The sequence below is a fragment of the Promicromonospora sp. NPDC060271 genome, from assembly GCF_042726755.1.
Taxonomy (GTDB): Bacteria; Actinomycetota; Actinomycetes; order Actinomycetales; family Cellulomonadaceae; genus Promicromonospora.
On the sequence record NZ_JBHXBG010000024.1, the window covers coordinates 1 to 42,630 of the forward strand.

The window sequence follows — 42,630 nt, forward strand, 5'->3', positions numbered from 1 at the left end:
GTGGCAGTCACAGCGTCGCGTCCATCGCTTCGGAGAACTGCTGCGGGTCGATCTGGCCCAGGAAGAGCTGGCTCAGGTTGTCCAGCAGGGCCTGAGACTGCGCGGCCGGCAGGGCCTGGTCCCAGGAGAGCTGGAAGTGCGGGGCGTCACGGACCATGCCGTAGACGAACGACAGGTAGTCCGCGTTGTCCTGCTGCTCGATCTTGTCCTCCAGCCCGGTGATCGGCGGGACGGTCCCGATCGCCAGCAGCTCTTCCACGGCCTCGTCATTCAGGACCTCGGTGGAGATGAACTTCTTCGCGGTCTCCTGCGCCTGCGGCGACGCGTCGGCGGACACCGACCAGAAGTTGGACGGGTTGCCCACGATGTTGGCCGGGTCGCCCGCTCCTCCGTCGATCGCCGGGAAGGTCGTGTAGCCGAGGCCTCCGGAAGCGACCAGGTCCGGGGCACTCTCCAGGAAGCTGGGATAGACCCAGCTACCCTGCAGGACGAACGCCGCCTTGCCGGTCTGCACGAGAGCCGTGTCGGCGTTCTGGTCCGCGTTCACCGAACCGAAGCTGTCGCCGAAGGCGCCGGCGTCGACGAGCTCCTGGATCTTGGTCGTGGCCTCGATGATCGCGGGGTTGGACCAGGCGCCCTCCTCGCCGTCCAGGACAGCCTGGAACACCTCGGGCCCGCCGATGCGGTCGGTGAGGTACTGGATCCACATCAGCTCGGGCCAGACGCTCTGTCCGGCCAGTGCGATCGGGATGACGTCGTTGTCCTGCAGTGTGCCCACGGCGTCGAGCAGCTCGTCGTACGTTGCCGGCACCTCGACGCCAGCGGCGTCCAGGAGCTCCTGGTTGTAGTACAGGACGATCGGCTGGCTCTGGGTGTTGGGCACCGCGTAGGTGGTTCCATCGACCTGACCGTTGGCCGCGACCGAGGGGATCAGCTTGTCCGTGAGCTCGGCGGTACTGTCGCCGAGGTCCACGACGTCGCCGTTGGCGACGTAGTCCGACAGGGTGCCACCGGCCCAGGAGTAGATCAGGGTCGGCGCGTTGCCTGCGCCGACGGCGGTGCGGATCTTCTCCTTGTACGCGTCGTTGGCGAACCACTCCACCGCGACCTCGTCATCAGGGTTGTCCTGGTTCCAGGAGTCGAACTGCGCACGGAACATGTCCTCACTGCCGCCGGTCAGCGCCCACGCGCTCGCTCCGCCACCAGCGGTCTGGCCCGGCTGGTTGCCGCCTCCGCACGCAGCGAGCACCGCCGCGACGCTCAACGCGGCCACTGCGGCGCCTGTACGCCGCCCGATCCTCAGCTTCATTGCTCGAGTCCTCTCTGTCGTCGACATCGCGGTCGACACGCGGAAACAGTTTCGCTCTGTTTCCTAAACCACGACGACGGTAAGGACTGCTCGACGACCATGTCAACGGAGCAGAGGGGTATTTTCGGACATCAGTACCCTGAAACTTTTTCCTTGGAGTAGGATCCGACTCGGCCGTCTCGAGGAGGTTTCGCCATGGAGAACGCGAGCATGTCGCGTCCGACGCTGGAGCAGGTGGCGCGTGTGGCCGGGGTATCGAAGGCGACCGCGTCGAAGGTTCTCAACCGGCGCCCTAACATCTCCGAGCACACGCGCCGCCGGGTGGAGCAGGCGATCGAGCAGCTCGGATACGTGCCCACCACCGGCCCGCGGGACACTGATCGGCTCGCAAAGGTGAACGTGGTCTTCGACACCCTGGTCAACGTCTACTCGATGCAGGTGCTGGACGGCATCCTCACCGCCGCGCACAGCCAGGGCGTCGAGGTCCTGGTCGACAAGCTGGATCCCGATCCGGACGGAGACGGGCCGTTGTCCGAAGGCTGGATCCGCGGCCTGGCCGCACATGGCCGGACGGGTGTCATCGTGGTGACCTCGGAACTGACCAGCCGGCAGCGTGACCTCATGCGCGCGCTGGACCTGAGCGTCGTGATGATCGACCCGCTCAACCCGCTGGACGACGAGGTCGTTTCGGTCGGTGCCACGAACTTCACCGGCGGTATGCAGGCGACCCAGCACCTGCTGGATCTCGGCCACCGCCGAATCGCGTTCGCGGGCGGGCTGCCCATCTCCATGGCCTCACGTGAGCGCCTGCAGGGCTACCTGAGCGCGATGAGCTCGGCCGGCATCCCGGCCGATCAGTCAATGGTCCTGGAGCAGGGGTTCACCTTCGTCGCCGGGCTCGAGATGACCGCGAGCTTCCTGGCCGAGGCCAGCCCGCCGACGGCGATCTTCGCGGGCTGCGACGCGTCCGCCCTCGGTGTCCTGGAAGCAGCGCGGCGAGAAGGACTGCGGGTTCCCCAAGACCTGTCGGTGGTCGGTTTCGACGACACCTATCAGGCGATCTCGACGGCGCCGCCACTGACCACCGTGCGCCAGCCCATCATCGACATGGGCCGGGTCGCATTGCGCACGCTCTTGCAGCAGGCACGTGGGGAACGCGCCGACTCCCACCATGTCCAGCTCTCGACTCAGCTGGTCGTCCGAGAGTCCACCGCGGCACCGCGCACCAGCTGATCGGCACATCGTCGTAACGATCGATCCACGGTCGGCGCGTGACGACGACGGGCGAGTCCCTCCGGACACTCGTCGAGACAGCGACACAGCAGGGCCCCCGACCTCCACGTCGGGGGGCCTGCTGTGTCGCCAGATCTCAGGTGCCGGCGCTCAGGAGCGGCTGAACTGCCACCAGTTCACGTTGAAGAGGTAACCGCTGCCGCCGGTGAAACGCAGGTACACGTCGTGGGTGCCGGTCGCGCCGGACACCGGACAGGTGCTCGTCGCCCAGGTCTGCCACCCGCCGGTACCGGTGACCGTGCACGTCCCGACGACCGGACCGCTCGGGCTGTCGAGCCGCACCTCGATCCGGCCGCCGCTGGTCGCGGAGGCGACCCGCGCGGAGAACGACCTGGCGCCCGTGCCGAACGCGACGCCCTTGACCTTGATGTGGTCGCCGTTCTCGATCCAGCCGACGTTCATCCCGCCCTCGCCGGACGGCTCGGTCTCGATCCCGGAGCCCCAGGCGATCGTCTCGGCCTCCTGCCGTACGTACGGGTCGAGCGTGCCGACCTGTGGCACACCCGTGCTCGTCATCGTGAGGGTCGGGATGGTGCCGTCGGCGTTGTAGGTGAACTTCTCGACCGCCACCGACCGCGTGAAGCCGCCGCCGCCCGGCAGCGCACCGTTGTGGTAGAAGAAGTACGAGCTCCCCGCGAAGTCGATGATGCCGGGATGGTTCGTGAAGCTGCTCCCCTGCGTCGGCATGACCGTGCCCCGGTAGGTCCACGGCCCCGTCGGGCCGGGGGCCGTCGAGTAGGCGATGAACTCGGAGCAGCAGCGGGCCGCGAACACGTTGTAGTAGGTGCCGTTGCGTTTGTAGACCCACGGTCCTTCCTCGTAGAGGGTCGGCCGGTTCGGGTCGCCGGTCCGGGTGCCGAACCCGGCGGTGTTCAGCGGGATCCGGGTCGGGCTGCCGGAGTAGGAGATCATGTCCGCGTTCAGCCGGACGTACCAGAGGTTGGGGTTTCCCCAGTAGAGGTACGCCTGGCCGTCGTCGTCGACCAGGACGTGCGGGTCGATCTCGCCGTTGCCGACGAGCGGACGGCCGATCGCGTCCCGGAACGGCCCGGTCGGGCTCTCCGAGACGCCGACCCCGATGACCTTCTGCCCCGTGGAGCGCTGCCGCACCGGCACGTACCAGTAGAACTTGCCGTTCCGGGCGACGACGTGCCCGGCCCACGCGTCCGCGTCCGCCCAGGCGAACGTCGCCAGCGACATGGGCGTCCCGTGGTCGGTCCAGTTGACCATGTCGGCGGACGAGAACACGCGCCAGTCGCGCATCGTGAAGTACGTGGACCCGTCCTCGTCGTGCCCCGTGTAGAGGTAGACGCGGCCGTTGTGCACCAGGGGCGCGGGATCGGCGGTGTAGACGTGCTGGACGATCGGGTTGTCCGCCTGAGCCGGGGCGGACAGGAGCGTGACGGCGCAGACTGCCGCGACCAGCGCGGCCAGGACCGGCCGGAGTCTCGTCCCTGCCCGGTGTGCTCGGGGTTGCTTCATGGCTTCCTCCTCGACGATCTCGGGGTCTACCGGCGCGTCCAGAGCTGGTTGGCCGCGCCCGTGCACGTCCAGAGCAGCACCGCGGTGTTGTTGGCGGTGAGATTGCGGTCGACGTCCAGGCACAGACCGGACTGCACGCCGCGGATCGTGCCGTCGCCTTGGAACGTCCACTGCTGGTTGCTGCCGCCGTGGCAGTCCCAGAGCTGTACCCGGGTGCCGGCCGTGGCGCCGGTCGGGGCGTCGAGGCACTTGCCCAGCGACCGCAGCGTGCCGCCCGTCGCGGTCCACGTCTGGTTCGGCGCCGCGTTGCAGTCCCAGATCACCAGGCCGGTGCCGTTCGCGGTGGCGCTGTTCGGCACGTCGAGGCAGCGGCCCGACGCAGAGCTGACGAGCGTGCCCGTCGGCGGCTGGGAGGTGCCGCCGGGGGTCACCTTGAACAGCGCGACGCCGTGCTGGGCGACGCTCGCGGTGAGCTGCCCGGTGGTCGTGCCCGTGGCGCCGGTCCACAGCTCGCGGTACGAGTGCGTGCCGGAGCCGAGCCCGACCTGGCCGAGCGTGGTCGAGATCTGCCGGCTGCCGGAGCCGCGGTTGAGCAGGGCGACCGCGACCGAACCGTCGGCGAGCGGCTTGGCCCAGACCTCGGCGTCGCCGTCGTCACGCACCCGGTCCGCCTGCCGCACCAGCGGGTCCTGGTCGATCGCGAGGACGTCGCGGTTGGTGAGGACGGCGCGCACGTCGGCACTCATGTTCCGCAGGTCGTTGCCGGCGATGAGCGGCGCGCTGAGCATCGCCCACATGCTCTGGTGCGCGCGGTTCTCCGTGAGCGTCAGCGTGTTCCGCACGCCGACCATGAGCATGTCGGGGTCGTTGTACGCTCCCGGCCTGGTCCACTCGCGCATCGGCTCGATGATGTCGAGGGCTTCGGTGATCCCGACGAAGCAGTCGGCCGACGGCGAGCAGCCCGTCGACCAGGCGTCGTCCAGGTCCTCGGAGGTGCGCCACATGTCCGAGAACTCGCCCCAGCCCGGGTAGGTCGGGGCGGTGTTCGAGTGGGCGCTGTTCGGGTTGATCGAGTAGACGATGGGGCGTCCCGTGGCCTTCAGCGCGTCGCCGAACTTCTTGAACAGCGCGGCCTGCTCCGTCACGGTGCCGCGCGGGTCGCACCAGTCGTGCTTGACGTAGTCGACACCCCACGAGGCGAACAGGTTCGCGTCCCGGGTCTCGTACCCGTTGGACGACGTCCCCGGCAGGTTCGAGAAGTACTGGTTGCAGGTCTTCTCGCGCGGCGCGTGATAGATCCCGAACTTCAGGCCCTTGCTGTGGATGTAGTCACCGAGCGCCTTCATCCCCGACGGGAAGCGGTCCGTCCGGGCGCGCAGGTTGCCGCTCGCGTCCCGGGTGTCCTGCATCCAGCAGTCGTCGACGACGACGTACTGGTACCCGGCCGCCGCCATGCCCGAGCTCACCATGGCGTCCGCCGTCTGGCGCACCATCTGCTCGTTGATGTTGCAGTAGAAGGTGTTCCAGCTGTTCCAGCCCAGGGGCGGCAGCGGAGCCGGCTCCTCGACGGTCGGTTCGGCCGCGGCAGCGACCGGAGCCGCAGCGGTGACCGCCGTGGTGGCGACCGCCGTGGTGGTGACCGCCGTGGTGGCCGGAGCGGCGGCACCGGCCACCGCCCCCGTGGAGACCATGGACGCGGTCAGGACGGTCGCGGCGAGCAACGGGAGCCAGCGGTGACGAGGCAGGGCTTTCACGAGCACTCCTTCGTGCGGGGGTGAGGTGGGCGATGACGTGCGTGGACGGTGCCTAGCCGGTGCGTGGCCGGTGCGTGGCCGCCTACGGGGCGGTCAGGTCGAACCGCCGTACGGTGACCGCGCCGCCGAGGGAGCTGGTGGCGTAGTTGAAGATCCCGAACCGGTAGCCCATGAAGAACTGCCACGAGTTGCCGAGCGTGAAGCCGGGGCCGAGCCGGGTGAACGTCACGCCGTCGGTGCTGTAGGAGAACGTGGCCTGCCGTCCCGAGCCGGGCCGGATGTCCGCGGTGGCCCGCAGCCAGATGCGGCCGCCGCTGACGGCGGCGCTCGCGGCCTCGGTGCCGGTGCCGGTGGTGTTCCAGCTACCGTCCATCGACAGGCCGTTCGTCATCGAGACCCGGGTGACGCCGTTGTCCCGCCGGACACCGATCCACGCCGAGGAGTCCCGCAGCATCGCGAGCCCGGCCCGGTCGCCGTCGCGCATGGCGGCATAGTCGAGCTCGATCGTCGCGGTGGACGACGGGCCCTGGATGCGGTGGGTGAGCGTATTACGCGCGTTGTAGAGGTCGTTCGTCACGGTGGCGGTCTGCAGCCGCAGCCCGTTGCCGGTCGTGAACCTGCTCGTGTCCGGGTTGTGGTTCCACTCCCAGCGGTGGCCGAGCGTTGGGCCGGTGAACGTGTCGGGGCCGATCATCGACGCCACGGTGCGCGACGTCGTGATGTTCGGCTTCGGGTACGTGGTGCCCCAGGCGCCGTTCACGGTCTGCACGGTGGGCCAGCCGTCGGCGCTCCAGGTGATCGGGGCGAGGGCAGGCACCCGGCCGCCCGGGTACGCGTCGACGAACGACATGTAGTACCAGTCGCCGTTCTGGGTCTGCACGAGGCCGCCCTGGTGCGGCACCCCGCCGCCAGGGATCGGGCCGGGCATGTCGAGCAGGACCTGGCGCATCTCGTACGGCCCGAACGGAGAGCTGGACCGCAGCACGTACTGCCCGTTGGCCGGCCGCGTCAGCCAGATGTAGTAGTAGCCGTTCCGCTTGTAGAACCGGGCGCCCTCGAGGGTGCCGACGCTCGACGGCGTGCTGAACACCTGCTGGCTGCGCACCTGGCTGAACCCGTCGGCCGACAGCTCGGCCACGTGGATCGTCCGGTTGCCGTAGGCGACGTACATCTTGTCGTTGTCGTCGACGAGCAGCCCGGCGTCGTAGTAGCACCCGGGGATCTGGGCACGCTTGGCCCAGGTGCCGTCCACCGCGGTCGCCGTGTAGACGTACGTGCGGTTGAACTCGACGCAGCCGATCCAGTAGTAGGTCTGGTTGCTGGGCCGGTAGTTGAACGCGGACGCCCAGATGCCCTTGACGTAGGCCCGGCCACCATTGAGGTTGTACGAGTTGGACCCGAAGTCGAGGTTGGGCACGGAGTGGCCGGCGTACTCCCAGTTGACGAGGTCGTACGAGCGCAGGATCGGCGCGCCCGGGGAGTAGTGCATGGTGGACGCGGAGTAGTAGTAGGCGTCGCCGACCCGGATGATGTCGCCGTCGGCGAAGTCCTGCCAGACCACCGGGTTGGTATAGGTCCCGCCGCTCGACCCGCCGCCGACCTTGACGAGCTGCCACTGCTGGTTGGCGCCGTTCCAGTCGGAGTACTGGACGATGTTGCCGCCGTCGGCGGTCGAGGCGCCCTGCACCTCGACGGCCTTGCCGCTGTGCCGGGCGATGAGCTGGACGCGGCCGTCCACGTCCTGGAGGCTGAACTGCTGGTTGGTGGAGTTGTTGTCGGTCCACTGGACGACCGGGGCGCCGTCGGCGGTTGACCGGCCCGAGACGTCCAGGACCTTGCCGGACACGCGTGACTTCAGCCGGTAGTAGCCGCCGCCGGAGTCGACGAACTGCCACTGCTGCTGGTTGCCGTCGTTGCGGGACCACTGGGTGATGCGCGCACCGTCGTTGGTGGCGCTGTTGTACACGTCCAGGGCCTTGCCGCTGTTCTGGTTGACCAGCACGTACCACGCCGTGGGATCCACGTCCGCCGCCGAGGCCGTCGGCGCCGGCGCCAGGGACACGCCGGCGAGCGTGACGGCGGCCGAGGCGACGAACGCGGCGGTGCGACGGCGGAACCGAGCTGCAGTGCGGGAAGACATCATTGACTCCCTCATCGATGGACGGCACTCGCGCAGGGCACAAGACACACGACCCGGGAAGTCACTGCCCGACGCGAACGTGCGTCAGGCCGATCCCACCGGCCGTGTGAGCGATAACATCGGTGCTGATGATGGCAGGCGCCTCTCCTGACTTCAACGGTTCGAAGCGGACTTAAACGATTTTTCTCGACGACGCCGGTGGCACGCCGAACCGGCCGACGGGTTTTGCACCGGCCGGTTCGGGAGCATCATGGAGAGCGTCCCGGGGGCGGCCGGCATCTCGCGAGAGGAGCTGCGGCATGGAGCTGTCGGAGCGAGCACACGCGGCACGCGAAGCGATCGAGCCCGTCACGTCGTTCTTCCTCTCGCTGCGCGCCATGGACGGCGGGCCCGACGTCGTCGACCTGACGTTCGGCGACCCGCACGAGATGCCGCTGCCGGGCCTCGTCGATGCCCTGCGCGCGAACCTCGAACCACGCGCCGAGGACTGGTTCGCCTACAAGACCAGCCTCGCCCCGGCCCGGGAGACGATCGCCACCGGCCTGCGAGGCGAGCTCGGCCTGCCCGTCGAGCCGGACGACGTCGCCATGACCCAGGGCGCGTTCGGCGCCATAGCGCTCGCGTTCCGGCTGGTCGCCGACGTCGGCGACGAGGTGGTGATCCCCGAGCCGGGCTGGTTCTACGCCCCGATGCTGCGCGCGGCCGACCTCGTCCCGGTCCGGGCGCCGCTCGCGGCGGACACGTTCGACCTGGACGTCGAGGCCGTCGTCCGGGCGCTCACACCACGCACGCGCATCGTGGTCGTGAACTCGCCCGCGAACCCCACCGGCCGCGTCTACTCGCGGGACCGGCTGGTCGACCTCGCGACGGCGCTCGAGGCGGCGTCGGTGCGGGGCGGCCGGCGGATCTGGCTGCTGTCGGACGAGCCGTACCGGCGCATCCGCTTCGACGGAGTCGCCTTCACCAGCCCTGCCGCCTGCTACCCGTGGACCCTGATCGACTACAGCTACGGGAAGGTCCTGCTCGCGCCGGGGCAGCGCCTCGGCTATCTCGTGCTCTCGCCCCTGATTCCCCGGGCGGAGCGCGCGGAGCTGCGCGCCGCCCTGCTCCCGTTGCAGATGGGACTGGGCTGGGGCTTCCCCGATGCGCTCATGCAGTACGCGGTGCCGGCCCTCGAGTCGGTCTCGATCGACCTGGTCGAGCTCGGGAAGCGCCGGGACCGCATGGTGGTGGCGCTCGGTGAGGCCGGGTACACGCTGACCGTCCCCGAGGGCACGTTCTACCTGTGGGGCGCGGCGCCGGGCGGCGACGGGGCCGCCTTCGCCGCAGCTCTCGCCGACCGCGGTGTGTTCGTGCTGCCGGGCACCGTGTTCAACAGTCCCGGCCACTTCCGGATCAGCCTGACCGCCACGACGGCCATGCTCGAGCGGGCGCTGCCCGCCCTGCGGGAGCTCGGTCCCGGCTGAGGCCGCCCCGGTCACAGATCGTGCTCGGCCAGCTCCCGGAACTCGTCGGGCACGGCACCGCCGCGGCGCAGCACGACGGGCAGGTAGCCGACGGCGTCGGAGCCGAACCGCGTACGGATCGCGTCCATCGACTCGTCGACGGCGCGCCGTGCCGCCCCTTGCGCGGAGCCTGGCCGCCACGGGTCCGGCGGCTCCAGGTCGAGCTCGAGCTGGATCGCTCGCTGCTCGCCGAGGTTCGAGACGGAGACGCCGAGCAGCGTGATCTCAGCCGGTGCGGCGTCGTCGATCGCCGACCAGGCCAGCCGCTCGGCGACCTCGGTGAGCGTGAGCGTCGCCGCGACCGGCACGGGCAGCGTGCGGGACCGGGTCGCGCGCCGCATGCCCGCGAAGCGCACCGCTACCGTCACGGTGCGGCCCGCGCGCCCCTTGGCGCGCAGCCGCCGCGACACCCGGTCGGACAGGTGCGCCAGGACCGCCCGGACGTCGTCCGGCTCAGGGCGCCGGCGGCTCAGGGCGGACTGCGCCCCGACGGAGCGTGCGCGGCGGCTGGTCACGACCCGGCGGGGGTCCTCGTCGTGCGCCATCGCGCTGAGCTTGTGCCCGACCGCCTGCCCGAGGATGTGCTCGACGGCTGACGACGGGGTGCGCGCCAGCTCGCCGATCGTCCGGATGCCGAGGTCGGCGAGGCGCTGCTCGTTCACGGGACCCACGCCCCAGATCAGGCCGACCGGCAGGGGGTCGAGGAAGGCCCGCTCGGCGCCGGGGTCGACGACGACCAGCCCGTCCGGCTTGGCCACCTGGGAGGCGATCTTCGCGAGGTGCTTGGTCCGCGCGGCGCCGACCGAGATGGGCAGCCCCACCTCGGTCCGGACGCGCGCGCGGATCCGCGCGCCGATCGCGGCGGGCGGGCCGAACAGGTGCGTCGCGCCGGCCACGTCGAGGAAGGCCTCGTCGATCGAGATCCGCTCGACCGTCGGCGTGACGTCCGCGAGGACGGCCATCACGGCGTCGCCCAGCCGCTGGTACTCGCCGAAGTGGCCGCCGACGAACACGAGGTCGGGACAGAGCCGGGCCGCCCGCCAGCCGGGCATCCCGCCCTGCACCCCGTGCGCCTTGGCCTCGTACGAGGCCGCGAGGACCACTCCTCCACGCGGCCCGCCGCCGACGGCGACCGGGCGGCCGCGCAGGGCGGGATCCAGCAGCTGCTCGACCGACGCGTAGAACGCGTCGAGGTCGGCGTGCAGGATCGTGGCGCCGGGCCCGGACATGACACCATGCTACTCGAACACGTGTTCCATTCCTATGCCCTCGTCGTGCCCGGCGCCGAGCCGATCAGGGATTCGCGTACATCTGCACGACGACCCGGTCGAAGCGCCGCGCCGCGAGGTCCCGACGGTCGATGGTCCAGTACAGGATCCCCATCGGCACCCCTACCCACTGCGCGAGCACGACCCAGTCCTCCGGGCGCGAGCTGCCCTCGCCGGGTTCGCGACCGCACTCCTGGTCCGCCGACTCCCGGGCCGGGTCGCCGTAGCCGTCGAAGTCGTAGGCGTAGCCGCCCACCTGCCACTCGCCGCCCTCGTCGGTCTGCTCGGACCACACGGCCTGCAGCGTCTCCGCGTAGGGGTGCGCGGCGCGGGTCTCGGCGTCGAGCGGGCAGGACGGCAGGGACACGCCGGGGACCAGGCGGAGATCGGGGCTGCGCCGGAGCGACTCGTCCAGGTCCTCGGGTGAGTCGTATCCGTAGGCTTCGTAGTCGACCGAGACCTCCCGCGCCTCGACCGGCGTCCCCGCCGGGACGTGCACGGCGCCACCCGCCAGGACCTCGTCCTCCAGCTCGACGTTCGCGAACAGGAGCACCTGGCCGTCGGGCGGCAGCGGCAGGTCTGTGGCGGTCGGCGGGATGGCCGCGAGGTCGAGCGTCACGATGAGCTGGTACTCGGCACGGTAGTCGGGCTCGACGACCATGGCGGGGGTGGGCACGTCGGGCGGCAGCAGCAGCGGGCTGCCGAGCCGGCCGACGACGGGGCCGCCGCCGTCGGGCGCCGTGCGCAGCGCCGGCCGCGCGAGCCCGAGCCACCGGTCGACGTCGTCCGCCGGGACGCCACGCTCGCGCGCCTGCTCCCGGAACCGGTCCAGCCACCACAGCGTCTTCGCAGGCAGGGTACGGACGGACGCCGGCAGCACGCCCTTCCCGAACTCCCAGCCGGGATCCGGCGCGACCGCTCCCGGCTCGCCCAGCTCCGCGAGCCACTCCGCGGCGGACGACCGCATGCTCACGCCGCCGTCGGACAGTGCGGACAGCTCGGACAGTGCGGCGCGCGGCAGCCCGGGCACCCGGGCGGTCACCGAGCACCCGGCGGGCGGGCCGACGGAGGCGGTCCGCACCCAGCGCGAAGGACGTGAGACGCGGGACCAGCGCCTCGGGGGGCGCGGGGAACCGTTCGAGGATCGTCAGGATCATCGCTCTTGTGTCGACGGCGTAGTGGTCCGGGTGCCGCTTCCCGTCGCCGCCGTCGAGGTACTCGTCCACGAGGTCGAGCCGTTCGGCGAACAGCGGCCACCAGCGTTCGGCGTCCTCCGGCGTCAGGGAGGCGCCGATCTTCCGGCCCCGGCCGTCCACCCGGGTGATGAGCAGCTCGGCGGTCCAGCGGTCCGCGTCGGCCGCTCCCGCGGCACGCCGCGCGTCCCGCAGGGCGCGCACGTCCGGCAGCAGCGCGAGCTTGCTCTCGGCGACCTGCCAGGCGCGGTCCGCGTCCTTCCCGCTTCCCGGCCGCAGCCCGCGCAGGGCCCGCAGCTCCTCCGCGAGCGCCGCGTCGTGGGGCGCCGCGACGGGAGGCACCGGCACGGCCGCCGCCGGGCGCAGCACCCGCGCGCGGTAGAGGGCCCGGCGCAGCAGCCGCTCCCGGTCCGGGTCCGGCGGCCGGGTGTCGCCGTCGTCCTCGCCTCCGGCCAGGGCCTCCTCGATCGCGGTGACGCCGCCGTCCAGGTCGAGGTCGCTCACGCGGGCGAGGGTGTCCGGCAGGCGGTCCGGCGGTGCGGTCCGCAGGTGCCGCCGCAGCGCGTCGACCTGCCTGGGCCCGTCGAGCAGGGACAGCGTGGCCAGCGCCTGGGCGCGGACGCCGGCGTCCGCGTCGACGGCCAGGCCGGCGCACAGGCCCACATGCGCTTCGGGTCCGCGTGCACACAGGGCAGCCACCTGGCTCCGGACGTGGGGCTCCGACCCGGCGGCGACCTCCGCGAGCGCGTCGGTGTGCCGGGCGAGGTACGCGACGCCCGGGTCGCCCTCGAGCATGTGGTGCCTGCTGCGCGCCCAGTGGTGGTCCACGTGCAGCAGTGCGGTCAGGGTGGCGTGCGCTGCCGACCGGCCGGGTGCGTCGTCGGCCCGGGCGATCTCCTCGACGAGGTCCGGGTTCCACCGGAGCCGGACGTCCGCGGCGTCGGCCGCGTCCGTCGCGGTGGTCGCCCTGCCCACGTCGTGGGCCAGCGTCAGCAGCCAGGACCGCTCGCCGTCCTGCGCTCCCCTGCCGGAGGCCGCGTGCAGCACCTGCCCGAACCGGGCGAGCAGGTCGACCGGTGCGTCCTTGTAGACCGTGAGCCGCGCGGCCTCGGCCACCCGCCGGGTCCACCCGGGATGCAGCTCGACGACGGCGGCCGTCAGCTCGGCCGGGTGGTAGCCGTCCGGTTCGGCGACCAGCCTCGTGCCGTGCGGCCGCTCGCGCAGCGCCTCCAGGACATCTGGTCTGGTGCCCCGCAGCACGTGGTCGACGGCCGGGTCGAAGTTGTGTGCCATCCCGAGCGGCGCGAGAGCCTCCCGCACCGCGGCTGCTACCTGGTCGGATGCCGTCTCGTCGGATGCCACCTCGCCAGATGCCGCCTCGTCAAATATGTACATATCGGGAGTTTATGGGCGGGGTCTGACATGCCCGCTCCGCTCGGCCGGTGTCAGTGGTCCCTGGCACACTGGCGGCCATGACCCTTCCGGACGTCGCCCCCGCCCCGACCGCCACCGCGCTCGACGTGCTGCGTGACGTCTTCGGGTACGACGCCTTCCGCGGCGAGCAGCAGGACATCATCGACACCGTCGCCGGCGGCGGCGACGCCCTCGTGCTCATGCCGACGGGCGGCGGCAAGTCGCTGTGCTACCAGATCCCGGCGCTCGTCCGGCGGGGCACCGGCGTGGTGATCTCGCCGCTGATCGCCCTCATGCAGGACCAGGTGGACGCCCTGGACGCGCTCGGTGTCCGGGCCGGCTTCCTCAACTCGACGCAGGACCCGGACCAGCGCCGCGCGGTGGAGCAGGCCTACCGCTCGGGCGAGCTCGACCTGCTGTACCTGGCCCCGGAACGGCTCGGCGTCGAGTCCACCGCGCGGTTGCTCGACCAGGGCACCATCGCCCTGTTCGCGATCGACGAGGCGCACTGTGTGTCCCAGTGGGGCCACGACTTCCGGCCGGACTACCTGCGCCTCGGCGAGCTGGCCGAACGCTGGCCCGGGGTCCCCCGCATCGCGCTGACCGCTACCGCCACCCAGCACACCCGTGAGGAGATCGCCACCCGCCTGGGGCTGACCGAGGCCAGGCACTTCGTCGCGAGCTTCGACCGCCCCAACATCACCTACCGCGTCGTGCCGAAGGACAACCCGGGCAAGCAGCTGCTGGACCTGCTGCGCACCGAGCACCCCGGCGACTCCGGGATCGTCTACTGCCTGTCGCGCGCCTCGGTGGAGAAGACGGCTCAGCAGCTCACCGACCAGGGCATCCGCGCCCTGCCGTACCACGCGGGCCTGCCCGCGCACGTGCGGTCGGCCAACCAGTCGACGTTCCTGCGCGAGGACGGCGTCATCATGGTCGCGACCATCGCGTTCGGCATGGGGATCGACAAGCCGGACGTCCGGTTCGTCGTGCACCTCGACCTGCCCAAGTCGGTCGAGGGCTACTACCAGGAGACCGGCCGTGCCGGACGCGACGGCCTGCCGTCCACGGCATGGCTCGCGTACGGCCTGGCCGACGTCGTCCAGCAGCGCAAGATGATCGCCGAGTCCGACGGCGACCTCGCACACCGCCGCAAGCTCTCGGCGCACCTCGACGCGATGCTCGCCCTGTGCGAGACCGTCGAGTGCCGCCGCGCCCAGCTGCTGCGCTACTTCGGCCAGAGCCACCCGGGCAGCTGCGGGGCCTGCGACACGTGCCAGAACCCGCCGGAGGCCTGGGACGGCACGGTCCCGGCGCAGAAGCTGCTGTCCGCGGTGTTCCGCCTGGACCGCGAGCGCAACCAGCGTTTCGGCGTGGGGCACGTGGTCGACATCCTGCGCGGGAAGTCGACGCCGAAGATCACGCAGTGGGGGCACGACAGCCTCACGGTGTTCGGGGTCGGCGAGGACCTGTCCGACGGCGAGTGGCGGTCCGTGGCGCGCCAGCTCCTGGCCCAGGGGCTGCTGGAGGTGGACTCGAACCACGGCACGCTCGTGCTCACGGAGGCCAGCGCGGAGGTCCTGGGCCGAAGGCGCGAGGTGCGGATGCGGCGCGACCCGGCCCCGACGGCACGCAGCGCACGCAAGCCCGCGCGCTCCGGCGGCGCACGCCCTGAGGCAGCGCCGCTGTCGGACGTCGACCAGCCGGTCTTCGAGCGCCTCCGGGCGTGGCGGGCCGCGGCGGCCAAGGAGCAGGGCGTGCCGGCCTACGTCGTGTTCCACGACGCGACGCTGCGTGCGGTGGTCGCCGAACGGCCGGCGGACCTGGACGCGCTGAGCGGGATCAGCGGCGTCGGCCAGGCGAAGCTGGAGCGCTACGGCGAGGGGATCCTCGCTGCGCTGCACGCACCGGTGTGAAGTCTCGCGGCGCAACCTCAGTGGTATGCCGGCACGGCCGCGTACCACTGAGGTGGTACGCGGAGTGGCAACTCCGGCAGGACGCCCCCTGACCTGGCCTTTCCTAGGGTCATGGTGAACCGTCACACGAGGAGAAGGGTGCACCATGTCCGTCCGTAAGGTTCGCGCCGCGACCGCAGTCACGTCGCTGCTCGGCACGCTCGTCCTGTCCGCCGCGCTGGCCGGGCCGGCGTCGGCCCTCGGTTCTGCCCCGCCGGTCGACGCCTACCAGCTGACCTTCGGCCGCTTCGGGGCCACCACGGGTGCCGCGCTGGCCCTGATCGGCGTGGGGTTCGGTGTCGTGGCCCTGCTCCGCTCCTCCCGTCGCCGTCGGTCGGCCGTCATCGCCGCGGCACTCGGGCTGGGCGGCGTGGTGATCGGCGCCGTCTTCCTCGCCATCGCGGACGGTGGTCCCGGAACCGGAAACGGCGTGGTCGGTTCCTGGGTCTCGTTCGTGCTCGGTCCCATCGCATTGCTGCTCGCCTGGCGCGGCCTGAGACGATCTGCCGGTGCGCCGGGAACCTGAACCGTCGCCGATGATCGCGGGCGTGCGTTCACCTCCTGGTGCAGGCAGGGTCGGGCCACGGGGCTCCGAGGCATAGCCCTCTCGGCCCCGTGGACCTAGGCTGGACTTGTCCCCAGTCCTGCGACGACGACGTGGCGGTGACGCGTCATGACCTGGAACTTCCTACCGCGTCCGGCGCGCGCGCCCGACCCGCTGGTGACGCTGCGCCTGCAGATCCGGCTCGGGGAGCTCGCGGCCGAGCTGCGCCGCCTCGAGGAGGACCCGGACGTCTACGCGCGGGCCCACCACTGGTTCGCCGTCCAGGGCGCCTACGACGCGCTGCTGCGCGAGGCGTGCCACCTCGCGGGACTACCCACCGAGGCGGCACCGCTGCGCGCGGACGAGCGCGCCGGGGCAGGCGAGCGCCTGCGAGAGGAGCTGGAGCTCAGCTCGCGCGGCTGGTCGTGGTGAGAGCGCCTAAAGTCAGGGAATGTTTCCCTGGCTCGAGATCGCCGGGTGGACCGGTTCCATCCTCGTCGTGCTCTCCCTCACGCAGGCGCGTGTGCTCCGCTTCCGCTGGCTCAACCTCATCGGCTCGCTCGTCGCGACCGCCTACAACGCGATAGTCGGCATCTGGCCGTTCGCCGCCATGAACGCCGCGATCAGCCTCATCAACATCTACTGGTTGTGGCGCCTGAACCGCGAGCGCCACGATGCCGCCGTGTACGAGGTGATCGAGGTGGCGCCCGACGACGCGTACCTCCTGCACGTGCTGCGCACCCACGCCGCGGACATCGCGAGCGTGGCTCCGGGGTTCGTGCCGCTGCCCGGACCTGGCGAGGAGCGTTCGGCGTTCCTGGTGCAGCGCGGTGACGAGACCGTCGGGGTCGTGGAGGTGCGCGACGCCGGCGACGGCACGGGCGTCGTCGACCTCGACTGGGTGACCAAGCGGTTCCGCGACTTCACTCCCGGCGAGTTCGTGTACCGGCGCAGCGGGATCTTCGCGGCGAAGGGTTTCCGGCGTGTCCTGGTACCGCAGGCCGGACCTGGGGAGCTCGCGTACCTGCGCAAGGTGGGCTTCCGTCCCGAGGGTTCCGACGGCGGGGCGTGGGTACGGGACGTCGTGGTGGAAGGCGGGCGCTGACGCGGGCGCACGGCGTCCGTCATCCCGACGGCGTGGGAACCGGCGGGAACGCGACCGCCAGGGGGTGCGGCACCGCGATCGCGCGGCCGGGCTTCCCGGACCCCGCGGGCCTGAAGCCGCCCGGCAGCCACACCAGCGCTGGGTCGGCGGGTACCTCTCCGGCGCGGTCCCGGAGCCAGGCTGCGCCCTCCTGCGCCCACGTGAACCCTGGCCGCTCGAGGGCCGCCCGGTAGATCTCGCCCGCGCGGACGGGGTGACGTTCCGCGAGGTCCTGGAGCGCGAAGTCGGGGACGTGTCCCAGGTCCAGGACCTCGGACACCTGCTGCACGGTCGCCGGGCTGATCGGCGACGTCGAGCCGTGCAGGTCCGCGAGCATCCCGTAGCGGTCCCCGAGCACACGCAGACCGTGGACCGGGTGGTGCACGGGGTACCACGTCCCGCCGTCGGGCCGCCCCTCGTCCAGCGCCTCGCGGAGGTCGCACAGGTCGCGCTCCAGCGGCAGGCTCGGCCACCACGACTCCCCCACGCCCGACGACTCCCACAGCCGGTCGAGGTCCTCGACGAGCCGGGCGCCCACCCTGGCCACACCCTGCCCGCCGAACAGGCGCAGGAACTCCTGGTGCTGCGCCGCCAGCGCCATCCGTGCCCGGTCGAGGATCGCGGGGTTGCGGAACGGCAGGGCCGGTGCGCTCCGGACCAGCTCGGCCATCAGACCGAGCATCGCCGTCCGCTCCCCCGACGCGTACAGGTCGACGGCGCCCACCAGCATCCACAGCTCACCGACCGGGAGGGCGTGCCCGGCCAGGAACCGCCCGGTCCGTAGGTCCGAACGGGGCAACGGAGCGTTCGGGTCGATGTGCAGCGTGTACTCCAGGTCGTCGCCGAGGCAGCGCACGCGCACCCCGGTGCGGGCGCGCCGCGTGATCTCGAAGACGGCGTGGACGCCGCCGGTGCGCCACGTGTCGAGCAGTGCGCGGTCCCGGTCGGTCAGGTCAGCGGACCAGTCGGCGTAGCGGTCGATCAGGCGCATGCCCCGCGGTGGTGCGTCGAAGACGATCTGTGCCGTGGCGAGAGCCTGTGCGCGACCCGCGTGATGGAGCCCGCACAGCGTCCCGCCGTCGTGATGCCGGGCCATCGCCGTCACGCGACGGAAGTTGGCGGCGGTGCGCTCGCCGAACGGCGGGCTCGTCGCGTACTCCAGCAGCCTCGCGTACAGCCCGGACGCATGCCTCAGCGCGCCTTCGATCAGGGCGGGTTCGGTGGTCTCTTCTGGTTCCATATGACCATCATCGAACACCATCAACACCAACCAGCATCTTCATCCACAGTTCTATGGGACGGCGCCTCTCGCCGATGTCCGTCTCAGGTGGCCTCGGGGTCGGCTCCCTGCGCCGCGCGCCCGCCGTCGACCGGCAGGACCGCACCGTTGACGAACGCCGCCTGGTCGGAGAGCAGGAACGCCACGACCTCGGCGACCTCGCGGCCCGTACCGACCCGGCCGAGCGGGTGCAGGGCCGCCATCTGCCGGTCGACCTCGGGATGCTCGCGCCGGTACTCCTCGTAGCGCGCGGTCTCGACGGACCCGAGCGCGACGGCGTTGGTGCGGATCGCGTCAGGCCCGTGGTCGACGGCCACGGCACGGGTCAGCGCCTCGACCGCGCCCTTGGCGGTCGCGTACGGCAGCGCGCCACGCACCGGGCGCTGCGCCTGGTGGGACGAGACGTTGACGATCGCCCCGGCCCGCCCGTGCCGCAGATAGTGCCCGACGGCGGTGTGGCAGCCGGTGACCGCGAGCGACAGGTTCGCCGTGATCGCCGCGAGCACGTCGGACGGCCCGGCGGTGATGGGCGCGTCCCGGAAGACGGCGGCGTTGTTGACCCACCCGGCGAGCGGCGCCCTGGCCTCCGCCAGCTCCGCGGCGGCGCGTGCCGTCTCCGGATCGCCGGCATCTCCGCTGACGAGCGTGACGTCCGGGGCCGCCCAGGTCAGCGTGGCGGCCAGGTCGAGCACCACGACGGGCCCCTCGGCGGCGAGCCGCTCCACGATGGCGCGCCCAACACCCTGGCTGCCGCCGGTCACCACGAACGAACGCACGGCCACTCACCTCCGACGACGCGCATCTCGGTGCCCCCGGTCATCGAATCTACGGTCGCCGGCGACCCAGTAGGGTGCGGCTCGTCCATGCTCATGCCGGTGGGCGGGAACGCCGTCGCGCGGGGACGCCGTCGGGCACGAAAGGAGACGTCAGGGTGTACGACCAGGTCACGCCACGTCGGCACGCGCCGGTGGCGGTACTCGCGTGGGTGCTCGCCGTCCTGCTGGCGCTCGCGGCGGTGATCGGCACGGTGTGGGTGCTGACGCGCGACGTGCCCGACCCGCACAGCGCGCCCACGCAGAGCCCCGGCCAGAGCACGACGGCGCCCGCGGCCGGGCCGAGCCCGTCCGAGAGCTCCGCCGAACCCGACCCGTCCCCCACCCCGAGCGAGCCGCCCCCTGCACCGACGGCCGTCGCGGTGCAGAGCGCCGCGTCCGGCAGGTGTCTCGACGTGCCCGGCGGCGCCGCCGTCGACGGCGCCGCCCTGCAGATCTACGACTGCAACGGCAGCGCGGCCCAGCAGTGGACCGCGTCCGCCTCCGGAGAGCTGCGGGCCCTCGGATCGATGTGCGTGGACGACCCGAGCGGCGGAGCCGCCGGCACCGCCGTCGCCCTCCGGACCTGCCACGGCGGCGCGAACCAGCAGTGGGCACCGCAGGCCGACGGCACGGTGCGCAACGTCGCCACCGGCCTGTGCCTGGACGTCTCCGGCGCGGCCACCGACAACGGGACGCCGGTGATCGTCTACGACTGCCATGCCGGTGACAATCAGCGGTGGTCCGTCTCCGGGTGACGCGGCATCACACCTGGGTCGCCGCGAGCTCCCGCAGCGCCTCGACGACGAGGGCGTGGTCGTCCTGCTGCGCCAGACCGGAGACGGTGACGACGCCGACGATGCCCACTCCCGCGATACGCACAGGGAAGGCCCCGCCGTGTGCCGCGTACTCCTGGAAGAGCAGGCCCTGGTCGGCGTTGAAGTCGGTCCCCTTCGCCCTGGCCCGCAGCCCCACCAGGTACGAGGACGCCCCGAACCGGTAGACGACCCGCACCTTGCGCTTGATCCAGGAGTCGTTGTCGGGCGTCGTGCCCGGCCGCGCCGCGTGGAACACCTGCTGCGTGCCCTTGCGGATGTCGACGACGACGGGCAGGTCCCGCTCGGTCGCCAGCTCGACGAGCCGCGAGCCCAGGCGCCAGGCCTCGTCGTGCGTGAACGTGTCGAGGACGAGCTCGGTCTCCTGGGCCTCGGCCTCGGCGATGGCCGCTCTGACATCTGATTCGGTCATGCCCCCATACTGCCGAATACCCGAGAGCGATGGGGACCTGTCCGAATCGTCCGAAGTGCTCTATGCTCAAGCTGGCGGAGTCATGAAGCGGCTCCCGGTCCGCAGCGGATCCGGGAGGTTCACATGCGATTCATCGACAACACCCGAACCGCCTTCGCCGCCGATGCCGCTGGCGGCCTCGGCTTCGACAGCAGCTCCCCGAGCCGCGTGGACGACGTCGTGTCACCGGCCCTCGTGGGCGAGGCGATGATCGAGCGGGCCAAGAGCTTCGTGGTCGTGGCCAAGCGCATCGACGACGACGAGGCGGCCCAGATCCTCCTCGACGCCGCCGACAAGGCCAACGTCCCGATGCGTGTGGCAGCCGACCAGGTCATGACCGCCCTGGAGCACGACGACGTTCGCGACGGCATCACCCCGGACATGCTGGTGCACGCCCTGGGCTGCGTCCGGCCGGTGGAACCGGAGCCGGGCCCGACGGGCCGCCCCGCCCCCCAGGCTGCCTGAGCGGTCCTGACCGACCGATCTCAGGCAAGTCCGCCGAGGAACCCGGCGACGAGGACGCCGAGCTCCCGGGGCCGTTCCGCGAGCATGCCGTGGCTCGCCTCCACCTCCCTGACCTGGATGTGCTCCGGGAGCCCCGCGAGATCGCGACGAATCCCCCTGCGGAACGCCTCCATCAGCTGCCCGCCAGGCATCCCCGGCGGGTCCTGCGTCGGTATCACCACGAGGGCCGGGCACGTGACCTGCCGGAGCAGGGGGATCGTGTCGCGGAACTCGGGCGTGTACCGAACCTCCGCGAGGAGCTGAGCGGTCGGCCGGCCGTAGGTCTGCCCGTCGCGCTCGACGCGTGCCCGCTCGGGGAACACCGTCCGCAGCTCGGCGGGCAGCGGCTGGTCCATGGCCGCGGCCTGGGCGTCGAAGGCCGCCTTCAGGCTCGCGAGCTCGTGGTCCCTGGTGGCTGGGTCCAGCCCCGGGTAGTTCCCCGCGTCGCTCTCGGCCGACCGTAGCCCGTCCAGGTTCACGATGCCCGGGCAGTCCGGGTTGCGCAGGGCCCACTGCACGGCGAGCATCCCACCGAGCGAGTGCCCGACGACGGCAGGCCTGCCCAGGTCGAGGTGTCGCACCACCGCCTCGAGGTCGTCCAGGACCCGGTCCCACACCCACGGCCCGTCACCGGACAGGCCGTGCCCGCGCAGGTCGACGGCGACGGTGCGGCGCCCCTCGAGCTCCAGGTCCGCCCAGGCGTCCAGCGTGCCGCCGAGGCCGTGCAGCAGAAGCACCGCGTCACCCGCCCCGGAGTCCCGTACGGCGATCGGGATCTCGTGGTCGGTGATCCTGCGGTCAGTACTCGTCACGTCGTGCGCCACGGAGCCCCCTCGGTTGGTTGAGTCGTGCCTGGACCGACGCCGTCGTCACGCCGCCGTCGGGGTGCCGCGCGAGCTTCGCCCGCTTGACCAGGTCGTGGACACCCTGCCGGGTGATGCCGAGCATCGCTCCCGCGACGGCGAACGACACCGCCGGCCGGCCCGGGTACCCGACGCGCCGCGCGACCACCCGCCCGAAGGCCGTCGCCCACCACTCGTCGGGCGGGTCGAACGGACCGTCGCCGGGAAAGAGCGAGGCGATCAGGCGCGCGGCGGTACGCACCGCGAGCTGGTCGTCCCTGCCCGTCAGCTGCGCGGCCCACACCTCGGCCTCGATGCGGCATCGCTCCCGGACCGGTCCGACGAGGTCGTCCGGGACGTCGGCGCCGTCCGGCCCGAGCAGGATCTCCAACGGGTCGATGACCCGTCGCTCGACCAGGCGCAGCAGCTCACCTGCCAGCGCTACGTGCTCGTCAGTGTTCACTTGACAGAAGATAGCAAGTACTTGTCACACCCTGTCAAGCAAGTGGGCCAGGTAGCTGGCGGCCAGGTAGCTGGCCGCCAGGCATCTGGCGGCCAGGTCAGGACGTACCGAACCCCGCCGCGACGTGGTAGACCCCGCCACCCCAGCCGTCCTCGGGGAAGGCGTCGGTCACCCGGAGGTAGACGGCCTTGTCCGGGCCGAGGTGCGGCGTCAGGTCGAGGGTGTGGTCCGCCTTGTTGGAGCTGTCCCGGATCGGCTCGTCCTCGGTCAGCACAGTGGTCCAGCTCTCGCCGTCGGGCCCGACCTGGACGACGTACTGGTTGTCGATGGTCAGGGTCACCTCGGCCGACGTGGCCTCGGCGGGGAACGGGAACCGGTAGACGAAGTGGCTGGTGCCGTCGGCGAACCGGCTCCCGACGTGGCTCAGCCCGGAGCCGCCCGCGTCCCACAGCCAGGCGAGCTCCTGCGTCGACCCGGCGTCGAAGTCGATGGTGCTCGCGACCTGGATCGTCACCCGGGTCGTGTAGCTGAGCCCAGGCCTCGCGGTGACCGTCACGGTCAGCGGGTAGCTGCCGTCAGCGGTGTCCGCCGGCACCGTGACGCCCAGCGGAATGCTCGCCCGCGCGGGCGTGCCGCCACCCGGCGGGACCAGCCGGACCCGGCTCCGGGCCGGATCCGCCGTCCAGCCGTCCGGTGCGCTCACCCGCACGTCGGCGAGCACGGGCCGGCGCCCCTCGGACGTCGCGGCCACCTCCACCTCGGTCCGCGTCGACGACGCGACGCCGGGACTCGGCATCACCACAAGCTGCGTCGGCGACATCGTCGCGGACAGCGACCGGCTCGGCGCGTCCTGGGGGACGTCGGCGATCAGCGCGCTGAGCGCGCTCGCCTGGGTGCGCCAGTCGAAGACGTTCGGGGAAGCCGTCGTGCCGGCGCCCGACCAGCGCAGGCCGAGCCGCTCGGCGGAGTCGCGGTCGTTCGCCCAGATCGTCTCCGCCTGCCGGTCCACGAACTGCGCGTAGCGCGCGTCGCCGGTGGTGTCGGCGAGCTCCGTGAAGTAGCGCATGAAGATGCCCTTGAACTGCTTCTGGTTGTCGTCGCAGGTACGACCGAGCGGGTCGCACGACTCGGTGAGCACCCCGTCCGCCGTCAGCGCGTCGGAGCCGAGCGCCGCATCGGCCAGGCGTCGCGCGGAGGCGAGCAGCTCGGCGTCACCGGTCGCCCGGTACAGCTCCAGCGCCGCGCCGATACCGAGGCCCTGGTTGTAGCTCCACACCGTGTCGCGGTTGTTGGCGCATCCGTCGGTCAGCCCGTCGTTGACCAGACCTTCGGAGTTGATCAGGCCGCTGCCGACGTACCAGTCCCAGGCCTCCTGGGACCGCTCCAGCCAGGCGGTGTCACCAGGGATGCGGTTGTGCAGCTCGGCGGTCAGCCGGATCCACTGGCCGTTGGTGACGGCGTTCTTGTAGGTGCGCTCCTCGTTCCACCAGATCCCGCCGCCGCACGTGCTCGGGTCCCAGAACCCGTGCATGAAGTCGGCGATGGTGCCCGCCATGTCGAGGTACTTCCGGTCACCGGTCAGGTCGTAGGCGGTCACCCAGTTCAGGGCCCACCAGCCGGCGTCGTCGATGGCGCGGCTCGTGAAGTTGCCGTAGATCTCGTCGGTGGAGCGTTCACCCGCCGGGAACGGCCCCTTGTTGGTCTCGAAGCTGTGGTCCAGCTCGTCGAGATAGCTCCGGTCCCCCGTGCGCTCCATGTAGTCGCCGATGGTCTGCAGGGCGACGGCGGAGTTCCACCAGCTCGAGGGGAACCACGCCTTCTCCTCGTCGTAGGAGTCGAGCAGCACCTCCGTGGCGACCCGGGCACGGGCGACCTCGGTCGAGCCGGCGGCCGCCGGATCTCCGGGAGGCGGGGCGGCTTGCACCGCGACCAGCGGCTGCAGGCCGACGACCACGGCGAGGCTGATCAGGACAAGGCGGATGCGACGCAGCATCGACATTGATGGGCTCCTCCCCCGGGCGCGACGTTGTGCCCGGATTCACCCCAAAACCTATAGGAGGAAAGGGTTAAATGCACCCATCCGTCGGGGGCAGTATGGGAAGGGCAGCGACCTCAGCGCGTCGAGCTGCCCGGCACCAGCTCGGTCGGGAGCGTGACCTTGGTGACCTGCCCGGGTTCGCGGAGCTGGGCGAGGACGAGGTCCACCGCCTCGTGCCCCATGCGCGACTCGTCCTGCCGGATGTGGGTGAACCGGTAGCGCGCTTTGTCGTAGAACGCGTCCGGGTGGTCGAAGCAGACGATGCCGAGATCACCGGGGACGGTCCGGCCGGCTCGCTGCGCGGCCTCCCGCAGCAGGACGGCGATGTTGTACTCGGTGGCGACCAGGCCCGTCAGGCCGGGGTTGGCGGCGAGGAACTTCTCGAGCTCGGCGATGTCGTCGTCCGGCGCGACGCCGCTCCCGGGGACCGTGGAGCGGACCTGGCGGAACTGGTGTGCCGGGTCGAACGGGACATGCCGGGTCGCGTGTGCCGCGACGACGCCGTCGAGCCGGTCCTGCACCGTCGAGACGGTGCTCGCCGCCGACACCAGGCCGACGTGGTCGTAACCGGCGGCGAAGAGGACGTCGGCGGCCTGGCGGCCCGCCGAGACGTTGTCGGAGCAGACCGACGACACCGGGACGCCGTCGAACACGCGGTCCAGGATGGCGACCGGGAACGACTGGGTGATGAGCTCGAGCACCGCCGGGGGCACGTACTGCGACGAGCTCGGCTCGAGGATCAGCCCCTGGACGCCGTCGGCCACCAGCGCCCGCACCATGTCGTCCTCCGCCTCGCGGTTGCCGAGGCTGCGTTTGACCACGAGGTGCGCGACGGTGCTGGACGCGTCGAGCAGCCCGGCCAGGACCCGCGTGCCGAACGTGTCGTCGAAGTCGGTCAGCACGCAACCGATCAGCGGGGTGGGTCCGCTCAGGGTGCTGACGGCGTTCGTGGCGGTGTCGCTGACGACGACGGTGCCCAGCCGGGGCCGGCGGGTGATGTAGCCGTCGGCGCGCAGCAGGTCCATCGCCCGCTTGAGCGTGATGGCGCTGACCCCGAGCTGCTTGGTCAGCTCCGCCTCTGCGGGCATCCGGTCGCCGACACCATAGGTGCCCGCATGGATGGCGTCGCGGAGCTTCTCGTACACCTCGAGGTAGAGCGGCTGGCTCACTGATGCCCCTTCACCGATCGGACGTGGCCAATCAGTATGACCAATGGTTCCGGCGAATCCAGCACGGCCCGCCGTGTGCGGCGGCTCATCACCGCGCCTCGAGCGACGCGCGCAGCTCGAGCGCCATGACCGCGCTGAGCTGGGTCGAGTAGAACACCGGCAGCTCGGCCGGACGGCGCCAGTCGCCGCCCGCCAGCAGGTACCCGTCCCGCAGGCTCGTCTCCCACAGCCGGTCGGTGCTCGTGCGGACGAACTCGACCAGCACGGCGGCGTCGGGCGACGTCGTGCCGATCCGGTCCAGGAGCGTGCCCAGGTACCGGTAGAGCACGCCCTTGAACAGGCCCTCGTCGCCCCCGCCGCCCTCGCTGCCGACGACGCCGTCCGGCGCGAGCTCGCGCAGCGCCGTCGTGGCGGTACGCAGCGCCCGCTCGACCAGCGTGCTCCCGGCCGGCTCCCGCCCGGGCACCACCGCGTCGAGCGCGACCGCCGCCCCGATGTACAGGCCCTGGTTGTAGGTGAAGCGCCACTGCGTGTCGACGCGGCCGTCGCCCTCGCGGTTGATGCCGTCCTCGACGAACCCGTCGGGCCCCACGAGCGTCGCGGTGATCCAGTCGAACGCCGCCGTGCCGTGGTCCAGGTACCGCGGGTCGGGGTCGTGCTGGTACAGGCGGGCGGACAGGATGACGAACGGTCCGTTGGCCGGCGTGTTCTTGTAGTAGAGCTGCTGCTTGCGCCACGCGACGCTCGCACCGAGCGTCTCGTTCCACCCGTGCTCGACGACGTGCTCCCAGAGGGCGCGCGCGTCGTCCAGCGGTTCCTGGCGTCCGGTGGCCCGCGCCAGCCGTTCCAGGGCCAGCGCGTACCACAGCATGTCGTCGAAGTAGTCGTTGAACAGCGACCCCCCGTTCCGCCCGCGCAGGTTGGCGCTCGTCGCCTCCGCCGCCGTCAGCCAGGCCTTGTCCCCCGTGCGCTCGAACGCGTCGAGACGCACGTCGATCACGTGGGCGAGCCACCAGTAGTTGAACGTCGAGTTGTCCCCGGCCGGGTAGGTGTTGTCGAGCAGCTGCGGCTCGGCGGTGCCGAAGAAGTGGTCGAGACTGCGCTGCGCCAGGTCGGCGCGGTCCGGCCAGGGGTTCGGGGTCGTCATGTGGCTCCTTGGGTCGGCGCGTGGGGTCACTGCGCGTGGGGTCACTGCGCGTTGTCGGCGAGGATGCGGTCACCGAGCTCCTGGGCCTCGGCCAGCGCCGTCCGCGCGTCGGTCTCACCGCCGAGGAACTTCTCCAGCGCGGGGATGAGCGCCTTGCCCTCGACGTCGGAGGCGCCGGGGATGTTGGACCGCACCTCGGCGTACTCCATGGTCTCGATGAACGCCTGGTACCTGTCGTCCCCGGTGAAGTACGGGTCGTTGGCGGCCTCGATGTTCGCGGGGATCCAGCCCGAGATCTTCGCGAAGTCGACGCCGTTGGCCGGCTGGGTGGTCCACCACTTCATGAACTCCCACGCACCGCCGGGGTTCTCGGCCCCCTCCGGGATGACCAGGCCGAACCCGCCCATGCCGGCGCCCTGGTCGCCGTCGGGACCGACGGGCGGCTGCACGATGCCGTAGCTCACGTCGGCCTGGTCCAGCGCGGTCAGTGCCCACGGCCCGTCGTACTTGATCGCCAGCTTGCCCTCCGCGAAGGAGTCGACGCCCTCGCCGAAGCCGGGCTCGTACACGCCCGCGTCCAGCAGGCTCTGCCAGAACTCGAGCACCTCGAGGCCTTCCGGGCTGTTGAACGCGGTGGTGGCGCCGTCGTCGCTGAACATCTGGCCGCCCGCCTGCTTGAGCCAGATGTTGAACAGGCCCGGGTCGTCCAGCGCGAAGCCGGCGACGCTCAGCTTGTCGCCGTCGCGCTGGGTGGCCGCCTCGGCGGCGGCCTTGAGCCCGTCCCAGTCGGTCGGCGGCTCGACACCAGCCTCCTCAAGCAGGTCGGTGTTGTAGAAGAGGGACCGGTTGTCCACCAGCAGCGGCAGGCCGTACGTGCCGCCGTCGACGACGAGCTCGCCCATCGCCTGGTCGTAGAACTGCGCCGTGTCGACGCCGTCGGCCTCGAGGTACTCGTCGATCGGCGCCAGCGCGTTCTTCGGGACGTACAGCGGGGTGTTGTAGCGGTCCCACAGGACGACGTCGGGCACGCTGCCGGACGCGAGCGCCGTGAGCAGCTTCTCCTCGACGAGCTCCTGGCCCACGTACTTGACCTCGTACTCGTCCTGGGACTTGTTGAAGGCGTCCGCCTGCTGCTGGAGCTGCTTGGCCTGGTCCCCTGACCAGGAGCCCCAGAAGGTGACCTCCTGCGGGCCGCCGCCCGAGCCGCCGTCGGACCCGCTGCCGCAGGCGCTCAGGGTCCCGGCCAATACCGCAGCCGCGGCGAGGGCCCCGGCCATTCGTGTCGCACGCTTCATGACGCTGCTCCTTTGCAGATGTCCTGCTTGCCGGTGTGGCTCACTTCGTCCCCGAGTGGGCGAAGTTCTCGATGATGTAGCGCTGGGCGAAGATGAAGACGACCAGCACGGGCAGGCTCGCCAGGATCGTGCCGGCGAGCAGCGGCCCGTACTGCGTCTGGTACTCGTTGACGTAGCCGGCCAGGCCCACCTGGACGGTGAGCATCTCCGGGTCGTTGAGGGCGATCAGCGGCCACAGGAAGCTGTTCCAGCCGGCCTGGAACGTCAGGACGCCCAGCACGGCCAGGCCGGCCTTGGCCAGCGGCAGGTAGATGTTCCAGAAGATGCGGAACTCGCTCGCGCCGTCGATGCGCGCGGCGTCGCCGAGCTCGTCGGGCAGCGCCTGGAAGAACTGCCGCATGAAGAACACGGCGAACGGTCCGGCGGCGAACGGGATGAGCACGGCGCCGTAGCTGTTGATGAAGCCGGCCCCGCCCTCGCCGAACAGGTCGTTCCCGCCGACCAGCGGGAACCGGCGCAGCACCAGGAAGGTGGGGACCATCGTGATGATGCCCGGCACCATCATCGAGCCGAGGAACAGCGAGAAGACGGCGCCGCGGCCCCGGAAGGTCAGCTTGGCCAGGGCGTACCCCGCCAGCCCGCCGAAGAACAGGTTGGTGGCGACCCCGCCGAGCGCGATGATCGCCGAGTTGGCCAGGTAGCGCCCGAACGGGCCGTCGGTGAACAGGGTCACGTAGTTCGCGAGGGTCGGGTTCTCCGGCACGAACTGCAGGTAGGACGAGAGGATCTCGCCCTCCGGCTTGAGTGACGTCGACAGGGTCCAGATCAGGGGCATGACCGTGGTGAGGCTGATCAGCACGACGGCGAGCGTCCAGACGGTCCTGCCGAGCACCGTGCGGGCGGTCAGGAGCCGGGTCTCGGTGCTCACGGCGGCGGGCGCGGGCGCTCCGGCCGGGGCGGTGGCGAGGGTGCTCATCGGTCGTTCTCCCGTCCGGTGGCACGGGCGTTGGCGACCGAGAACACGAGGATGACGAGGAACAGCACGAACGAGAGCGCCGAAGCGTAGCCCATCTCCAGGCGGCCGAACCCGCGGTCGTAGATGTAGTAGACGAGGGTCAGCGTCGAGTTGCCCGGCCCGCCCTTGGTCAGCACGTACGCCTGGTCGAACACCTGGAAGGCGGCGATCAGCAGCAGCGTGAGGATGAGGAACGTGGCCCGGGAGATGGACGGCAGCGTCACGTGCCAGAAGACCCGGAACGCCCCGGCACCGTCGACGCGGGCGGCGTCGACGAGCTCGCCGGGCACGCCCTGGAGCGCGCCGAGGTAGATGATCATGTTGGCGCCGAACCCGGCCCAGACGCTCATCATGACGATGGCGATCATGGCCCAGCGGGACTCGTACAGCCACGCCGGCCCGTCGATGCCGAACCAGCCGAGCACCACGTTGAGCAGGCCGTACTGCGGGTTGAGCAGCCAGAACCAGATGGCCGCCGTCGCGACGGTCGAGGACACCACCGGGATGTAGAAGAGCGTGCGGAACACGCGCGAGACGCGGCTGCTGCGGCTCAGCAGCAGGGCGGTGCCGAGTGCCACCACGAGGCCCGCCGGCACGTAGAGGACCGTGTAAAGGGCGGTGTTGCGCACGGCGACCCAGAAGATCGGGTCGTCCACGATGCGCGCGTAGTTGGCCAGGCCCACCCACTCGAAGTCGCCGATCACCGCGTAGTCGGTGAGGCTCAGGCCGATCGCCATGACGACGGGCAGCAGCAGGAAGACCGCGAACAGCACCACGGGCACGGCGAGGAAGATCCAGGCGCTGATGGTCTGCTGGCGCCGGGTGCCGCTGACGGCGGCGCTCATCGCGCGGCCCTGTCCTCGACGGCCGGTGCCGGACGCCGGTACGTGCGCAGCCCGGCGGTCTCCAGCGCGAGCTCGCAGAACATCGCGTTCGCCCAGGAGAACCACTCGCGCGTGTAGATCGCCGGGTCGTCCACGTGGAAGGACTCGTGGACCGCACCCGTCCCGGCGTCGGTCGCCAGGATCAGGTCCAGCAGCTCCCTGCGCTCGTCCGGGTCCGTGCTGGTCAGTCCCTGGACAGCGAGCGCGATGGGCCAGACGTGCCCCTCCGGCGTGTGCGGGCTGCCGATCCCGGACGCCGCCGAGCCGCTGTAGTAGTACGGGTTCGCGTCGCTGAGGACCATCGCGCGGGTCGCGGTGTAGAGCGGGTCGTCGGCCGCGCACCAGCCCAGCAGCGGCAGGGACAGCAGGCTCGGCGAGTTGCCGTCGTCGGCCAGGAGCACTCCCCCGCGCCCGTCGACCTCGTACGCGTACACCGGCTCGCCCGCCGGCCCGGGGACGACGCCGTGCGCCCGGATGCCACGTTCGAGGTCCGCGCGCAGCGCGGCCGCGTCGCCGGCCAGGTCGTCGTCGTGCAGCACCTCGGACGCGAGGGTGCCGAGGTAGCCGAGCGCCACGGCCGCGAACGCGTTGCCCGGCACGTTGTAGCCGTACCGGCACGCGTCGTCGCTCGGCCGGAAGCCCGCCCACGTCATGCCCGTGAACGTGACCTCGGGGCCGCGCCCGTCGCGCACCAGGGTGTCGGACGGCGGGCAGTCGGTCCGCTCGAAGGTGTACGGGGACGTCTCGTGCCGCTGCTCCGTGCGCCACAGGTCGACGACGGTACGCGCCACCTCGCCGAACCGCGCGAGGTGGTCGGTGCGGCCCGTGATCCGCCACAGGTCGTGGGCGAGCTGCACCGGGTAGGCGAGGGAGTCGGTCTCGTACTTGCGCTCCCACACCCACGGGGACTGCCCCGTACCGGGCGGCCCCGTGCGGTCCCGGTGCCCGGCCCCGGTCGGACCGTCGTTGAACGCGTTGGCGTAGGGGTCGTGCAGGATCGAGGCCTGCTGCCGCCGCGAGACGGCCGCGATCGTGTCGGCCAGCCGGGGGTCGGCGCCTGCCAGGTGCAGGAACGGCGCGAGCTGGGTCGTGGAGTCCCGCAGCCACATCGCCGGGATGTCGCCCGTGATCACGAAGGCCGTGCCGTCCGGGTGCGGGGTGATGGTCCGGGCGAGCGTGTCCGCCATGCAGCGGCCCACGGCGTCGGCGACCCGGTCGCCGAGCCGGTCGCGCACCGCCGCGACCAGGCCGGCGAGGACGTCCTCGTCGTAGAGGGCGTCGTGCGGGAGGGGTGTGCTGGTCATGATCCTGCTTCCGTGGTGCGGTGCCCGGCGTCGCCGAGCGTGTAGCGGAGGGTGACGTGGTCGAGGTCGAGGTGGCCCGCACCGCCCTGGCCCGTCGCGAGGGCAAGGGTGACCGTGTTGCGGCCCGCCCTCAGCTCGACGCCCGGCACGGTGACCGTCTCCCACACGCCCCATGAGCCGGTGCCCGGGAACGGCCGGCTCCCGACGTGCGACCCGTTGACCAGCAGGTGCCGCGTCGCGTCACCGGCCCCCGCCGCGTACCGCAGAGTGAGGGTGTAGGCGCCGGGCCTGGTCACGGTGACGGGCAGGTCGATCCGCTGGGCGCGGGCGTCTCGGCCCGCGACGTAGCCCGTGCCGGTGAAGCCGGGCTGGGTCGTCTCGACGCGGACGCCGCTCAGGCGTCCGGACTCGGCCTCCACCTGCCGGGAGACCGTCATCCGGTCGAGGTTCAGGTAGTTCGCGCTCCCCGCCGCCGACGAGTACTCGACGGTCACGGTGTTGTGGCCCGCCCCGAGGCGGACGCCGTCGAGCAGCACCTCGGACCAGCTCGACCAGGCGCCCGTGCCGGCGAAGGTCAGCGTGTCCGCCACCGGGACGCCGTCGACCAGCACGCGGCGCACGGCGTCGCCGGCCGCCGCGGCGTAGCGGAACCTGAGCTGGTGGGGCCCGCCGGAGGCCGCGACGACGTCGAACGTCACCGACTGCCCGTCGGCGTTCCAGCCGGCGAGGTACCCGCGGCCGAGGTAACCCGGCTGGCTGCTCTCCGCGCCGAAGCCGACGGCACGACCGTTCTCCGCGTCGTGGATGCCGGTGCCCGGCTGGGGACCCGACCACCGGTTCGGCGTGACCACCTGGAGCCCGGACACGGCGGCGGCCGCCGTCAGGCTCTGGAGCGGCTCGGGGCCGGTCGGGGCGGACCAGTTCGGGCCCATCAGGTCGTCGGACGCACGGCGGTGCGACCACGCCTGGGTCACGTTCGCCTGGAGCATGGGCAGGTACTGGTCCTGTCCGTGCTCGTTCACCAGGGTCATGAGGCTGCGCACGAGGATCGGCTTGAACCCGCCGCCGTCGTTGATCCCCTCGGAGACGAAGGTGCCGCCGTTCGTCAGGTGCTCGGTCGACCAGTCGGCGGCGGCCGTCGCCTTGTCGAGGTACGTCTCGTCACCGGTCACCGACGCCAGCCGCGCCGCGGCCCCGATGTAGGTGCCGAAGTTGTACGTGAAGTCCCACTTCACGAGCCGCGCGGGGTCGCCCTCGAAGTGGTCGTAGACGTGGCCGTCCTCGTGCAGGCGGGTGTCCACCCAGTCGAAGAGGGTCCGCGCGGCGGCGAGGTAGTCGCCGTCGCCGGTGGCGTCGTAGAGCCACGCCGCCGTCCAGGCGGCGGTCGCGTTGGTCGCCACGTTCTTCTGGTCGCGCACCGACTTGCGCCACCAGATCCCGCCGCCGTACGTGTCGTCCTGATCGGCCCAGATCGTGGCGAACAGATCCTCGGCGCAGTCGAGGTAGCGGTCCTCGCCGGTGATCTCGTAGGCGCGGACGCACCCCTTGGCCCACCAGCCCTGGTCGTCGTTGAAGTCGTTGTCGAACGTCGGGTAGTACGCGACGAACCCGTCGTAGACGTCGTCGAGCATCTGCCGGTACCTCTCGTCGCCGGTGCGCTCGTAGGCGTCCATCACCAGGTCCCAGAGCTGGGCCTCCCACCAGAAGTCGGTGTACAGGCCGTCCTCCGGCCCGTGCGCGTGCTCCTCGTGGACCTGGCGGTCGCTGTAGGTGAAGAAGTAGTTCCGGGACGGGTCCCAGAACGTCTCGACGAACGCGTCCATCGCCGCGTCCGCGTCGCGGTGGGTCGCGGCGCTCGCCGGGACCCCTGCGCCGACCGCACCGCCGAAGGCGCCCGCGAGCGCGAGGGCGGTCGCCGTCAGCGCCGCAGTGAACCTGCCGCGCCGCACGTGTCGCGGCTGCCTCTTCTTTCCGGCCTCGCTCGTCCAGCCGCTCGTCCAGCTCTTCCAGCTCATGGTCCGAACTCCATCGTCCGTCGTCCGCACGGTCCTGCCCTCGTTGGCCTGACCCTGTAGCGGAGCGTAGGAGCCCGATTACCTCCATGTCAACGTATGCCAATAGGTGTAATGGCGGGAAGGTGTCCGCGGGTAGCCTGCCGGTGAACCCCGCTCGACGAGAGGACCAGCCATGACACGCGACCTGGACGGCCGCACCGCCGTGGTCACCGGCGCCGCCCGGGGCATCGGTGCCGCGACCGCGCGACGGCTCGCCGACGAGGGTGCCCGGCTCTTCCTCCTGGACGTCTCCCCCACGGTGCTGGGCCTCCGGGACGAGCTGCGCGCCGCCGGCCACCGCGCCGCGGCGTCCGTGATGGATGTCGCCGACGAGGCCGCCTGGGCCGACGCGGCCACCGCCTGCCGGGCGGAGCTGGGCCCGCCGCAGATCCTGGTGCACAACGCGTACGCCACCACCGTCGCGTCCCTCGAGGACACGCCGCCCGCGAGCTGGGAGCACCAGCTCCGGGTCTCGCTCACGGGCGCCTACCTCGGCACCCGTGCGCTGCTGCCCGACCTGACGGCGTCGGGGCGGGGCGCGATAGTCATGGTCTCGTCGGTGCACGCGCGGTTCGGGCTGCCGGGCCGGGCCGCGTACGCCGCGGCGAAGGCGGGGATGACCGGGCTCGCCAGGCAGCTCGCCGCCGAGTACGCCCCGGCGGTGCGGGTCAACAGCGTGCTGCCCGGCCCGGTGCTCACGCCGCACTGGGACGGCGTGAGCGAGGCGGACCGGGCGAGCGCGGCGGGCGCGACCGCCCTCGGCCGCCTGGGCGAGGCGTCCGAGGTGGCCGATGCCATCACCTACCTGTGCTCGGACCGCGCCTCGTACGTCACCGGGGTCGAGCTGCCGGTCGACGGCGGCTGGAGCATCACCAAGGAGTCGGTGTGATCGGCCGCCCGCCACCGTCATAAGGTGTGCCCATGACGACCGTGCAGCCCGTCCAGATCACCTTCGACTGTGCCAGTCCCGAGCGTGTGGGCCGGTTCTGGTGCGAGGCCCTGGGGTACCTCCCCCCGGACCTGACGGAGGACGGGTTCGCCACGTGGGAGGAGTACAGCCGCTCGCTGCCCGAGCCGAAGCGGGACTCGTGGTTCGCCGCGAGCGACCCCACCGGCGTCGGCCCACGACTGTTTTTCCAGCGCGTGCCCGAGGGCAAGGTCGTCAAGAACCGGGTGCACCTCGACATCAAGGTCGGCAAGGGCTTGGTGGGCGAGGAGCGCCTCGCCGTCCTGGAGTCCCACGCCGTCCGCCTGGAGGCGATCGGCGCGACGCGCGGGGTGCTGCTGCTGGCCGACGAGGAGAACGAGTCCTGCCAGAACATGCAGGACGTCGAGGGCAACGAGTTCTGCCTGGACTGACCGCTACCCCGCAACCCGCACCACCCGCCGCGCGTTGAGCTCGTCGAGCGCGTCCCGCAGCCGTTCCTTCGCGGCGGGCGACAGCCGCACCAGCTCGTCGTCCAGGGTGCGCTGGTCGGTCCAGTCCTTGAGCGACCGCAAGGTTCCGCCCCACTCGGCGCCGAGCGCGTCCACGGCGGCCAGCACCGCCTCGTATGCCTCCGGGTCGTCGGCGATCTCGCCGAGCGTCGAGGACAGCGTGACGGCCCGCGGCTCCAGCCGCTCGCGCGGGTCCGGCACCGTCCACTCGTGGTGGCCGGAACCCACCTCGGTCTCGGGCCCGCCCGGCAGCACCACCACCGCGGTCGTGTTCGGCGGCACGACCGCGCGCACGACGAGCTGCCCGTCCTGGGCCGTCCAGCCCGCCTCGGCCAGCCCGTAGGCGGTCTCGAACCGGGCGGCGGCCCGGTCCAGGCCCGCGATCGGCACGGGCGCCACCCGCAGCCTGCGATAGCCGTGCGTGTCCGGGGCCAGGCCGGCGACCGTGCGGTGCAGCCAGTCGGCGACCGCGCCGAAGGCGTAGTGGTTGAACGACGTCATCTCGCCCGGGTTGATGCTGCCGTCCGGCAGCATGCTGTCCCACCGCTCCCAGATCGTCGTTGCCCCCATCGTCACGGCGTACAGCCAGGACGGCACGCCCGTCTGCAGCAGCAGGCGCGCGGCGACGTCGGCATGGCCGGTCTCCGTCAGCGCGTCCTGGATGATCGGCGTGCCCACGAACCCGGTGCCGATGCGGTACCCGGCCCGGCGCACCAGCCAGGCGAGCCGGTCGCCCATCGCCGCCCGCGTCGCCTCGTCCACGAGACCGAAGGTGATGGCCAGCGCGTACGCGGTCTGCGCGTCGGAGACCACCCGCCCGGCCGGCGTCGTGTACTCGCGGACCCACGCCTGCCGGGCACGCTCCGTGAGGTCGCCGTACCGCGTGGCGCCGGCGTCGTCACCGAGCTCGCGTGCGGCGGAGGTGACGAGCTGGAGGGAACGCACCAGGTAGGCGCTCGCGACGATGTCGGGGTCGGCCTTCGCGCCGGCCGGGTCGTCCGGCGGCGCGTCCGGGTCGAGCCAGTCCCCGAACTGGAACATGCCCTCCCACAGCAGACGCTCGCCCGCCACGGCCAGCAGCGCGTCCGCCCAGGCCCGCATGCTCGGGTACTGCTCGGCCAGGGCACGCCGGTCGGCGAACCGTTCCAGCAGGGTGGTCGGCACCACCGTCGCGGCGTCACCCCACGCGGCGGCCGGCTTCGCCCCGAAGGGCAGCACCATGGGCACGACGATCGGGCAGACGCCGTCGCGCGCGGCCTGCTCGGCGGCGACGTCGCGCAGCCACGACGCGAGGAACGCGTCGCTGTCGAAGAGGTAGCTCGCCGTCGGGCCAAAGACCTGGATGTCGCCCGTCCAGCCGAGGCGCTCGTCGCGCTGCGGGCAGTCCGTCGGCAGGGAGACGAAGTTGCCGCGCGTGCCCCAGACCACGTTCTCGTGCAACCGGTTGACCCGCTCGTCCGAGCACTCGAACCAGCCGGTGCGCCGCATGTCGCTGCTGATGACGACGGCGGTGACCGCGTCACGCAGCGCCGCTCTGCCCGCCTTGGTGCCCAGGTCGCCCGGCCAGCCGTCTATCTCGGCGTACCGGAACCCGTGGAAGGTGAACTCGGGCTCGAAGACGTCGTCGCCGCCGGAGAGCACGAGGTGGTCGGTGGCGGCGGCGGCCCGCAGCGGCCGGACGCCGAGCTCCCCGTGCTCCAGCACCTCGGCGTGCCGCAGCGTGACCACGCGGCCGCGCTCCCCCGCGACCCGCACGCGGAGCCTGCCCACGAGGTTCTGCCCGAAGTCCAGCACCGTGCGCCCGGACGGCGTGGTGATGACGTCTCGGACCGCGAGCTCGTCGACCCGGCGCACGGGCTCGGCGATCGCGGGCTCGGGCACCACGTCCGGCTCGTCCGGCCGGGTGTGCACCCGGACGGCCGGCCATGCAGTGTCGTCGAAGCCCGGCAGGCTCCAGCCCGGCACGGCGCGGCGCGCGTCGATCCGCTCGCCCGCGTAGATGCCGCTCGTCACGACCGGCCCGGTCGCCGCGCCGCGCCAGTCCGGCCCCGTGGTGAGCACCCTGGTGGTCCCGTCGGTCAGCACCACACGGAGCTGCACCGCGACGGCGGGCTGCTCCCCGTAGAACGGCTCGGCCGCACCGTGGAACCCGAACCGCTCGGTCCACCAGCCGCCGGCCAGCCGCACCCCCACGGCGTTGGCGCCCGGACGCAGGAGGGCCGTGACGTCGGTCGCCTCGTGCACGAGGCGGTGCTGGTAGGCGGTCCAGCCCGGCTTGAGCACCGCGGAGTCGACGTCCTGCCCGTTGATCTCCACCTGGTAGACGCCGTGGGCCGACGCGTAGAGCGTTGCGCTCGCGACATCGGCGCCGAGGTCGAGCTCGGTGCGCAGCAGCCCCGGTACCGCGTGCTCCTGCGGTTCGGCGAGCCCGACGAACGGCGCGACCCACTCGCCGTCGGCCAGGAAGACCGAGCGTACGGTGACCGGTTCGCTCCAGGGCGACACGGCGCCGTCGACGCCCGTGACCCGCACCTCCAGCGTGTGCCGGGCGTGCGGCAGCAGCGGGTCGAACGGCCAGGCGACGAACCGGGACTCGTCGGTGTCCAGGCGGGCCACGCGCTCACCGGCCCGTCCGCCGTCGAGCCGCACCTCGGCGCTCGCCTGCCACCAGCCGGGCACGGAACTCTCCACGGTCCAGCTCAGACGTGGAGTGGGGTTGTCGGCGAAGTCGCCGTCGGTCCGGCGCTCGACACGCACGCGGCCGACCGATGTCTGGGATTCGTTGTTCACGGGGTGAGCCCTCCTAGCCCTTGACCGCGCCGGACGTCATGCCGGCCACGATCTGGCGGTTGAAGAAGATGTACATGACCAGGGGCGGGACGGTGATCAGCAGGATGTCCATGAACAGCAGGTTGAACTGGCTGACCATCTGGCTCTGGAAGTTGTAGAGCGTGAGCTGGACCGTCGCGTTCTCGTCCCCCGGCAGGAAGTACAAGGGATTGGTGAAGTCGTTGAACACGGCGACGGCCTGCACGACGACCACCGTGATGATCACCGGCCGCAGCAGCGGCAGGATGACCGTGAAGAACAGCCGCAGCGAGCCCGCGCCGTCGATGATCGCGGCCTCGTCCAGCTCCCGCGGGATCGTCGCGACGAACGCGCGGAACAGCAGGATGCAGAACGACAGGCCGAACGTCGCCTCGATGAGGATCAGCCCGGGCATCGTCTTGAACAGCCCCAGCCGCTGCAGCACCCAGATCGTCGGGACCACGGCGGGCGGGACGATGAGCCCGGCCAGCACGAAGAGGTTGACGACCGGGTTGAGCCAGGAGCGCCGCCGCTGCAGCAGGTACCCGACCATCGCCGCGAGGATCACCATGACCACGACGCTGACGACGGTCAGCACCGTGCTGTTCACGAACGCGCGCACCACTATGCCGTCGCGCGTGCTGAGCACCTCGGTGAGGTTCCGGGCGAAGGCCCACTCCTCGGGCCAGGAGAACTGGAGCCGGGAGGCGTCCGACGCGTCCTTGGCCGCCGTCAGGAAGATGAAGGCGAAGGGCACGAGGAACACCACCACCGACACGAGGATGGCCGTGACGCCGGCGGCCAGGGACAAGGCCCGGGAGCCGGTACGGCTCATCGGTCGACCTCCTTCCGGTTCAGCAGCATCGATACCGGCACCATGACCGCCGTCACCACGAGGAACAGGATCACGTTGCCCGCGGTGGACAGCCCGTAGAAGCCGGCCTGGTACTGCTTGTAGATGACCGATCCGATGACGTCGCTCGTGAAGCCCGGCCCGCCGCCCGTGGTCACCCAGATCAGGTCGAACGACCGCAGCCCGCCGATCAGCGACAGGACGACGACGGTCGCGGTGGCCGGCTGGACGAGCGGCAGCGTGATGGAGCGGAACACCTGCCAGCGGCCGGCGCCGTCCACCCGCGCCGCCTCGTAGTACTCCTGCGGGATCGCGACGATGCCGGCGATGTAGATGAGCGTGGCGATGCCGAGCCCCTTCCAGACGTCGACCGCCGCGATCGTCAGCAGGGCCGTGCTCGGGTCGGTGAACCACCCGGGCCCGTCGATCCCGAGCCCGGCGAGCACCGTGTTGACCACCCCGTCGAACGGGTCGAGCAGGGCGGTGAACGTGATGCCGACGCCGATCGTGGACACGAGCACCGGGAAGAACACCACCGAGCGCAGGTAGCCGCGCCCCACGAGCTGCGACGTGAGCAGCACGGCGAGCGCGAGCCCGAGCACCACCTTGGCGCCAGAGGTCACGAAGCCGTAGACCAGCGTGTTCACGAAGCCCTGGGAGAGCTGGGGCTCCGAGAAGAACTGGACGTAGTTCTCCAGGCCGATGAACTCGGTGTCGAACAGGGTCCAGCGCGTGAGGCTGAACCAGAAGGAGGCGAACGTCGGCACCGCGAAGAACACCACGTAGAGCGCCGCGGCCGGCAGGAGGAACCACAGCGGGTAGCTGCTGCGCAGGGTGGCCGAGGTGGTGCCCGGCGCACGACGGCGCCTGCCGGGCCGCACCTCGGCCGGGATGGTTGCCGCCATCTCGCGCCTACCAGCCCTCGAGGCCGAGCTGCTGGGCCTGCTTCTCGACGTCCTGGTCGTAGAAGGCGGCGGCGTCCTCGGCGCTGCGGATGCCTGAGCCAACCTCCACGGTGGCCTGCTCCAGGTTCGGGCCCTTGACCGGGGACTGGAACTCCAGCGCGTTGGCCGTGCGGCCCTCGTCGAAGTAGGCCTGGATGTCGTCGAGCAGCGGCGGGGCGGAGTCCAGCACCTCGCAGGAGCTCGCGTACGGCCCAGCGGGCGGGAGCATCTCGTTCTGGACCTCGCAGCCCGCCTCGCTGCCCACGAACGCGACGAACTGCTTGGCAGCCTCGAGCTCTTCCCCCTCGGTCGACCGCGGGACGTAGAGCGCATTCGGCTGCCAGATCGTCGCCTGGGTGTTCTCCGCCTCCTCGGCGGGGAGCGCGAAGAACCCGAGGTCGTCCACCGCGTCGGGCGTGTTCTGCAGGACCGTCTGGATCACGCTCGACAGCATCGGGTAGTGCACGCCCTCACCCTCGGCGACCATCCGGGCGCCGTCCGGGAACGTCGCGGACGGGAAGTCCTCGTTGAAGTACCCCGCCTCGGCGACCTCCTGCTGGTGCTGGAACCCCAGCAGCGCGGGCTCGTCGACGTAGAACCGCTGGTGCGCCGTGTACTGCTCGGCCCAGTCCGGGTCGACGGCCTCGACGTTGGCAAAGTCGCCCAGCACGAAGAGCTGGCTGGTCCAGGTCTCGCCGTAGGTCTGGATCACGGGGACGATGCCGTCACCCTCGGCGGCGATCTTCTCGTTGTTCGCCATGAACTCGTCCCAGGTCTCGGGAACCTCGAGCCCGAGCTCCTCGTAGAGCGGCTTGTTGTACACGACGCCGCCGGCGAACGAGGCACCCAGCGGCGCGCCGTACAGCCCGTTGTCGGTGCTCACGACCGGAGTGAACTCCTCGTCGAGCGAGCCGACCCACTCCTGGTCGCTCAGGTCGACCAGCGTCGAGTCCGGGTTCAGCGCCTGCAGCAGGGATCCGGAGTTGTAGAAGAAGACGTCGGCCATCTCCCCCGTCGACAGCCGTGTCTTGACCAGGTTGTCACCCTCGGTACCGCCCGGCCGGATCTCGACGCTCACCGAGATGTCGGGGTGCTCGGCCTCGAACGCCGCCACCAGGGCGTCGGCGGTCTCGGGGTTCGGCGCGTCCTGGGTCGTGAGGAAGGTGATCTCGGTGGACCCGTCGTCGGCTCCGGACGACGACGAGCAGCCGGCGAGGACGAGCAGCGGGACGGCCGTGGCGGCCAGTGCCGCGCCGTGACGGCCCGGACGGCGGTGACTGATGGACATCTCTCTACCTCCTTGTAGAGCGAAAGGATCGTAGAGCGATCTACACACCCTGCGAATGAATCCTTTCAGCGCCTTCACGCTAGCGAGGGCCGCTGTAGAGTGTCAACCGGTCTACAGAATCGGGAACAGAGTCGTGACCCCAGCAGAACCCCGGCCCGACGGCGCCCGGGCGGGCAGTCCGCGGCCCTCGACGATCGAGGACGTCGCTCGCGAGGCGGGTGTCTCCCGGGCAGCGGTGTCCAAGGTGATCCGCAACGCGTACGGCGTCAGCGACCGGATGCGCACGCAGGTGGAGGCGGCGATCGAACGCCTCGGGTACCGGCCGCGCGTCGCCGCGCGCGCCATGCGCGGCGCGAGCTTCACGCTCGGGTTCGAGATCCCCCAGATCGGCAACGACTTCCTCACCATGATCGTGGACGGCGCGACCGAGGCCCTCGCCGGCACGCCGTACCAGATGATCATCGCCCCGCTCGGCCGGGACCAGAAGAGCGACGTGGCGATCAACAGCCTCGCGGACCGTCAGGTCGACGGCATCGTGGCCGTCTCGCCGCGCGTCGACCCGGCGTGGCTCGAACGGATCGCCGAACGCACGCCCGTCGTGATGATCGGCCGCCACGACCGGTCCGGCCGCTACGACACGATCACCGGCGACGACCGGTCGGGTGCCGAGCAGGTCATGTCGCACCTCGTCGAGCAGGGCCACCGGCGCATCACCCACCTCACCATCCACCCGTCGCGGCCCGAGCCGCCGTGGGCGGGCCAGGCGGGCGACGAGCCGCACGTCGTCCGCACCGCCGTCTACCGCGAGCGCATGGCGGCACTCGGCCTGGCGCAGTCGGTGGTCCACACCATGTTCGACGGGTCCGAGGCTTACGAGGCGACCCGCGCGCTGCTCGCCCTGCCCGAACCGCCGACGGCGATCTTCGCGGGCAACGACACCCTGGCGATCGGCGTGCTGAGCGCCGTCGCGGAGGCCGGGCTCGACGAACGCCACGTGGCGGTGGTCGGCTACGACAACATCCCGATCGCCGGCCACCCCCTGGTCTCGCTGAGCAGCGTCGACCAGAGCGGTGTGCTGATGGGACGCGAGGCGGTGCGCCTCCTCCTCGAACGACTGGCGGGCCGTACCGAGGCCGTACGGTCGCAGATCGAGGCGACCCTCCGCGTCCGCCGGTCGAGCGGCCCGCCGCGCCGGCCCTGAGTCCGGCAACCGTTCCCGGAGTGCGAACTGAGTCCCGTTCAAGAGGATCCAGGCGACCATAAGCCCCTGGGTTCCGGCTCCCCAGCGCCTGCTGAAGCACAGCCAGCCGGCGCCAGCTTCCAGCCGGACGGCAGGCCGAGGTACCGCAGGGCGCGGACTGCCACGCTCGCGACGCCGGTTCGGTGACGGCCACGACGGGCCGCCCGGCCGGAATGCGACCGGCCGGGCGCCCGTTGGAGATGGACGTGAACCTCATGTACGGAACCCTCGGATGAGCGTCATCGACGCGGCACCGGACAGCGCGGTGCCCGACAGCGCGGCACCCGACGACGCAGCACCGGACTACACGGTGCTCGACAACCCCGCGTGGTCCGCCCTCGTCGGCGCGCACGCGCACCTGGCGGAGGGCAACGACCTCGCCCGCCGGTACCCGGCCGACGTCTCGCCCTTCGCCGCCGTCCGGACCTGGGACGACCCAGGCGTCTGGGCCGCGGTGATCGAGCTGGTCGGGTACGACGCCGAGTTCCCCGGGCCGCCCGAGTCGGTCGCCCTGCCGGACGGCTGGGTACGCGGCGAGCCCTTCCAGGGTGTGCAGCTCGTCGAGACCGAACGCCTGCACGGCCGGTCCGACGACGAGGCGGTGCTCCTGGGCGCCGCCGACGTCCCCGAGATGCTCGACCTCGTGGCGCGCGCCCAGCCCGGGCCGTTCCTGCCGCGCACCCACCTGCTGGGCCGGTACGTCGGGATCCGGCGCGACGGACGCCTCGCGGCCATGGCCGGCGAGCGCCTGCGGCCCGCCGGCTGGACCGAGATCAGTGCGGTCGCCACCGACGAGCGGTACCGCGGGCAGGGCCTGGCCACGCGTCTCGTGCTGGACGTCGTCCAGCACATCCACGAGCGCGGCGCGCGCGCCATGCTGCACGCCGCGGCGAGCAACACGCACGCGATAGGCCTCTACGAGCACCTGGGCTTCGCGCTGCGCCGCCGCGTCGCGTTCGGCTCCGTG

At 71.6% G+C, this 42,630-nt stretch carries 36 protein-coding genes; 13 read left to right on the forward strand and 23 right to left on the reverse strand.

Annotated features, from left to right (window positions below; translation table 11 throughout):
- Window positions 1-7 precede the first annotated feature (7 nt).
- Window positions 8-1,309, reverse strand: coding sequence for an extracellular solute-binding protein (locus ACFWE2_RS06160; RefSeq protein ID WP_377223329.1), 1,302 nt, complete (start codon window positions 1,307-1,309; stop codon window positions 8-10).
- Between the two features lie 234 nt (window positions 1,310-1,543).
- Between ACFWE2_RS06160 and ACFWE2_RS06165 the strand changes: the two genes are divergently transcribed.
- Window positions 1,544-2,542 (forward strand): LacI family DNA-binding transcriptional regulator, encoded by a 999-nt coding sequence (locus tag ACFWE2_RS06165; protein WP_377223330.1) that lies wholly within the window; start codon window positions 1,544-1,546, stop codon window positions 2,540-2,542.
- Between the two features lie 150 nt (window positions 2,543-2,692).
- Here the strand turns inward: ACFWE2_RS06165 and ACFWE2_RS06170 are convergent, their stop codons facing one another.
- The 3 genes from ACFWE2_RS06170 to ACFWE2_RS06180 form a co-directional block, all read right to left on the reverse strand.
- The gene (locus tag ACFWE2_RS06170) at window positions 2,693-4,084 is read right to left on the reverse strand and encodes a glycoside hydrolase family 43 protein (protein WP_377223331.1); all 1,392 of its coding nucleotides are present in this window, start codon (window positions 4,082-4,084) and stop codon (window positions 2,693-2,695) included.
- Between the two features lie 26 nt (window positions 4,085-4,110).
- Window positions 4,111-5,838, reverse strand: a complete 1,728-nt coding sequence (locus tag ACFWE2_RS06175) for a glycoside hydrolase family 27 protein (protein WP_377223332.1) — start codon at window positions 5,836-5,838, stop codon at window positions 4,111-4,113.
- A gap of 82 nt (window positions 5,839-5,920) precedes the next feature.
- A complete protein-coding gene (locus tag ACFWE2_RS06180; RefSeq protein WP_377223333.1) occupies window positions 5,921-7,978 on the reverse strand; it encodes a family 43 glycosylhydrolase in 2,058 nt (685 codons plus the stop codon).
- Between the two features lie 299 nt (window positions 7,979-8,277).
- On the opposite strand from ACFWE2_RS06180, the gene ACFWE2_RS06185 reads away from it, so the two are divergent.
- Window positions 8,278-9,444, forward strand: coding sequence for an aminotransferase class I/II-fold pyridoxal phosphate-dependent enzyme (locus ACFWE2_RS06185; RefSeq protein WP_377223334.1), 1,167 nt, complete (start codon window positions 8,278-8,280; stop codon window positions 9,442-9,444).
- An 11-nt stretch (window positions 9,445-9,455) separates the two neighbouring features.
- On the opposite strand, the gene dinB is transcribed toward ACFWE2_RS06185, so the two are convergent.
- The gene (gene dinB / locus ACFWE2_RS06190; RefSeq protein ID WP_377223335.1) at window positions 9,456-10,712 is read right to left on the reverse strand and encodes a DNA polymerase IV; all 1,257 of its coding nucleotides are present in this window, start codon (window positions 10,710-10,712) and stop codon (window positions 9,456-9,458) included.
- Between the two features lie 64 nt (window positions 10,713-10,776).
- The gene (locus ACFWE2_RS06195; RefSeq protein ID WP_377223336.1) at window positions 10,777-11,832 is read right to left on the reverse strand and encodes a DUF1963 domain-containing protein; all 1,056 of its coding nucleotides are present in this window, start codon (window positions 11,830-11,832) and stop codon (window positions 10,777-10,779) included.
- 106 nt (window positions 11,833-11,938) lie between these two features.
- Between ACFWE2_RS06195 and ACFWE2_RS06200 the strand changes: the two genes are divergently transcribed.
- The 5 genes from ACFWE2_RS06200 to ACFWE2_RS06220 all read left to right on the forward strand — a co-directional run bounded on the left by ACFWE2_RS06200 (window position 11,939) and on the right by ACFWE2_RS06220 (window position 16,961).
- Window positions 11,939-13,420, forward strand: a complete 1,482-nt coding sequence (locus ACFWE2_RS06200) for a hypothetical protein (RefSeq protein WP_377223337.1) — start codon at window positions 11,939-11,941, stop codon at window positions 13,418-13,420.
- Window positions 13,417-15,273, forward strand: coding sequence for a DNA helicase RecQ (recQ, locus tag ACFWE2_RS06205; protein WP_377223338.1), 1,857 nt, complete (start codon window positions 13,417-13,419; stop codon window positions 15,271-15,273). Before ACFWE2_RS06200 ends, recQ begins: the two co-directional genes overlap by 4 nt.
- A gap of 145 nt (window positions 15,274-15,418) precedes the next feature.
- On the forward strand, window positions 15,419-15,838 hold the full coding sequence (locus ACFWE2_RS06210; protein ID WP_377223339.1) for a DUF6223 family protein: 420 nt from the start codon (window positions 15,419-15,421) through the stop codon (window positions 15,836-15,838).
- A 147-nt stretch (window positions 15,839-15,985) separates the two neighbouring features.
- Entirely contained in the window at window positions 15,986-16,288 is a 303-nt protein-coding gene (locus tag ACFWE2_RS06215; protein ID WP_377223340.1) for a hypothetical protein, read from the forward strand.
- 19 nt (window positions 16,289-16,307) lie between these two features.
- On the forward strand, window positions 16,308-16,961 hold the full coding sequence (locus ACFWE2_RS06220; protein WP_377223341.1) for a hypothetical protein: 654 nt from the start codon (window positions 16,308-16,310) through the stop codon (window positions 16,959-16,961).
- Window positions 16,962-16,980: 19 nt separating this feature from the next.
- Here ACFWE2_RS06220 and ACFWE2_RS06225 read toward each other — a convergent pair whose 3' ends face one another.
- Complete coding sequence (locus ACFWE2_RS06225; RefSeq protein WP_377223342.1) at window positions 16,981-18,240, reverse strand: hypothetical protein; 1,260 nt, start codon at window positions 18,238-18,240, stop codon at window positions 16,981-16,983.
- Window positions 18,241-18,323: 83 nt separating this feature from the next.
- A complete protein-coding gene (locus tag ACFWE2_RS06230) occupies window positions 18,324-19,055 on the reverse strand; it encodes an SDR family NAD(P)-dependent oxidoreductase (RefSeq protein WP_377223343.1) in 732 nt (243 codons plus the stop codon).
- 155 nt (window positions 19,056-19,210) lie between these two features.
- Between ACFWE2_RS06230 and ACFWE2_RS06235 the strand changes: the two genes are divergently transcribed.
- The gene (locus tag ACFWE2_RS06235; RefSeq protein ID WP_377223344.1) at window positions 19,211-19,849 is read left to right on the forward strand and encodes a ricin-type beta-trefoil lectin domain protein; all 639 of its coding nucleotides are present in this window, start codon (window positions 19,211-19,213) and stop codon (window positions 19,847-19,849) included.
- A gap of 7 nt (window positions 19,850-19,856) precedes the next feature.
- On the opposite strand, the gene ACFWE2_RS06240 is transcribed toward ACFWE2_RS06235, so the two are convergent.
- Complete coding sequence (locus ACFWE2_RS06240) at window positions 19,857-20,339, reverse strand: heme-degrading domain-containing protein (protein ID WP_377223345.1); 483 nt, start codon at window positions 20,337-20,339, stop codon at window positions 19,857-19,859.
- A gap of 123 nt (window positions 20,340-20,462) precedes the next feature.
- Here ACFWE2_RS06240 and ACFWE2_RS06245 point away from each other — a divergent pair, with 123 nt between their 5' ends.
- Entirely contained in the window at window positions 20,463-20,843 is a 381-nt protein-coding gene (locus ACFWE2_RS06245; RefSeq protein WP_377223346.1) for an ANTAR domain-containing protein, read from the forward strand.
- A 20-nt stretch (window positions 20,844-20,863) separates the two neighbouring features.
- Here ACFWE2_RS06245 and ACFWE2_RS06250 read toward each other — a convergent pair whose 3' ends face one another.
- From ACFWE2_RS06250 to ACFWE2_RS06295, 10 genes are all read right to left on the reverse strand, one after another.
- The gene (locus ACFWE2_RS06250) at window positions 20,864-21,694 is read right to left on the reverse strand and encodes an alpha/beta fold hydrolase (protein WP_377223347.1); all 831 of its coding nucleotides are present in this window, start codon (window positions 21,692-21,694) and stop codon (window positions 20,864-20,866) included.
- Window positions 21,681-22,187, reverse strand: a complete 507-nt coding sequence (locus ACFWE2_RS06255; RefSeq protein ID WP_377223348.1) for a hypothetical protein — start codon at window positions 22,185-22,187, stop codon at window positions 21,681-21,683. The genes ACFWE2_RS06250 and ACFWE2_RS06255 overlap by 14 nt, the downstream gene beginning before the upstream one ends.
- 97 nt (window positions 22,188-22,284) lie before the next feature.
- The gene (locus ACFWE2_RS06260) at window positions 22,285-24,186 is read right to left on the reverse strand and encodes a glycoside hydrolase family 76 protein (protein WP_377223349.1); all 1,902 of its coding nucleotides are present in this window, start codon (window positions 24,184-24,186) and stop codon (window positions 22,285-22,287) included.
- Window positions 24,187-24,299: 113 nt separating this feature from the next.
- Complete coding sequence (locus ACFWE2_RS06265; RefSeq protein ID WP_377223350.1) at window positions 24,300-25,394, reverse strand: GntR family transcriptional regulator; 1,095 nt, start codon at window positions 25,392-25,394, stop codon at window positions 24,300-24,302.
- A gap of 88 nt (window positions 25,395-25,482) precedes the next feature.
- Window positions 25,483-26,541 (reverse strand): glycoside hydrolase family 76 protein, encoded by a 1,059-nt coding sequence (locus ACFWE2_RS06270; protein WP_377223351.1) that lies wholly within the window; start codon window positions 26,539-26,541, stop codon window positions 25,483-25,485.
- Between the two features lie 41 nt (window positions 26,542-26,582).
- Window positions 26,583-27,836, reverse strand: coding sequence for an ABC transporter substrate-binding protein (locus ACFWE2_RS06275; RefSeq protein WP_377223352.1), 1,254 nt, complete (start codon window positions 27,834-27,836; stop codon window positions 26,583-26,585).
- Between the two features lie 40 nt (window positions 27,837-27,876).
- Complete coding sequence (locus ACFWE2_RS06280) at window positions 27,877-28,812, reverse strand: carbohydrate ABC transporter permease (RefSeq protein WP_377223353.1); 936 nt, start codon at window positions 28,810-28,812, stop codon at window positions 27,877-27,879.
- Window positions 28,809-29,696: a carbohydrate ABC transporter permease gene (locus ACFWE2_RS06285; RefSeq protein ID WP_377223354.1), complete on the reverse strand. Its 888-nt coding sequence runs from the start codon at window positions 29,694-29,696 to the stop codon at window positions 28,809-28,811. The genes ACFWE2_RS06280 and ACFWE2_RS06285 overlap by 4 nt, the downstream gene beginning before the upstream one ends.
- Window positions 29,693-31,039 (reverse strand): glycoside hydrolase family 125 protein, encoded by a 1,347-nt coding sequence (locus tag ACFWE2_RS06290; RefSeq protein ID WP_377223355.1) that lies wholly within the window; start codon window positions 31,037-31,039, stop codon window positions 29,693-29,695. The genes ACFWE2_RS06285 and ACFWE2_RS06290 overlap by 4 nt, the downstream gene beginning before the upstream one ends.
- Window positions 31,036-33,054 (reverse strand): glycoside hydrolase family 76 protein, encoded by a 2,019-nt coding sequence (locus ACFWE2_RS06295; protein ID WP_377223356.1) that lies wholly within the window; start codon window positions 33,052-33,054, stop codon window positions 31,036-31,038. Before ACFWE2_RS06295 ends, ACFWE2_RS06290 begins: the two co-directional genes overlap by 4 nt.
- A gap of 172 nt (window positions 33,055-33,226) precedes the next feature.
- Between ACFWE2_RS06295 and ACFWE2_RS06300 the strand changes: the two genes are divergently transcribed.
- Together ACFWE2_RS06300 and ACFWE2_RS06305 are read left to right on the forward strand one after the other, a co-directional pair.
- A complete protein-coding gene (locus tag ACFWE2_RS06300) occupies window positions 33,227-33,982 on the forward strand; it encodes an SDR family NAD(P)-dependent oxidoreductase (RefSeq protein ID WP_377223357.1) in 756 nt (251 codons plus the stop codon).
- 32 nt (window positions 33,983-34,014) lie between these two features.
- On the forward strand, window positions 34,015-34,452 hold the full coding sequence (locus ACFWE2_RS06305) for a VOC family protein (RefSeq protein WP_377223358.1): 438 nt from the start codon (window positions 34,015-34,017) through the stop codon (window positions 34,450-34,452).
- A gap of 3 nt (window positions 34,453-34,455) precedes the next feature.
- Here ACFWE2_RS06305 and ACFWE2_RS06310 read toward each other — a convergent pair whose 3' ends face one another.
- The 4 genes from ACFWE2_RS06310 to ACFWE2_RS06325 are packed head-to-tail and all read right to left on the reverse strand — an operon-like array spanning window position 34,456 to window position 40,423.
- Window positions 34,456-37,320, reverse strand: a complete 2,865-nt coding sequence (locus ACFWE2_RS06310) for a family 78 glycoside hydrolase catalytic domain (protein WP_377223359.1) — start codon at window positions 37,318-37,320, stop codon at window positions 34,456-34,458.
- A 13-nt stretch (window positions 37,321-37,333) separates the two neighbouring features.
- Complete coding sequence (locus tag ACFWE2_RS06315; protein ID WP_377223360.1) at window positions 37,334-38,173, reverse strand: carbohydrate ABC transporter permease; 840 nt, start codon at window positions 38,171-38,173, stop codon at window positions 37,334-37,336.
- Entirely contained in the window at window positions 38,170-39,096 is a 927-nt protein-coding gene (locus ACFWE2_RS06320; RefSeq protein WP_377223361.1) for a carbohydrate ABC transporter permease, read from the reverse strand. Before ACFWE2_RS06320 ends, ACFWE2_RS06315 begins: the two co-directional genes overlap by 4 nt.
- Before the next feature lie 7 nt (window positions 39,097-39,103).
- Window positions 39,104-40,423: an ABC transporter substrate-binding protein gene (locus tag ACFWE2_RS06325; RefSeq protein WP_377223362.1), complete on the reverse strand. Its 1,320-nt coding sequence runs from the start codon at window positions 40,421-40,423 to the stop codon at window positions 39,104-39,106.
- 133 nt (window positions 40,424-40,556) lie between these two features.
- Between ACFWE2_RS06325 and ACFWE2_RS06330 the strand changes: the two genes are divergently transcribed.
- Window positions 40,557-41,624 carry a LacI family DNA-binding transcriptional regulator gene (locus ACFWE2_RS06330; RefSeq protein ID WP_377223363.1) on the forward strand — a complete coding sequence of 356 codons (1,068 nt, stop codon included), beginning with the start codon at window positions 40,557-40,559 and terminating at the stop codon, window positions 41,622-41,624.
- A gap of 271 nt (window positions 41,625-41,895) precedes the next feature.
- The coding region (locus tag ACFWE2_RS06335) for a GNAT family N-acetyltransferase (protein ID WP_377223364.1) at window positions 41,896-42,630 on the forward strand (735 nt) is incomplete at its 3' end.

Bases quoted from the DNA above. Each gene is read 5' to 3' on its own strand.
- ACFWE2_RS06160 (WP_377223329.1), bottom strand. From the start codon at position 1,309: ATGAAGCTGAGGATCGGGCGGCGTACAGGCGCCGCAGTGGCCGCGTTG.
- ACFWE2_RS06170 (WP_377223331.1), bottom strand. From the start codon at position 4,084: ATGAAGCAACCCCGAGCACACCGGGCAGGGACGAGACTCCGGCCGGTC.
- ACFWE2_RS06180 (WP_377223333.1), bottom strand. From the start codon at position 7,978: ATGTCTTCCCGCACTGCAGCTCGGTTCCGCCGTCGCACCGCCGCGTTC.
- ACFWE2_RS06185 (WP_377223334.1), top strand. From the start codon at position 8,278: ATGGAGCTGTCGGAGCGAGCACACGCGGCACGCGAAGCGATCGAGCCC.
- dinB (WP_377223335.1), bottom strand. From the start codon at position 10,712: ATGTCCGGGCCCGGCGCCACGATCCTGCACGCCGACCTCGACGCGTTC.
- recQ (WP_377223338.1), top strand. From the start codon at position 13,417: ATGACCCTTCCGGACGTCGCCCCCGCCCCGACCGCCACCGCGCTCGAC.
- ACFWE2_RS06210 (WP_377223339.1), top strand. From the start codon at position 15,419: ATGTCCGTCCGTAAGGTTCGCGCCGCGACCGCAGTCACGTCGCTGCTC.
- ACFWE2_RS06215 (WP_377223340.1), top strand. From the start codon at position 15,986: ATGACCTGGAACTTCCTACCGCGTCCGGCGCGCGCGCCCGACCCGCTG.
- ACFWE2_RS06220 (WP_377223341.1), top strand. From the start codon at position 16,308: ATGTTTCCCTGGCTCGAGATCGCCGGGTGGACCGGTTCCATCCTCGTC.
- ACFWE2_RS06225 (WP_377223342.1), bottom strand. From the start codon at position 18,240: ATGGAACCAGAAGAGACCACCGAACCCGCCCTGATCGAAGGCGCGCTG.
- ACFWE2_RS06240 (WP_377223345.1), bottom strand. From the start codon at position 20,339: ATGACCGAATCAGATGTCAGAGCGGCCATCGCCGAGGCCGAGGCCCAG.
- ACFWE2_RS06245 (WP_377223346.1), top strand. From the start codon at position 20,463: ATGCGATTCATCGACAACACCCGAACCGCCTTCGCCGCCGATGCCGCT.
- ACFWE2_RS06260 (WP_377223349.1), bottom strand. From the start codon at position 24,186: ATGTCGATGCTGCGTCGCATCCGCCTTGTCCTGATCAGCCTCGCCGTG.
- ACFWE2_RS06270 (WP_377223351.1), bottom strand. From the start codon at position 26,541: ATGACGACCCCGAACCCCTGGCCGGACCGCGCCGACCTGGCGCAGCGC.
- ACFWE2_RS06275 (WP_377223352.1), bottom strand. From the start codon at position 27,836: ATGAAGCGTGCGACACGAATGGCCGGGGCCCTCGCCGCGGCTGCGGTA.
- ACFWE2_RS06280 (WP_377223353.1), bottom strand. From the start codon at position 28,812: ATGAGCACCCTCGCCACCGCCCCGGCCGGAGCGCCCGCGCCCGCCGCC.
- ACFWE2_RS06285 (WP_377223354.1), bottom strand. From the start codon at position 29,696: ATGAGCGCCGCCGTCAGCGGCACCCGGCGCCAGCAGACCATCAGCGCC.
- ACFWE2_RS06290 (WP_377223355.1), bottom strand. From the start codon at position 31,039: ATGACCAGCACACCCCTCCCGCACGACGCCCTCTACGACGAGGACGTC.
- ACFWE2_RS06295 (WP_377223356.1), bottom strand. From the start codon at position 33,054: ATGAGCTGGAAGAGCTGGACGAGCGGCTGGACGAGCGAGGCCGGAAAG.
- ACFWE2_RS06300 (WP_377223357.1), top strand. From the start codon at position 33,227: ATGACACGCGACCTGGACGGCCGCACCGCCGTGGTCACCGGCGCCGCC.
- ACFWE2_RS06305 (WP_377223358.1), top strand. From the start codon at position 34,015: ATGACGACCGTGCAGCCCGTCCAGATCACCTTCGACTGTGCCAGTCCC.
- ACFWE2_RS06315 (WP_377223360.1), bottom strand. From the start codon at position 38,173: ATGAGCCGTACCGGCTCCCGGGCCTTGTCCCTGGCCGCCGGCGTCACG.
- ACFWE2_RS06320 (WP_377223361.1), bottom strand. From the start codon at position 39,096: ATGGCGGCAACCATCCCGGCCGAGGTGCGGCCCGGCAGGCGCCGTCGT.
- ACFWE2_RS06325 (WP_377223362.1), bottom strand. From the start codon at position 40,423: ATGTCCATCAGTCACCGCCGTCCGGGCCGTCACGGCGCGGCACTGGCC.